The 57065-nt window shown below is 59.7% G+C and carries 53 protein-coding genes (1 of these 53 running past the window's edge); 26 read left to right on the top strand and 27 right to left on the bottom strand.

The features are described from left to right. From VEC01_RS05240 to VEC01_RS05210, 7 genes are all read right to left on the bottom strand, one after another. A protein-coding gene (locus VEC01_RS05240; RefSeq protein WP_324899450.1) for a hypothetical protein crosses the window boundary here: on the bottom strand, window positions 1-137 show its beginning. 865 nt of this gene lie to the left of the window's left edge; only the first 137 of its 1002 coding nucleotides appear in the window; its start codon is at window positions 135-137; the stop codon falls past the left edge of the window. A 9-nt stretch (window positions 138-146) separates the two neighbouring features. Next, window positions 147-2771, bottom strand: a complete 2625-nt coding sequence (locus tag VEC01_RS05235; protein WP_324899448.1) for a cytochrome c3 family protein — start codon at window positions 2769-2771, stop codon at window positions 147-149. A gap of 51 nt (window positions 2772-2822) precedes the next feature. Continuing rightward, the gene (locus VEC01_RS05230; protein WP_324899446.1) at window positions 2823-4403 is read right to left on the bottom strand and encodes a B12-binding domain-containing radical SAM protein; all 1581 of its coding nucleotides are present in this window, start codon (window positions 4401-4403) and stop codon (window positions 2823-2825) included. A 137-nt stretch (window positions 4404-4540) separates the two neighbouring features. Then, on the bottom strand, window positions 4541-5866 hold the full coding sequence (locus VEC01_RS05225) for a hypothetical protein (protein WP_324899444.1): 1326 nt from the start codon (window positions 5864-5866) through the stop codon (window positions 4541-4543). A gap of 2 nt (window positions 5867-5868) precedes the next feature. After that, complete coding sequence (locus tag VEC01_RS05220) at window positions 5869-6195, bottom strand: hypothetical protein (protein ID WP_324899442.1); 327 nt, start codon at window positions 6193-6195, stop codon at window positions 5869-5871. A 69-nt stretch (window positions 6196-6264) separates the two neighbouring features. After that, window positions 6265-7386 carry a 6-bladed beta-propeller gene (locus VEC01_RS05215; RefSeq protein WP_324899440.1) on the bottom strand — a complete coding sequence of 374 codons (1122 nt, stop codon included), beginning with the start codon at window positions 7384-7386 and terminating at the stop codon, window positions 6265-6267. A gap of 349 nt (window positions 7387-7735) precedes the next feature. Next, the gene (locus VEC01_RS05210) at window positions 7736-7966 is read right to left on the bottom strand and encodes a hypothetical protein (RefSeq protein ID WP_324899438.1); all 231 of its coding nucleotides are present in this window, start codon (window positions 7964-7966) and stop codon (window positions 7736-7738) included. 739 nt (window positions 7967-8705) lie between these two features. Here VEC01_RS05210 and VEC01_RS05205 point away from each other — a divergent pair. From VEC01_RS05205 to VEC01_RS05195, 3 genes are all read left to right on the top strand, one after another. Beyond that, a complete protein-coding gene (locus VEC01_RS05205; protein WP_324899436.1) occupies window positions 8706-9005 on the top strand; it encodes a hypothetical protein in 300 nt (99 codons plus the stop codon). Between the two features lie 641 nt (window positions 9006-9646). Beyond that, on the top strand, window positions 9647-12490 hold the full coding sequence (locus tag VEC01_RS05200; RefSeq protein ID WP_324899434.1) for an adenosylcobalamin-dependent ribonucleoside-diphosphate reductase: 2844 nt from the start codon (window positions 9647-9649) through the stop codon (window positions 12488-12490). Window positions 12491-12954: 464 nt separating this feature from the next. After that, window positions 12955-15051: a putative bifunctional diguanylate cyclase/phosphodiesterase gene (locus VEC01_RS05195; RefSeq protein WP_324899432.1), complete on the top strand. Its 2097-nt coding sequence runs from the start codon at window positions 12955-12957 to the stop codon at window positions 15049-15051. A gap of 668 nt (window positions 15052-15719) precedes the next feature. Here the strand turns inward: VEC01_RS05195 and VEC01_RS05190 are convergent. Further along, window positions 15720-16172: a universal stress protein gene (locus tag VEC01_RS05190; protein ID WP_324899430.1), complete on the bottom strand. Its 453-nt coding sequence runs from the start codon at window positions 16170-16172 to the stop codon at window positions 15720-15722. Between the two features lie 719 nt (window positions 16173-16891). On the opposite strand from VEC01_RS05190, the gene VEC01_RS05185 reads away from it, so the two are divergent. From VEC01_RS05185 to VEC01_RS05175, 3 genes are all read left to right on the top strand, one after another. Then, complete coding sequence (locus tag VEC01_RS05185; RefSeq protein ID WP_324899428.1) at window positions 16892-17209, top strand: hypothetical protein; 318 nt, start codon at window positions 16892-16894, stop codon at window positions 17207-17209. A gap of 285 nt (window positions 17210-17494) precedes the next feature. After that, on the top strand, window positions 17495-19228 hold the full coding sequence (gene ybaL / locus VEC01_RS05180; RefSeq protein WP_324899426.1) for a YbaL family putative K(+) efflux transporter: 1734 nt from the start codon (window positions 17495-17497) through the stop codon (window positions 19226-19228). 59 nt (window positions 19229-19287) lie between these two features. Beyond that, complete coding sequence (locus VEC01_RS05175) at window positions 19288-20190, top strand: universal stress protein (protein WP_324899424.1); 903 nt, start codon at window positions 19288-19290, stop codon at window positions 20188-20190. 224 nt (window positions 20191-20414) lie between these two features. Here VEC01_RS05175 and VEC01_RS05170 read toward each other — a convergent pair whose 3' ends face one another. Further along, window positions 20415-21494, bottom strand: a complete 1080-nt coding sequence (locus VEC01_RS05170; RefSeq protein ID WP_324899422.1) for an MFS transporter — start codon at window positions 21492-21494, stop codon at window positions 20415-20417. Window positions 21495-21923: 429 nt separating this feature from the next. On the opposite strand from VEC01_RS05170, the gene VEC01_RS05165 reads away from it, so the two are divergent. Then, window positions 21924-22127 carry a CsbD family protein gene (locus VEC01_RS05165; RefSeq protein WP_324899420.1) on the top strand — a complete coding sequence of 68 codons (204 nt, stop codon included), beginning with the start codon at window positions 21924-21926 and terminating at the stop codon, window positions 22125-22127. 295 nt (window positions 22128-22422) lie between these two features. Here VEC01_RS05165 and VEC01_RS05160 read toward each other — a convergent pair whose 3' ends face one another. Continuing rightward, a complete protein-coding gene (locus VEC01_RS05160) occupies window positions 22423-22917 on the bottom strand; it encodes a hypothetical protein (RefSeq protein ID WP_324899418.1) in 495 nt (164 codons plus the stop codon). 523 nt (window positions 22918-23440) lie between these two features. Here VEC01_RS05160 and VEC01_RS05155 point away from each other — a divergent pair. The 4 genes from VEC01_RS05155 to VEC01_RS05140 all read left to right on the top strand — a co-directional run bounded on the left by VEC01_RS05155 (window position 23441) and on the right by VEC01_RS05140 (window position 27824). Further along, complete coding sequence (locus VEC01_RS05155; RefSeq protein WP_324899416.1) at window positions 23441-24958, top strand: DUF4331 domain-containing protein; 1518 nt, start codon at window positions 23441-23443, stop codon at window positions 24956-24958. A gap of 18 nt (window positions 24959-24976) precedes the next feature. Beyond that, entirely contained in the window at window positions 24977-25300 is a 324-nt protein-coding gene (locus VEC01_RS05150) for a hypothetical protein (RefSeq protein WP_324899415.1), read from the top strand. Between the two features lie 350 nt (window positions 25301-25650). Continuing rightward, window positions 25651-26688, top strand: a complete 1038-nt coding sequence (locus VEC01_RS05145) for a tetratricopeptide repeat protein (RefSeq protein WP_324899413.1) — start codon at window positions 25651-25653, stop codon at window positions 26686-26688. Further along, entirely contained in the window at window positions 26616-27824 is a 1209-nt protein-coding gene (locus VEC01_RS05140; protein ID WP_324899411.1) for a HupE/UreJ family protein, read from the top strand. Before VEC01_RS05145 ends, VEC01_RS05140 begins: the two co-directional genes overlap by 73 nt. Before the next feature lie 77 nt (window positions 27825-27901). Here VEC01_RS05140 and VEC01_RS05135 read toward each other — a convergent pair whose 3' ends face one another. Continuing rightward, complete coding sequence (locus VEC01_RS05135) at window positions 27902-28339, bottom strand: hypothetical protein (protein WP_324899409.1); 438 nt, start codon at window positions 28337-28339, stop codon at window positions 27902-27904. 29 nt (window positions 28340-28368) lie between these two features. Here VEC01_RS05135 and VEC01_RS05130 point away from each other — a divergent pair, with 29 nt between their 5' ends. After that, a complete protein-coding gene (locus VEC01_RS05130) occupies window positions 28369-28779 on the top strand; it encodes a MerR family transcriptional regulator (protein WP_324899408.1) in 411 nt (136 codons plus the stop codon). Window positions 28780-28845: 66 nt separating this feature from the next. Next, entirely contained in the window at window positions 28846-29130 is a 285-nt protein-coding gene (locus VEC01_RS05125; protein WP_324899406.1) for a hypothetical protein, read from the top strand. A 157-nt stretch (window positions 29131-29287) separates the two neighbouring features. Here the strand turns inward: VEC01_RS05125 and VEC01_RS05120 are convergent, their stop codons facing one another. The 6 genes from VEC01_RS05120 to VEC01_RS05095 all read right to left on the bottom strand — a co-directional run bounded on the left by VEC01_RS05120 (window position 29288) and on the right by VEC01_RS05095 (window position 36225). Next, on the bottom strand, window positions 29288-29641 hold the full coding sequence (locus VEC01_RS05120; protein ID WP_324899404.1) for a DUF4148 domain-containing protein: 354 nt from the start codon (window positions 29639-29641) through the stop codon (window positions 29288-29290). A gap of 434 nt (window positions 29642-30075) precedes the next feature. Next, a complete protein-coding gene (locus VEC01_RS05115) occupies window positions 30076-31047 on the bottom strand; it encodes a hypothetical protein (RefSeq protein ID WP_324899402.1) in 972 nt (323 codons plus the stop codon). 161 nt (window positions 31048-31208) lie between these two features. Then, window positions 31209-32402, bottom strand: a complete 1194-nt coding sequence (locus VEC01_RS05110; RefSeq protein ID WP_324899400.1) for a YbfB/YjiJ family MFS transporter — start codon at window positions 32400-32402, stop codon at window positions 31209-31211. 214 nt (window positions 32403-32616) lie between these two features. Next, window positions 32617-33831, bottom strand: coding sequence for an ABC transporter substrate-binding protein (locus tag VEC01_RS05105; RefSeq protein ID WP_414691416.1), 1215 nt, complete (start codon window positions 33829-33831; stop codon window positions 32617-32619). A gap of 147 nt (window positions 33832-33978) precedes the next feature. Further along, on the bottom strand, window positions 33979-34515 hold the full coding sequence (locus VEC01_RS05100) for an SRPBCC family protein (protein WP_324899398.1): 537 nt from the start codon (window positions 34513-34515) through the stop codon (window positions 33979-33981). Window positions 34516-34572: 57 nt separating this feature from the next. Continuing rightward, entirely contained in the window at window positions 34573-36225 is a 1653-nt protein-coding gene (locus VEC01_RS05095) for an FAD-dependent oxidoreductase (protein ID WP_324899396.1), read from the bottom strand. A 775-nt stretch (window positions 36226-37000) separates the two neighbouring features. Here VEC01_RS05095 and VEC01_RS05090 point away from each other — a divergent pair. Beyond that, on the top strand, window positions 37001-37486 hold the full coding sequence (locus VEC01_RS05090) for a carboxymuconolactone decarboxylase family protein (protein ID WP_324899395.1): 486 nt from the start codon (window positions 37001-37003) through the stop codon (window positions 37484-37486). Between the two features lie 47 nt (window positions 37487-37533). After that, window positions 37534-37914, top strand: a complete 381-nt coding sequence (locus VEC01_RS05085; RefSeq protein ID WP_324899393.1) for a carboxymuconolactone decarboxylase family protein — start codon at window positions 37534-37536, stop codon at window positions 37912-37914. Window positions 37915-38109: 195 nt separating this feature from the next. On the opposite strand, the gene VEC01_RS05080 is transcribed toward VEC01_RS05085, so the two are convergent. Both VEC01_RS05080 and VEC01_RS05075 read right to left on the bottom strand, forming a co-directional pair. After that, complete coding sequence (locus VEC01_RS05080) at window positions 38110-38877, bottom strand: HpcH/HpaI aldolase family protein (protein ID WP_324899392.1); 768 nt, start codon at window positions 38875-38877, stop codon at window positions 38110-38112. Between the two features lie 13 nt (window positions 38878-38890). Continuing rightward, window positions 38891-39319 (bottom strand): cupin domain-containing protein, encoded by a 429-nt coding sequence (locus VEC01_RS05075; protein WP_324899390.1) that lies wholly within the window; start codon window positions 39317-39319, stop codon window positions 38891-38893. Between the two features lie 402 nt (window positions 39320-39721). Here VEC01_RS05075 and VEC01_RS05070 point away from each other — a divergent pair, with 402 nt between their 5' ends. Continuing rightward, window positions 39722-41122, top strand: a complete 1401-nt coding sequence (locus VEC01_RS05070; RefSeq protein WP_324899388.1) for a sigma-54 interaction domain-containing protein — start codon at window positions 39722-39724, stop codon at window positions 41120-41122. Window positions 41123-41220: 98 nt separating this feature from the next. On the opposite strand, the gene VEC01_RS05065 is transcribed toward VEC01_RS05070, so the two are convergent. Further along, on the bottom strand, window positions 41221-41628 hold the full coding sequence (locus VEC01_RS05065) for a cupin domain-containing protein (RefSeq protein WP_324899386.1): 408 nt from the start codon (window positions 41626-41628) through the stop codon (window positions 41221-41223). A 663-nt stretch (window positions 41629-42291) separates the two neighbouring features. On the opposite strand from VEC01_RS05065, the gene VEC01_RS05060 reads away from it, so the two are divergent. Further along, entirely contained in the window at window positions 42292-43689 is a 1398-nt protein-coding gene (locus tag VEC01_RS05060; protein WP_324899623.1) for a GntP family permease, read from the top strand. Window positions 43690-43766: 77 nt separating this feature from the next. Here VEC01_RS05060 and VEC01_RS05055 read toward each other — a convergent pair whose 3' ends face one another. Then, the gene (locus VEC01_RS05055; protein WP_324899384.1) at window positions 43767-44036 is read right to left on the bottom strand and encodes a hypothetical protein; all 270 of its coding nucleotides are present in this window, start codon (window positions 44034-44036) and stop codon (window positions 43767-43769) included. On the opposite strand from VEC01_RS05055, the gene VEC01_RS05050 reads away from it, so the two are divergent. The 4 genes from VEC01_RS05050 to VEC01_RS05035 all read left to right on the top strand — a co-directional run bounded on the left by VEC01_RS05050 (window position 44035) and on the right by VEC01_RS05035 (window position 47588). Continuing rightward, entirely contained in the window at window positions 44035-44451 is a 417-nt protein-coding gene (locus VEC01_RS05050; RefSeq protein WP_324899382.1) for a hypothetical protein, read from the top strand. The two genes, VEC01_RS05055 and VEC01_RS05050, sit on opposite strands and share 2 nt — an antisense overlap. A 56-nt stretch (window positions 44452-44507) precedes the next feature. Then, window positions 44508-45119, top strand: a complete 612-nt coding sequence (locus tag VEC01_RS05045; RefSeq protein ID WP_324899380.1) for an alpha/beta hydrolase — start codon at window positions 44508-44510, stop codon at window positions 45117-45119. Window positions 45120-45330: 211 nt separating this feature from the next. Next, entirely contained in the window at window positions 45331-46140 is an 810-nt protein-coding gene (locus VEC01_RS05040; protein ID WP_324899378.1) for a helix-turn-helix domain-containing protein, read from the top strand. A 98-nt stretch (window positions 46141-46238) separates the two neighbouring features. Next, complete coding sequence (locus VEC01_RS05035; RefSeq protein ID WP_324899377.1) at window positions 46239-47588, top strand: glycosyltransferase; 1350 nt, start codon at window positions 46239-46241, stop codon at window positions 47586-47588. Window position 47589: 1 nt separating this feature from the next. Here the strand turns inward: VEC01_RS05035 and VEC01_RS05030 are convergent, their stop codons facing one another. Then, window positions 47590-49896: an NADP-dependent malic enzyme gene (locus VEC01_RS05030; protein ID WP_324899375.1), complete on the bottom strand. Its 2307-nt coding sequence runs from the start codon at window positions 49894-49896 to the stop codon at window positions 47590-47592. Window positions 49897-50295: 399 nt separating this feature from the next. Here VEC01_RS05030 and VEC01_RS05025 point away from each other — a divergent pair, with 399 nt between their 5' ends. The 4 genes from VEC01_RS05025 (at window position 50296) to VEC01_RS05010 (ending at window position 52694) form a co-directional block, all read left to right on the top strand. After that, the gene (locus VEC01_RS05025; RefSeq protein ID WP_324899373.1) at window positions 50296-51093 is read left to right on the top strand and encodes an alpha/beta hydrolase; all 798 of its coding nucleotides are present in this window, start codon (window positions 50296-50298) and stop codon (window positions 51091-51093) included. Between the two features lie 191 nt (window positions 51094-51284). Next, on the top strand, window positions 51285-51578 hold the full coding sequence (locus VEC01_RS05020; protein ID WP_324899371.1) for a cupin domain-containing protein: 294 nt from the start codon (window positions 51285-51287) through the stop codon (window positions 51576-51578). A gap of 192 nt (window positions 51579-51770) precedes the next feature. Then, window positions 51771-52241 (top strand): GNAT family N-acetyltransferase, encoded by a 471-nt coding sequence (locus tag VEC01_RS05015; protein WP_324899369.1) that lies wholly within the window; start codon window positions 51771-51773, stop codon window positions 52239-52241. Between the two features lie 81 nt (window positions 52242-52322). Next, window positions 52323-52694, top strand: coding sequence for a hypothetical protein (locus VEC01_RS05010; protein ID WP_324899367.1), 372 nt, complete (start codon window positions 52323-52325; stop codon window positions 52692-52694). A gap of 210 nt (window positions 52695-52904) precedes the next feature. Here VEC01_RS05010 and VEC01_RS05005 read toward each other — a convergent pair whose 3' ends face one another. The 4 genes from VEC01_RS05005 to VEC01_RS04990 form a co-directional block, all read right to left on the bottom strand. After that, window positions 52905-53420 carry an SRPBCC family protein gene (locus VEC01_RS05005; protein ID WP_324899366.1) on the bottom strand — a complete coding sequence of 172 codons (516 nt, stop codon included), beginning with the start codon at window positions 53418-53420 and terminating at the stop codon, window positions 52905-52907. Window positions 53421-53520: 100 nt separating this feature from the next. Further along, a complete protein-coding gene (locus tag VEC01_RS05000; RefSeq protein WP_324899364.1) occupies window positions 53521-54369 on the bottom strand; it encodes a helix-turn-helix transcriptional regulator in 849 nt (282 codons plus the stop codon). A 359-nt stretch (window positions 54370-54728) separates the two neighbouring features. After that, entirely contained in the window at window positions 54729-55208 is a 480-nt protein-coding gene (locus tag VEC01_RS04995) for a GFA family protein (protein WP_324899362.1), read from the bottom strand. A 361-nt stretch (window positions 55209-55569) separates the two neighbouring features. Beyond that, window positions 55570-55797 carry a hypothetical protein gene (locus tag VEC01_RS04990; protein WP_324899360.1) on the bottom strand — a complete coding sequence of 76 codons (228 nt, stop codon included), beginning with the start codon at window positions 55795-55797 and terminating at the stop codon, window positions 55570-55572. 581 nt (window positions 55798-56378) lie between these two features. On the opposite strand from VEC01_RS04990, the gene VEC01_RS04985 reads away from it, so the two are divergent. Continuing rightward, the gene (locus tag VEC01_RS04985; RefSeq protein WP_324899358.1) at window positions 56379-56666 is read left to right on the top strand and encodes a hypothetical protein; all 288 of its coding nucleotides are present in this window, start codon (window positions 56379-56381) and stop codon (window positions 56664-56666) included. A 236-nt stretch (window positions 56667-56902) separates the two neighbouring features. Here the strand turns inward: VEC01_RS04985 and VEC01_RS04980 are convergent. Beyond that, on the bottom strand, window positions 56903-57065 hold a 163-nt coding region (locus tag VEC01_RS04980), incomplete at its 5' end, for a peptide-methionine (S)-S-oxide reductase (RefSeq protein ID WP_324899621.1).

Raw genomic sequence — 57065 nt, 5'->3', positions numbered from 1 at the left:
AGCAGCGTGGCCACCGTCGCATTGCCATCCGCCTGCGCCGTCCACAGCGCGCCGGCCGCCATCAGCACGAAGAACGCGACCGTCAGCTTTGGCGACGCCAGCGCCGTGACCAGGTTGCGTGGAGCGGCAAGTTGCATTTGCGTTCCTCAGTATGTCGCCGTCGGCGGTTGCTGGCTGGACGCGTTGCCGGTGCCCTCGCACGCCGATTCCATCCAGGTGCGGCCGGAGGTATTTTCTCCGGCCGACGCGCCGCAACTGAACTCGGACCAGTTCGTGCTCGTGTTCCAGGTCAACACGCGCAGGACTGCGCCGTTGTAGTAGGGCGGCGCCCACAGCTGGCCGGCATTGCCCACTGCGGCATTGGTGCAGCCCGCCGGCTTGCCTGCTTCCGGGCCGATGCAGTTCAGGTTGGCAAGGAATGCCTTGTTCTTCCAGCCGTGCGGCACCGCGATATGGCAGTTCATGCAGCGTGCGGAACTGGTGTGGTTGGAATTCGAGGTATGGCCGGCTTCGCCGTTTTGGAAGCCGCCGCTGCCCGACGGGTCGTGGCATTTCCCGCACAACACCGTCGGCGAGGTGCCGGTCGCGGAAGTGATGGAATAGCTGTAATCCCACTTGCCTTTCAGCAGGAAGGGTTCGGTGGAGCCGTGCGGACCCTGGGTCTTGGTCGTGTCCGGTCCGCTGCCTTGGATCCAGGAGGTCGGATCGCCATGGCAATCGGAGCAGTACATGGTTTGCCGGCCGATGTTGGCCTGGGTGTTGAACGGCGCGCGGATGTTCGTGAAGTTGCTGGTGGTGCTGTTGGTGCGCGACTCCTTCGTGCGCCCGGTCGGGAAGATCACCGGATGCCAGGAGCGGTGATTGTTCGGCGCACCGTTCGGCGCGCCGTTGCTGGCGCCCGGCTTGATCGGCGAGTTGGTGTTGTTCTCGCCCTGGTCGGTGCCGGTCAGGCTGTCGTTCGCATTCGCGGCGAACTCGGCGGCGACGTTGGTGTAGCGCGTCATGTTGTTCCGCGTCGCCCGGGTTCCCGTGGTGCCGCCCAGGGTGTTGCCGAGCGCCGGGAAGTTCGCCGGCGACGTGCCGTTGGAATAATCCGAGTGGCACTTCAGGCACAGCTGGTATTCGCGCGTCAGGTAGGTGCGCGTCTTGTCGGTCGACATGTCGTTGCCGGGATCGCCCTTCTTGACGGTATAGGTCACCGGGATCGACGGCCAGGTGGTCGACACGCCGTAGTTCGGCTCCACGCCCCACATGCCGCGCAACACGCCGGACGCGATATTGCCGTCCGCGCCGCGGTTGGCCGCGGTACCGCCGACGTTGTGGGTGCGCTTGGCGCCCTCGCCGCTGGCGGCCGACAGGCCGGTGAACAGGCTGTTGCGGCGCACGCGGTGCGGGTTGTGGCAGTCGGTGCACTCGACATGACGGTTGTCCCAATTGTTCTTGCCGAGGTTTTCCGCCGTCTCCATGAAGTCGGCGTTGAGGATGTCGTGCACCTCGCGCTTGGTGCGCAGCTGGTCGTTGGTCGAGATCGGCATGTGCACCGCCTTGCCGAAATCGGTCTTGATGTCGGGCACGGTGCTGCCGGCGAGCGAGGCGATCGCGCGCGTCGTGGAAGTCGCCGTGTCGTGGCACTGGTAGCAGGTATTCTCGATGCCGGAAACGGTGTCGGCCGGCGTCACCATCGAGCCGAGGCGGAAGCTGCCGGCGCCGCTGCCGCCGGTACCGCTCTCGACGCCTTCGCGCAGCAGGCGGCGCGATCCCTGCACCGTGTGCGTATCGTGGCAGTTCAGGCAGGCCGCCTGCCAGACCTTGGTGCCGGGCGGGAATTCGCGCAGCTTCGCGGCGGCGTCCTTGTAAGGTTCGTCCGCCACCGTCGGATTGGCATGCGCCGATTCCGCCCAGGCCATGCCGAGCTTCGGATGGCAGGCGAGGCAGATCTGGTCGGTCGCCTGGTTGAAGCTGCCGGCGCCGGGCGCGGCGGCCTGGAACCGGTTCAGGCGCAGGAACTTCTGCGCGACGATGTGCGGATCGTGGCAAGTCGCGCACTGCACCTGTCCGCTGCCGCCCGGCCCGGTCGGCTCCAGCGGCAGCAAGGGCTTGTAGCCGCTGGTGCGCACGCCGATGATATTGCCGCTGATGGTGTCGCGCTGCGCCGGCGCGGTCGTGGTCAGACGGGTCATTTCGCCGTCCTGCGCCGCCAGCCGGTCGTCATAGGTGATCGAGATCGGATGGTCGTTCGACAGGTCGGCGCCGAGTGCGCGGGTAAAGCCGGTGGTGCTGCCCATGCCGTGCGGCATCTTGCCGGCGTTGGTGTTGTCCAGGCTGACCGCCACGTTGGACACGCCGCGCAGCACGTTGACGTTGCCGAGCGCGACCAGGCCGTCGTGGCAGGACAGGCACAGCAGCGAGCTGCCGGCCGGCTGGTCGTTGAAACCGCTGATGATGGTGTTGGAATCGAGCGAGGAAGAGGTGTAGCGGGTATACGTGCTGCCGGACGAGTTGCGGTTCCACAGCGGGCCCTTGACTGAAGTGCTGGACTGGTGCGGCGTGTGGCAGAACGCACAGATCTCGGTCTCGCCGGTGGCCGGCGCACGCACGTTGCCGATGCTGTTGGGCAGGCCGCTGCGCGAGAGGTTGTGCGCGGTGATCGCGATGTTGGACGACTGCGCCAGTGCCGGCGTACTGGCCGTGGCGGCCGCCGCGGCCAGCAGCACGGCCGCCGCGCGCAGCATGCGCCACGCGCGGCCGATCCGCGATTCCTTCCCCTTCATTCGGTTTTCCACCACTTCCATCCCTGTCTTGTTGTTATCGGGAGCCGCGCATCACGGCAAGGGCGCGATCGGTTCGTTCGACAATGCGCGCTTGGCCGCCTTCACGTTCTTGATCATGTTGCGTACCGATTCCGGCATTTTCTTGCTCTGCGTGGCCATGTCCTTCATCTGGTGCGACAGATAGGAGTGGTTCATCAGGATGTCGAATACCGACAGCATGAATTCCTGCTTCCACGGCGTGAGCTTTTCGATGTTTTCGAACTTGTGCATGAAGAACTTCTTCGATGCCATCGCCAGTTCGCTTTCCACTTCCGCGATCGTCATCGCGGTCGGCTTGATGACCGGCTGCACCAGGTTGTACTTGCTGTAGTCGCGCGTGACCACGTAATCCTTCAGCTCCGGATACAGGTCGGCATACGGCCACGGCGCGATCGCCAGGAAGAAGGCCATGTCCGGGTCGTACATCTTGGCCAGCTCGACGGTGTTCGCGATCGATTCCCTGGTGTCGGTCGGCATGCCGAGCACGAACGAGGTCTCCGACACGATATCGGCCTGGTTGATCAGGTCGATCGCCTTGCGCGACTGCGCGACCTTGGTGCCCTTGCGGAACAGGTTCAGCGTCGCCTGGTCGCCGGCTTCGACGCCGACGTAGATGTGCTCGACGCCGGCCAGGCGGTACTTGTCCATGATGTCTTCGTCGCGCACGATGTCGACCACGCGGGTTTCCATCAAGAGCTTCACGCCGGGCTGACGCTCGATCATCAGGTCGAGGATCCGTTCCCATCGTGCGCGGTCCATGGTCGGCGTCTCGTCGGCCAGCATCGCCACCTTCACGCCGTATTTCCGGTGCAGCATCTCCAGCTCCGCGACGAAGGATTCCGGGCTGCGGGTACGCCAGCCGCGCTGCCAGAACAGCTTCTGCGAGCAGAACGAACAGTTCTGCGTGCAGCCGCGCGAGGAAGACACGATCGCCAGCCGCGCATCGTTCTTCGCGCGGTACTTGTAGATCGGCCATTCCACCAGGTCCCAGGCGGTGGGCAGCGCATCGAGGTCGCAGATCATCGGCGCTGCCGCCGTGGTCACTACGCCGCCGTCGCGCCAGAACGCCAGGCCGTTGACCTTGGCCGGATCGTCGCCGGCGTTCAGGCAATTCAGCAGGTTCACCAGCGTGTGCTCGCCTTCGCCGCGCACCACGAAGTCGATCACGTCATGGTCGGCCTGCAGCATCTCGTCGTAGCAGAAGGTCGCGTGCACGTTGCCGACCAGCGTGACGATCTCGGGATTGACGGTCTTGGCCAGGCGCAGCACGCCGATCGCGGCGAATACCGCGGCGGTGAAGGCGGAAGACGCCACCGCATCCGGCTTGAAGTCTTCCAGGCGCTTTCGGATCTGGTCCTGGTCGTGCCACAGCGCCATCGCGTCGTAATAATCGACTTCATAGCCGGCCTCGCGCAGCGCGCCGGCAACGTACACGAAACCGAGGTTGAGCCAGGTGCCGGCGGATTCCACCACGCCGGAGTGATAGGGCGCGGTGATCAGCGCGACGCGTTTGACTTTCTTCGGTGCCTGCCTGTGCGCGGCGGACTGCTGCGGGCGGCGCACGAAGCTGATCGGTTGTTCAATGACGCTCATGTTTTCTGCATTCCTTGTGTTGCCGGTTCCGGGTGCGGCTGTCGCACGATCCGTGGCCGGCGGTTTGTCGGCATTCACGTAGGGTGCGCTCTGCGCACCGCTGCATGGCGGAAGGTTCATGGTGCGCAAAGCGCACCCTACGGCCGTTTCGCCATCGCTGCCGTCAATGCGTCTTCCGTTGTCTCTTCAATCGCCGCGTCCGCCAGTTCCCCGCAGGGACAGGCGGGTGGCACCATCGGCGTGCGCGGTTTCAGCAGCCCGGACTTGAAACGGATCGAGAAATTCACGTATGCCTCCAGCATCCGGAAGATCCGCTTGTCGCCCATCGGCCCCACCGTGCGCTCGCTCGGCATCGCCGACACCTTGCCGGCCGCGTCGCGCTGCGCGCGCCCGACGATCTGGAAGTTGCCCGCTTCGTCGCACACGCCGAGGTTGTCGGTCTGCACCGCCAGCACCGTCGGCAGGTTCGCCGCGTCGTAATGGCGCAGCAGGCCGACTTCGCCCGGCGGCAGCGGCGCCAGCGTGTCGAGGCTGACGGCCACGGTGCGCGCCCACGGCGGGTTCTGCCGCATCCGTTTCGCCGGCGCCAGGCCCTTCACCGCGTGCCGCAGGGTATTGTCGAAATAACCGGTCGCGCTCTCCGCCATGCCCAGCACGTTCACGCAATGCGTGGCCGGGATGCCCAGCACCTCGTACGCCAGCCGCAGGTAATCCTCCTGCGTCAGTTCGCCGAAACGCCCGCGGTAGCCGCCGCCGTCGCCGATGCGGCTGCCCGCCGGCAGGTGGAAGGACACGCCACGCTTCCTGCAGGCGTTGAAGAAGAACACGAAGGCCGAGGTCGAGCCGATCATCGCCACAGGCACGCCGGATGCTTCCGATTGCGCCAGCGCGTCCACCAGCGCGGCGACGTCGATGCCGCCGTGCGACAGCAGGAAGCGGCTGTCGGGCGTGCCGAACAGCTTGCGCGTCTCGTCCATGCCGGTCGCCATGCCCATCGAGGGTGCCATTTCCGGGCTCGGCGCCAGGATCAGCACGCGGCAGCGCTCGCCCTTCGCGAAATCCGGGAACAGCCAGGCGCCGGTCATGATGCGGTTCGCTTCCAGCACCAGCTCGCGGCCGATCTCGTCGCGGAAGATCTGGCCGCGCACGATCGCGGTGGTGCCGCTGGTAAGGTTGGCCATCACCGCTTCATCGAAGGGGAAGGATGTCACCAGCTCGGTCTTGAAGCTGTCGGTCGGGAACGCCGGGATGTCCTGCCAGCGGCCGACCTTCTCCGGCGTGCGCTGCAGCGCGTCGCAGTAGGCGCGGTAGGGCAGGTTGTGCCGGTACTGGTGCGCAAAGATGTCGAGCGCGAGCCGGTCGAACGGGGCGGGATCGCCGTCGACGCCGGCGGCGAACATCGACTGGATGCGCTCGGCCAGCCGCAGCCGCTCCTGCCTGCCCTCGTCTAGTGGGGGCGCCATGTTCACAGCGCCCAGAAGATGACGAGGCCGGTGCCGCCCAGCATGGAGCCGCCGAGCAGCGCATGCTTGATCTTCAGCAGGCGCTTCTTGATTCCGGCCATGTCCTTGCCGTCCCAATCACGGTAGTAAAAGAAGCGGAACATCCCGGACAGCATGATGGCGATCAGGGAAGACAGGCACAGCACGGTAAACAGGTGGGTCAGCTCGGCCAGCAGCACGGCGTCGCCGACCTTGTTGCGCAGCACGATCAGCGTGACGAAGCTGCCGAACCACAGCCCGGTAAACAAGTCATGGCAAAAATCGTTGATCAGGATGAGCCAGGGTTTCATCGATAACACTCCATTTCTTTTGCCCGGCGCGCTGCCGGGCGGATTGCAATAAACCTGTCCTGTTCCGCTCTACTCGCCCTTGTCGCCGAGGAACTGGAACACCACGACGCGGCCATTGAACATGTCCGCGAGATAAATCCTGTCCTTGCCGTCGCTCCAGGCGCCGGACGGCAGGAAGAAGCGGTCGCCCTTCATGCCGTTGCCGTTGATCCCGAGCAGCAGCTCGGCATTCTGGTTGAACACCAGCAGATGGCCGAAGTAGGACTCGACCACGTACACCAGGCCGTGGCGGTCCACTGTCACGCCTTTCGGCCGCGCGAAATTGCCGATGTACAGGCCGCGCTCGCCGAAGCTCTTTTGCGGCGCGCCTTCCGGATCAAGCATCTGCACACGGTTGTTGAAGGTATCGGTCACATACAGGTGGCCGTTGGCGAAGGCCAGGTGCGTCGGCGCGTTCAGCTGGCCGGCGCCGCTGCCGGGGCTGCCGATGGTGTTGACGAGGCGGCTGGCGTCGTCATAGACCTTGACGTCGTGGGCGACGGTGTCGGCAACGTACAGCAGGCCGCGCGCGGCGTCGAAGGCCAGCCCGGTCGGGCGCTGCAGCTGGCCGGCGCCCATCCTGGCCACCAGCTCGCCGTTGCGGTTGAGCCGGAATACTTCGCCATGCTTGACGTCGGACACCGCAATGTCGCCGTTCCATGCGAGCACGACCGCCGCCGGCGCGCCGAATGGAAGGCCGGGGCCGAGCGTTTCCCATACCAGCAACTGGCCGCCATCCTTGTCCGACGTGCCGTCGGCCGGCGGATTCGGGTCGAACACCAGAATCGCGTTGCGGCCGGCATCGACCACATACACCCGGCCCTTGTCGTCGGTCATGCCCTGCTGCGGGCGCTGCAGGGTCAGCGGCGCCTGGTTCTCGAAAATGCCGACCAGCCACTTCGCCGCGCTCGCCAGCGTCTGCTCGGTGCTGCCGGCCGCATTGAAATTCCGTTCGCCGACCAGCTCGCCGACGTAGCGATAGCGCGCCTTGTCTGGCGGCACGGGCAGCACGACAGCGGCACGCTGGTTCTGCGGCCGCAGGTCGTAGCGCATTTCGCCGCGGATCGTCGAGGCTGCGCAGCCGGCCAGCAGCAGCGCAGCCGGAATCAGCGCAAGCAGGCGCAGCAAGGGCCAGGAGAGCAGGGCAGGCATCGGCGGCCGCCCGTCAGGTGCACACAGCCTTGGCGGCAAGGATGGTGCCGACGGGCCGGAAGCCGGCCGGCAGGGGAAATGCGCGGTGATGCCATCGATGCATGCTGACTCTCTTCTTCGATGGGCAGCGCGCGACCACGCGGCGGATCACCACGCAATGGCACTGTCGTCCGATTCGCTACCGAATCGGAAACCGCCCGATATAAAAACCTTTGTGTTTGAATGGAATTATCTGCGAGCGGTTAGCAATGCCAACGTGCAACAATAGCTTTTTCCGGATTTCCTATTTCACATCAATTTCCGTTCAGGAAAAGTGTGTTTCATTCCCGAATTGGAGAATGGATCTGCTTCAGCCAGCGCGCCGTTCGGCGGTGGCCTTGGCGGTCTCGAGTGCCTTGTCGTAGCTCTCGCTGGGAAAGCCGGCGGCGGCGATGCGTCCGTCGTCCTGGATGTCATAGGCGCGCCAGTGGTCGCCTTCCTGCTTGAGCGCGATATCGCCCGGCCGGCAGTATTCAGCGACGTCGTCGTTGTTGTAGAGGGTCACGATGTTGATGTTGCGATGCTGGAGGAAGGTAGGCATGGCGGCTCCGTGAAGAACGCATGCAGTTTGGACAAGAAATCGCGCCAAATGTCGCGCCGCGAAGCCGGAACCTTGTTACTTCACAAAAAACTTGCATTTCGTATCCTACCCGCTTGAAAAAAAGCATCTTTCCGGAAAGAAGTCTCTTGCGCGGAACGCGGAAAGTGACTATATTCAACCCAAGCGCTCCCCGGAGCGCGAATACGAGAGCAGATTCGCCAACTGCCGCCACTCTCCACCGATAGGATTGGGCGGCAGGAATCTACTCTCATATTCCCCCAAAAAAGCCCGCTTTCGCGGGCTTTTTTGTTTTCCGCCTTCGCAAGATTGCAACGCGAACTCTTGCCGATGCACCAAATATTTCCGACCCGGTGTAAGATCGTGACTCAAAAAAAATCCATCACAGGATGAGGTAGGAGACAAAAAAAGCCCGCTTGGCAGATCGCCGAGCGGGCTTTTTCCATTTTCGCGGCGCGCAGCCGGTCATGAAGGTAGGCGGCGCACTGCCTGAGGCGGTTTCCGGCTGATATCACCAGCGGTGATGTTTGGTATCACGACAATAAAGCAGACATGGGTGCGGGGCTATTCTATAGTTCACCTGTCTCCTCCAACTCTCCTAGAATTGGATTTCACCCGCTACCGCAAGGCAGCGGGTTTTTTTTTGCCGATTTGATCCAGATGCTGGAAGCGGCGGCGCCGGCCTCCTAAGATGAGGTCATTGTTCTTCCAGGAAATCCAGATGAAAGCCGCCATCCCGCTGTTCTTCCTGCTCGCCGCCGCCACCTGCGCGCAGGCGCAGACCGTTGTCCCCAAGCTCGACCAGCAAGGCCGCAAGGGCGACATGGCGCGCCTGGCAGCGAAGCAGGCGCAGGAACGCTTCGACGGCGCCGACGCCGACAAGGACGGCAGGGTCGCGCCGGAAGAAGCGGCCAAGGCGCTGCCCTACGTCGCCGAACACTTTGGCAGGTACGACAAGGACAAGGACGGCTTCATCAACTGGGAAGAATATGTGGGGCATAACCGGTGGAAGAAGGAGTAGGGGACGCATGCTGCGTAAAGGCGCTCGCCGCCGGCCGCGTGTCCGCCTTTCATTTCTCGTCGCCGAAAAGCCACGCCGCGTCGGTTGACGGCCGCATCCCTCGATGCCGCAACCGCGGCGATCTTCCCATCGCTTGCGCCCGGCGGTGGCCGACAAGCGACGGAATCGCGCGTACCGAACGGCAGAGTGAGCGCATGCTCACGCATTCGATTCCGCGCTTCGTCCACTATTGCTTCACCCTGTTTACATCGTTCGTCAAGCCCTTGACCTAGACCCTCCGTACCGCCAAAATCCAACACCCGAAACAAGGGAGTTAACCGCTGTTTGCAACCGTTTCCCGGGACATCGTACAGGCCCGGAATTACTTGATCCAGGTCAAGGTGAGACGGTTTTGCAGATCGCTAGAATCCGTGATGGTTCGTCATCAGGCCAGCGTTCGCACTGGTCCAGGCGGACCCGCTGCCGAGCCAACCAAGACCAATGAGCGCGACCATGATTGCATCCCTGCTTTCTACCGATACCACCGTCTTGGCCCGCGCAGCAGTCCCGCACACCGCCTGACCTACGGTCGGCGGCATCCGAATTCAGCACCACCCGTCACTACACAAACAGATAGCCAGAGGCCATAAGGGAGTCCATACATGCATAAACTCGAAAGCGCCGTCATCGCACTCGCGGAGCCGCAAGACATCTCCACCGAGGTGCTGATCGAAAAGTACGCGAAAGGCGACGAGACCACCATCGAACAGGTCATCACCCGCGTATCCAAGGCGCTTGCCGACATCGAACAGCCCAAGCTGCGCAAGAAGTACGCAGAAGAATTCCTGTGGGCGATGCAAAACGGCTTCATTCCGGCCGGCCGCGTGTCTTCCGCCGCCGGCACCGGCCTGCAGACCACGCTGATCAACTGCTTCGTGCAACCGGTCGGCGACTCCATCACCGAGGACGTCGGCGGCAAGCCCGGCATCTACACCGCGCTGGCGCAGGCGGCCGAGACCATGCGCCGCGGCGGCGGCGTCGGCTACAACTTCTCCGCGATCCGCCCGAAAGGCGCGATGGTCAAGGGCACCGGCAGCTCCGCCTCCGGCCCGATCTCCTACATGAAGGTATTCGACCGCTCCTGCGAGACCGTCGAGTCCGCCGGCGCGCGCCGCGGCGCGCAGATGGCGGTGCTCAACGTCGAGCATCCGGACATCGTCGACTTCATCACCGTCAAGCAGGAAAAGGGACAGCTGAACAACTTCAACGTCTCCGTCGGCGTCACCGACGCGTTCATGCGCGCGGTGGAATCCGACGGCGAGTTCGAACTCGCGCACAAGGTCGAGCCGAACGCCGACCTGAAGGCCAAGGGCGCCTACCTGCGCGAGGACGGCAAGTGGGTGTACAAGAAGGTGCAGGCCCGCCTGATCTGGGACCTGATCATGCAGAGCACCTACAATGCCGCCGAACCCGGCGTGCTCTACCTCGACCGCATCAACCAGGAAAACAACCTGGCCTACGCCGAATACATCGAAGCGACCAATCCCTGCGGCGAACAGCCGCTGCCGGACTACGGCTGCTGCTGCCTCGGCTCGCTGAACCTGACCGCCTATGTCGCGGACGCGTTTGCGCCGGAAGCCAAATTCGACTTCGACCTGCTGGCGAAAGTCACCAAACTCGCCGTGCGCATGCTCGACAACGTGCTGATCGCCACCAAGTGGCCACTGCCGGAGCAGGCGCGCGAAGCGGAAGCCAAGCGCCGCCTCGGCCTCGGCTTCACCGGCCTGGGCGATGCGCTGATCATGCTCGGCAAGCGCTACGACAGCGAGGAAGGCCGCATCCTGGCCGCCAACATCTCGCGCGTGATGCGCGACGCCGCCTATGAAAGCTCGGTCGAGCTGGCGCAGGAGCGCGGCGCGTTCCCGCTGTTCGACGCCGACAAGTACCTCGCCGCCGGTTTCGCATCGCGCCTGCCGGACGACCTGAAGGCGAAGATCCGCAAGCACGGCATCCGCAATTCGCACCTGACCTCGATCGCGCCGACCGGCACCATCTCGCTCGCGTTCGCGGACAATGCATCGAACGGCATCGAGCCGGCATTCTCCTGGTTCTACAACCGCACCAAGCGGATGCCCGACGGCACCAAGAAGGACTACACCGTCGAGGACCACGCCTACCGCGTCTACCGCGCGCTCGGCAACGACACCAATAATCTGCCGGAAGCCTTCGTATCGGCGCTGGAAATCACCGCGATGAACCACATGCTGATGGTTGCCGCGGTCGCGCCCTACATCGACGCCGCGATCTCCAAGACCGTCAACGTGCCGGAAGACTATCCGTACGACGACTTCAAGGACCTGTACATGGAAGCCTGGCGCCAGGGCCTGAAGGGCATCACCACCTACCGCCCGAACGGCGTGCTGGGCGCGGTGCTGTCGGTCCCGACCGCCGCCACCAACCCGCAGCCGATGATGCTGTCCGAGCAGGACAAGCGCCTGGTGCTGAAGGACCTCGCGATGGCACCGCCGATGGCGTCGCTGCGCTGGCCGTCGCGCCCGGGCCTGCCGGCCGGCGCCTCCGCCTGGATTTCCGAAATCATCGACACGCCGCAGGGCGAATTCGCGGTCGCCGTGTCCGACAAGGGCGGCGTGCCGTTCGAAGTCTGGGTGCTCGGCGGCCAGCCGCCGCGCGGCCTGGATGCGATCGCCAAGACGCTGTCGACCGACATGCGCGCCAACGACCGCGGCTGGATGCGCCGCCGCCTGTCGCTGCTGGCGAGCGCCTACGGCGACCCGTTCGACATGCCGATGCCGCCGACCGGCCAGATCGTGCAGGTGCCCAGCGCCACCGCCGCGTTCGCCAAGCTGGTCGAGTTCCGCTACAACCAGCTCGGCGCGCTCGACAAGCTGGAAAACGACCCGACCCCGGTGCTCGACGCGCTGTTCGCGCCGCATGAGCCCAAGACCGGCACCGACGGCACGCTGGCCTGGGTCGCCGACGTGCGCAACCCGGCCACCGAAGACGATTTCGTGCTGATGCTGAAGGAACTGCAGATGCCCGACGGCACCCGTCGTCCGTACAGCATGTGGCTGACCGGCGGCCATCCGCACACGCTGGACGGCCTGTGCAAGCTGCTGTCGCATGACATGCGCGTGGTCGACCCGGCCTGGATCGGCATGAAGCTGCGCAAGCTGCTCAACTACGCGGAACCGCGCGGCGACTTCCTGGCGCGCGTGCCGGGCAGCGAAAAGCAGGCGAGCTATCCGTCGACCGTCGCGTACATCGCGCAGCTGGTGATCCACCGCTATGCGATGCTCGGCATCCTGACGGAAGAGGGCCTGCCGGTGAAGGCGATGGGCGTGGTCACCGACGAGCCGACCCATGCCGCCAAGCCGACGCCGGCGATGCACGGCAAGCTGTGCCGCGAGTGCGGCAACAGCACGGTGATCAAGAAGGATGGGTGCGAGTTCTGTACGGCCTGCGGGGCGATCGGGGCTTGCGGCTAAGACACGATAAGCTCTGATGGAAAAAGGTTATGCGCTTCGGCGCGTAACCTTTTTTTTTGCACGATGTTTGTCCGGTTGTAGGGTGTCCCTATTGCCCCAGACAGCTCAGAGTATCCGGATCGGCAGTCAGTCGTGTGGCGGAGCCGAATTTCCGATTCGATTGACTGCTGCCAATCGGGAATGACCGGATGAAGTCATGCCGGTACTATTTGCCGCCGACCATCGCGCCGTTTTCAAGGCCCGGTTTCCGATCGAGATCGAACTGAAGAATTAACTGACCTCTTGTTCCAATTGATAGTAGAGTTCTAATATCTGGCGATCCCTTTTTCTGATTGCGCTGCATTCGCCGTTTGCGCATCTGCCGATTCTTTCAGAGCAGTCTTTCTCTTCACCATCTCCAATCACACAGGTGAGGGCGTACCAACTTCAACAACAGCGCCCTCATTCGTATATGGCGTGACGACATGAGCAACGACAAAGAGCAGCGTGGCTTGTCTGCATTCATTCGCTCTTCCAGGAAGAGCGAGCTATGTGCTCTCTTCCAGACATTGGGCGAGGGAGCCGCAGTCGGCGAGATTGTGTTAAGTAGCGAGGGCAACGTCGTTGATGTTCAGCTGGACGAATTCAACAGTCGTTTTAAGGAAGTGTGCGCAGCCTCAAAAATGGACACGAATGCTTGCCTGCTGAGCACGGTCTGCGCTATTCCGGTAGAGCCGCTCCTTGCGCAATGCGAGCAGGTATTTCGCCATGGCGACTTCGCCGAGAGCGAGCAATATTCGCCGTTCAACGATCAGTGGTACCGGGTGCAAACTGTCCGCAGCAGCGGCCGCACCATGTTGATTTTGATGAGCGACATTACGAATCGCAAGCATATCGAACATGATTTGCATGAGAGCCGCGAGCGCTTTTTCAAGATCGTGAGTCAGGCAGCGACCGGGGTGGTGGAAGCTGATGCTTCGGGCCAAATGACGCTGATCAACCAGAAGTTCTGCCACATGCTTAACTACACGGAAGAGGAACTGCTCGGCAAAAGTGTGCTGGAGATTACGGCGCCAGAATCGCTGCAAGAGACGACCGAAGCGGTGGCCACGCTGATGGCAGGCGCGCAGGATACCGTTATTGAAAAGCAGTACATTCGCAAAGACGGCTCCCTGATGTGGGCAAAAAGCAGTGTGAGCGCGCTACGTGATACCGATGGACACTACCAGGGACTCGTCGCAATTGTGGTTGATATCTCGGACCACAAACTTGCTGAAGCAAGAGTAATGCACGCCGCGCTGCATGATCCGCTGACCGGTCTGCCCAACCGGGCAATGCTCGCCGAATACTCCAACCATCTGTTGCCGCATAACGAGCGAAACGGAACGACGGCAGCTGTCCTGTTCCTGGACCTTGACCGCTTCAAGCCGATCAATGACCGCCACGGGCATGACGTGGGCGACAAGGTCCTTCGAGCAGTGGCACGCAGACTGCACGCAGGCCTGCGCGCGGATGACCTCGTGATTCGCCTGGGTGGTGATGAGTTTGTCGTGTTCCTCCAAGATATCAAGGATGGGATGCACGCCAGTGAAGTTGCTTCCCATATCATTCAGCACATCAATCAGCCCATCGACATTGATAACATCACGCTGGCCTTGTCCACCTCCATCGGCATCAGCATCTTTCCATCCGACGGGAAGGATATCGAAACATTGCTTCGCCACGCAGACATGGCGATGTATCAGGCCAAACAGAGCGGCCGCAATCGATTCCAGTTTTATTCACTCGAATATGCGGCCGCAGCGCGCTTTCAACTGGAAATCGAGCACCGGCTAAGAAGCACCGTCAGTGCCAGCGGTTTTCACCTCTGCTATCAGCCGGTTGTTGAACTCCAGACCGGCAAGGTGGTGAGCACGGAAGCCTTGCTCCGCTGGGGGGACCTGACAATCGGGCCGAGCCAGTTCGTGCCGATTGCAGAGGCGACGGGATTGATTAACGAGATCGGCGTGTGGCTATTGCAGGAGGCGATCAAGCAGCATCAGGATTGGATCAGTCAGGGTATGCCGCCCATTCCAATTGCAATCAACGTGTCAGCAGTGGAGTTCCGAAGCCCGGACCTCGTCGAACGATTTCGAAGCACGTTGCAGCAACAGGGCGCTGCCCCCAATGCACTCCAGCTGGAAGTGACGGAAACCGCCGTCATGGATGACGTCGAGCATGCGGTTCATGTGTTGAGCAGATTGAAAGCGGATGGCATCAAGATCTTGCTGGATGATTTCGGCACCGGCTACTCCAGTTTGTCGCATCTCGCCAAGCTTCCCTTGAACAAGGTAAAAATCGACAAGTCATTCGTGACGCCCGCCAAACATGACGTTGCCTGCCGTGCAGTCACAAACGCCATGATTTCTCTTGGGCGCACGCTGAATCTGGAAGTGATTGCAGAAGGCGTCGAATCAGAGCAGACACTCGCGTATGTGCAGTCACAGGGCTGTACGCAGGCGCAGGGTTTTTATCTGGCGCACCCCATGTCAGGACATGACTTTGCGCGCTGGTATCAGGATCGATGTCACCCCGGGGCATGACAGGCCGCGCGGCCACGCAAATTGAAACATGCTTGCAGGCGCAGTTGCGCCGGCTCCCGCAGGCGACGCCGGCCAATTTCTACACGCACTCATATGGCAATGACCTGAATAACCTGTTCACCCGGTACATTGCTGCGTTGCGTCAGGCAAGCTCAGGGCGGAAAAGAAAAAATAGAAAAAAAATAGGGGACAGACCACGATTTAAAAAAAATAGGGATAAAAATAGGGGACAGACCACGATTTGACAATAAATGGAAGGCAATAGGGAAACAGATCACGTTCTAAAAGCATTCGTAAAATCGTGGTCTGTCCCCTATTACACTATTACACAAAATCGTGGTCTGTCCCCTATTACACTCATGTCCCCTATTGCATGCATGCTATTACATGATGATCCTATGCTCCCTAAGCAATGCATGTTGCTCCACCGCTTGCACATGGGTCCACATGAACGCCTGTGCGAGACCGGCCATGGCTGCCCCAGCGTCGCCGGAGCGCGACTGACGCCGAAGCATCTTGCTCTTCAGCTCGAAAACAATCACCTGCACTTGCGCCCTCGATCGTCGCCGAGGGGGCAAGTAGCGTTGCAATATGCGGCTGCGAGACGCCTCCGAAAGCCTAGATCGAATCAACGTGATCAGCCCGCTTGCGCATCCTCTGGTTTCGTCTCAAGGCTCGTTCATCGCGGGAAACACCAGCACGGGAACGGGCGAACTGCGGAGCACGTCTTGCGTCGTGCTCTCCTTAAATATCGTTTCGATCACGCCCATCTTGCCCCGCGTGGCCATCACGATAACGTCACAGTTTGCTCTTTGAACAGTATCCAGAATTACATCACTGGGAATGTGGGACATCGAGATGATGCCTTCACAATCCACGCCAACGTGCAGCCCTATTTCGCACACCTTTTGCACGTTGTCCTGGGCAGCGGCAAGATTCATCTCTTCGACCGCGTTACCATCTTGCATGTGGGCAAGCTCGGTGGAATAGAATAGTCTAGGTTGCGCGATCGACAGCACAACGATTTTACCTCCAGATAATTTTGCAAGATTGATGACCGCGTGCAACGGATTGAATGACAACGGAGAGCCGTCAACCGGCCATAGTATCCTTTGAAACATAGCCTTTCTCCCAAGTATATTGCGAGCGTAAGCAAGCCGCGGTAACCCGAAGCGGGACGCAGCATGACCTGAAGCTGAACGCTGGCGTCAGGTTCTTGGCGGGGGCTTTACCTTGGGGAGATCAATGGAGAGCAGCTGAACCGGCACAGACGACGACGCACCAACCCTGTAGCTGGCTTTGGATGCTGGAAGGCCAATTATCACGTAATCGGACAGCTCTTCGATTACGGGAAACACTTCGGCTCCCCCGGAATCGATACTGCTCGAGCCTGAGCAAGGCAGGCTTGAACAAGCGGCTGCCGCCTTGCCTTGTCCCTGCAGGACAGCGTCGTCGCCGATTGCCGCAATAGCACCTTGGACAGAAAAGATGACGAGCAGAAGACGGATAAAAAGACTTTTCATAAGACATCAGGCATCCGTGGTCACAAAGCCACGGTTGACAAGGTGCACACAAGTTAAGACTTGTGAAACGCCGCTGCATTCCATCTCGCCTGAAAATTCTTCATTCAAAAAGTATTGATCGTTTACGCTGACGCGCCTGCACCTGCCACGACTGACCGCGATGGCGCGGAACGTCCAATGGCATTAATCGCTGCTACGTCATTACGTCTGAAACCCATGTAAAATCGGTAACGGAGCGTGCTTAGCTGATCAATCCAAGGTCCAAAATTGGTCGTGCTGCCGGCTACAGCTTCGATTTGTTCAGCGACAGTATCCTCATGAAGAAACTGCTAATCGTTTTTCTGATCTTCATCTTTTCCATGCAAGGGACTGTCGCGGCAGTGGGTGCCGACGTTGTCTCGCCACTGCAGGGTCAGGAGCACGTCTGCTCCATTGGCTCCTGCCTGGATAGCGTACTTGATGAAGCAGACGGTCAGCAGGTGCCTTCCAACATTGAGGAATTGTCCGACTACATGGCCCTCCATGTCCCGGTATCCAAGCCCCCGCACCTGGTTGCCTTGGCCGCGGTGCCTACGGTTATCCATCTCTCCACTGTTCTTCCCCGAGTAAAGCGGCCGCCACGGTTGCCCGCTTGATCTCGCGGGTCAGCATTTTCCCCCAATAGACTAGACGCTGATTCCCGTCCTGTTTCCATTCGCGTCCGTTCGTGGCTTCGTTCAGGTAAGTTTTTCGCGTGTGGCCGGTTTCGTGAGAAGTCGGGTTAGACGAGATTCCGTTGCCAGTCGGTGACCCGACTTATTCACCTTGAACCGATTTTGATCCGCGCCTGGATCGAACTACCGCGCTGCTCCCAATGGGCGTCGCACCCATGACTTGCTGCCTTGCCTCCGCAGCTCCGCAGACCAAAGGATACGAAATCAATGCATCACAATGTTGGTTTGATCGCAACTCTCGCCGCAGCATTCGGGCTTGCGCTTGTATTCGGCTTTCTTACGGCCCGTTTCAAGCTGCCGGCGCTCGTCGGCTATCTGCTTGCCGGGATAGTGCTCGGCCCATTCACTCCCGGATTTATTGCCGACACGGACCTGGCTACGCAACTGGCAGAGATCGGCGTCATGCTCCTGATGTTCGGAGTCGGCCTGCATTTTTCGCTTGATGATTTGATGGAAGTGAAGAAAATTGCGCTTCCTGGCGCTGTCCTGCAAATCGGTGTGGCCACCCTCCTTGGTCTCGGTATCGCCATGTGGCTTGGTTGGAGCTTCGGCGCCGGGCTGGTATTTGGATTGTGTCTGTCCGTTGCCAGCACGGTGGTGCTATTGCGCGCGTTGGAGGAGCGTGGCGCGCTTGAATCAATGAACGGGCGAATTGCTGTGGGCTGGCTGGTTGTCGAAGACCTTGCCATGGTGCTGGTCCTGGTGCTGCTGCCGGCGCTATCAGGCTGGCTGGGCGGTGAGACGCCGAATGGGGGAGGTTCGCTGTGGAACGCCCTGCTCGTGGCTTTGGGGCAGGTAACCATCTTCATTAGCCTGATGCTCGTCGTGGGAAGGAAAGTCTTTCCCTGGTTGCTCTGGCAGGTGGCGAAGACCAACTCACGGGAATTGTTCACTCTGTGCGTGATTGCCGCCGCAATTGGCATTGCCTATGGATCGTCGAAATTGTTTGGCGTTTCGTTCGCCCTGGGTGCCTTCTTCGCCGGCATGGTGTTGCGAGAATCCGAACTGAGTCATCGTGCGGCCACGGAGTCTCTGCCGCTTCAGGACGCATTCTCCGTCCTGTTCTTCGTCTCGGTTGGCATGCTGTTCAATCCCGCCGTGCTGGTCGAAAAGCCACTCGAGGTGTTGGCTGTCGTGTTCATCATCATCTTCGGCAAGTCCCTTGCTGCCTTCCTGTTAGTGCTGCTACTGCGCTACCCACTGAATACGGCACTGACCGTATCCGCGAGCTTGGCCCAGATTGGGGAATTTTCTTTCATCCTGGTGGCACTCGGCCTGTCGCTTGGATTGCTCCCGGCTGAGGCACAGAGCTTGGTGCTGGCCGGTGCCATCCTGTCGATCGCACTCAATCCCTTCATGTTCAAGGCGATTGGTCCCGTACAAAGCTGGCTGCAAGCCCACTCGGGCTTAGCCAGAAAGCTTAACCGGCGCGTGGATCCGCTAGCCGAGCTTCCAATGGCGGTACCGCAGGAGAGACTAAACGGACAAGTTGTACTGGTGGGATATGGCCGGGTTGGCCGGCGAATTGCGGCTGACCTTAAGACGCAAGGTGTTCCCTACGTCGTCGTTGAGGATAACCGCGAGATCGTCCAAAGGTTACGTCAAGAAAATGTTCCCGCTGTGGCGGGGAACGCTGCAGAGCCGGATGTGCTGATCCAGGCGCATATCGCTCGTGCGGCTGCCCTCGTCATCGCGACCCCGGACACTTTCCATGTGCGGGCAATGGTCGAGATTGCGCGCACGCTCAATCCCAAGATCGAGACAATCGTGCGTACTCATAGCGACGAAGAGGCGGAGCTACTGCGAAAAGAGCATGCAGGCCAGGTGTTCATGGGCGAGCATGAACTCGCCAGAGGAATGTCTTCTTATGTGCTCAAGAAATTGAAAGGGGAAGGACAAACGCTTCACGAAACAAGTCATGCAGCAGCCGCTAACCAGTAGCGGACGATCATGCCTTAAGGAATAAACACTACTATTCGAATCGAAATGGAGCGGCGACAATGTATATCTTCAACCACCTACTAGTTGCAACTGACTGTTCAGAACGCGCTGAGCGCGCAGAGGCGCGCGCAGCTTTGCTCGTGCAGGAGCACAAATGCGATGTTGCCGAGCTTCTGACGGTAAGGGAGTGCGGCGAGCCGGAAATCCTTGCACAGATTATGAACAGTACCGTCGCGTCGGCGACCGCTCTGGTGGCGGAGAATGCGGGTCGAGTTCTGGCGTACCGCGCAGACGTACACAAGGACAACTACGGAGTACAGTTCACCTGCAAAGTACGCTTCGGCCGCCCTGCATCCGAGATCGTTATCCGGGCAGAAGAATTGCGAACCGACCTTGTCGTCATAGGTGCGCATGGTGGCAACTTCTTTTCCGATCTCCTGCTTGGCAATACCGCCGACAAGTTGACACACTTATGCAAATCACCCTTGCTTGTTGTGAAGAACAAACCGTCACAGTCTTATCAGCGCGTATTGGTTCCGGTCGATTTCTCTGAAGATTCCCGTCGGGCGGCAGAAGCGGCGCTTGCAATTGCACCGCAAGCCGACATTACGTTCCTTCACGCATTCGAAGTCTTATTCGAAGGGAAGATGCAGTATGCGAACGTAGCGCCCGACATCATCGACGAATATCGGATGAAAGCTTTCGAGGATGCCAGGGAGCAGCTCAATCAGCTCATCGGTGGAATTGAAGCGGGCGGGCGACGCATGCAGAGAGCAATTACATTCGGGCTGCCAGGCCCGGTCGTGCGCGACTATGCAAAGGCAACCCGACCTGACTTGATTGTCCTCGGAAAGCACGGTCGCTCACGCATTGAGGAAATGCTTCTTGGAAGCGTTACCCGTGATGCAATCGACCAGACGGAAAGCGACGTTCTGGTAGTACCCGCAGCTGGTGGCACATGATTGTGTTTTCCACCTCCGTGTCAAAGCCAGATTCAAATGTCCGGCTGCAGGAACAGTTTTATGTCCACTATGCTGCTGCTTTGGGCAACAGCCATAAGGCAGATGACAGGAGAGCGATGATGGAGGCAAAAACTTAAGTTCCGAACGTTGAGCGCTATTGTTTTCAAGGTGTCTGGTTTTGGCCGGACTGCGTGTGGATCGCGAACCCGCCGGAGCCACCCCCACTAGCGCAGCAACTGCGCCCTGGAGGCGACGACGGCAATGACGATGGCGAGCAAACCAATGAAACCGATCGCCGACTGCATCCCGAGGAAATCCCCGATGGTGCCGAGCACCAGAGGACCCGCCAGCCCGCCGAGGTTGGACATGGTCACCACGGCCGCCAGCGCCAGCGTGCCTTCCTTGCCGACCGCGCTGATGACAAACGGGTAGGCCAGCGACAGCCCCATCCCCGAACACGCAAAGCCGGCCAGCGCGAAGTAGGGTGTCGGTGCAAACACGGCCAGGAGCAGGCCGGCGGCGCAGACGATCCCACCCGCGGTCAGGAGCAGGCTTGCGCCATGCCTCGCTTTAAGCTTGTCGCCGCGCAGCCTGCCCAGCAACAGCATCACGGTGAACACCGACAGCGCCAGCGGTGCGAACCCTGCGGTGACGTCGAACTCTTCCTTCAGAAAGATTCCGCTCCAGTCCGCGACCCCGTTGTTCACCAGCGCACAGCAAAAGGCAAGAATGCCAAGCGGAGCGAGGCGGCCGGTGGGCAGCGCGAACTTCTTGCCATTGGCCTTGCCGTCAACCTGGCTTGCGCCGCTGTCCGGCTCCAGCATCGAATAGCAGGCCCAAAGGAGCCCGGTCAGCGGTACGCCGACCATCATGAAATGGACCGACGGCGCGATGCGCATGGCCGCGGCAAGGCTGCCGAACAGCGTGCCGGCCAGCGAGCCGATACAGCCCCAGGCGTGCAGCATCGCCATTTCGGATTTGCCGGATGCCGTTTCAAGCCTGGACGCGACGGAATTGACGCCGATCGCGTAACAACCGCTCGCCAGGCCGAGCATCAGGAGAGCCGCCATCAACAGGTGAGCGCTCGGCGCCACGCCGATCGCCAGCAGTGCAGCGGCCACGCCCACGCCGCCGTGGAACAGCGTCTTCCTGGCCCCTTGCAAGCGCATCATCCGCGCGGCGAGGGGAGAGGACAACACCCCGCCCAGGCCGCCGCACAGCAGGACGATGGACAGCATCGAATGTGAAATGTGGAGACTGTCCTGCAGCGCGGGGATGCGGGAAGCCCAGGTGCCGATCAACATGCCGACGGCGGCAAAGACAGCGCAGAGGCAGGTTCGCTGGCTGACAGGATGGAATTTGTATCGTGATACGGGTAAAGCGAGCATCATCATCATCGTGTTTCCCAGTGGAAGTACGCTGTTGATGCTGCCAGGTAGAAATAGTTTCCCGAAAGATGTAACGAGCGTTCGACGTAAAGTGTGTGCGCGAAGTCTTGTTTTTTCAGCTCAGGTCGGCCTTGCTGTCAGGGCCAGAAACCGATGCACGGCCAGGACTTGCAATGAAGCGGGCGTGTTATTGCAAGTGCTGACCCGAATAGGGGGGGGCGGACCATGTTTTGATACAAGATTATCAAGTGCATGAAAATGCCGGCAGGCATGCGTCCCAGAACTGCACGCGATGTTTGCACTCGAACTTGTATGACCAGTACTTTCAGCAAGAAAGGAGACGATATGAACCGCAATCAAGTCGAAGGCGGCGTCAAGGATGCAGCCGGCAAGGTGCAAAGGAAACTCGGCCGGATGGTGGGAAGTGATCGCCAGGAAGCCAGCGGCGTGGAAACCCAGGCGGAAGGAAAGACTCAGAAGACGGCCGGAGATGTCACCAATGCGGTGGACAGGGCGACAGACAAGGTGAAGGACGCCTTCAAGAAATAGAACGCATCAGGTAATCGGAACTGGAGTATTGGAAGCGGCGGGACTACCCGCCGTTTTCATTTGGGGGCGCCAGTCCTCACCACAGCGCTTTTCCTGGCGCGTGCCGTTGGAGGCCACGAGTAATAGGGAGGGGAGTAATAGCGTAATAGGGCGTAATAGGGGGCGTAATAGGGGACAGGCGTAATAGGGGGCAGACCACAATTTGATAATAAATTTGGTCTCTCCCCTATCGTTCAATTTTGACAAAGAAAGGCTGCGCGCTCAGGTGCGTAAGCTTTTTTGTGATTGCAAGGCTTCACCCCGCCTTCGCGCCTCCTAGAAGCGCCGTCATTACGGGATGTTCGATAAGCGTACGGAGAAGGCGCTTTGCCTCGTCCTTCTGTTCCGCAGGGAGGTCGGTGTTCTCGATGCTTTGCGCGAGGGACCGAATCAAGGCTGCAATGTTCACGTTATTGTTGTCACCGGCCTGGACGTTGGAGACGAGTGTGTCCATCCTTGCGTGCAGCGCAGATGTGGCTGCCGCTGGCGATTCGGCTTCTCTAGTGATCGTGATGCTGAAATGCCCGGGGATATTGCGGCGCCCCGCATTATAGGTAACGTTGTCGGCGACGTAGATCCGTTCGGTTCCGTCCGCCAGTGGCTGGACGACATGGTCGCCCTCGCCGACATTCAGTTCGTCCTGGAAGACGGTGATCCTGTCGGTGCCGAACCTGGTCTTGTACGGACCTGTGCGGATACCGTTCATGTCTTCGAAATAGACCTTGTCGGTCATCATTCTTGCGAGGTTCATGGTGCTTCCAGCGTCAAATTGTTGAGGGGTGAAGGTAATTCGGGGCAGGCCAAGATCATAGCCTGATCGTGGCCTGTCCGTTATTGCGGGCTGCTTCGTCACTGCCTCGTGCAGCGGTCGGTGCCGTAGTTGCCGCCCTTGAACTCGGGCTCATGGTAGTACTTCCAAAAACGCCACTGCCCCGCCCGCGTCCTGGTGAACGACGCAACGCGTAATAGGGGGAAGACCGCGTTTTATAATAATTGTGGTGTGTCCCCTATCTTTCCCTCATAGGGAAAACTGCACTTCCTTCAGGCTCGATAGCAGCCCCGGTCCCGCTTCCTTCCGCCGTAAATTCGTCTCCCATTACAACAAAAGTGCAAAAGCGCATCTGATTCACCTCAGAACGCAGCTTGAACTACATCAAGTGTTGGTCACATTGATGCACCGTCTTCTGGGTTATGCACTCTCATGACTCACGGCCCTGGTTTTCCCTCATGGCCGCGTTTTTCCCTGCCTAAGAACAATCGGAATGGAGAAGGTCATGCAACACTCAGCATTGAACAAGGTAATGAAAGCGACGCTATTGGCGTCTGCCATTGCGAGCATTTTTGCGACATCGGCCCTGGCGTCGAGCCACCGTGAAGCTCCATTCCTCACCGACGAGCCGAGCGTTGACGGGACAGACCTGTACCTGTTCCGCAGCTATGAGCAGGGACGCCAGGACTATGTCACGGTGCTGGCAAACTACATTCCGTTCCAGGACCCGTTTGGCGGACCGCACTTTTATCCATTCAATGAGAATGGTCTGTATGAAATCCACTTTGATAATAACGGCGACGCCAGGGAAGACATCACCTTCCAGTTCCGGTTTAACAACACGAGCAAACAGACGGCGCTGCCGGTCGGTGGCAAGCAGATCAAGATCCCCATCATTACCTCTGGTCCGATCAACGGTGTCAATCCCGCGACACTGAATCGCCGCGAGACCTTCACGATCGATGTGGTACGGGGCGACCGCCGAACAGGCGAACGTACGCCAGTGACGCGCGGAGGCACCCGGGAATTCGACAAGCCGGTGGACAACATCGGTGAAAAGACCTTTGGCGGCGCCGACGGTTACGAACGCTATGCCAATCAGCACATCTATGACGTGTCGATCCCGAATTGCGGCAATGCACGCGTGTTCGTCGGCCAGCGCAAGGAGCCGTTCTATATTGCGGTCGGCGAGATCTTCGACCTGTTCAACCTGAATCCCCTCGGCCCGGAAAGTGGCGGCAACAGAAATACCCTGGAAGGCAAGAACGTCAGCACCATCGCGATGGAGATTCCGACTTCCTGCCTGACGACATCCGGCGACCCGGTCGTCGGCAGCTGGACCACGTCGAGCAAGCGCCAGGGCCGGCTGATTGATCCGGACCCAGGAACCGGCATCAATACGGGAGCGAAGGAAGGCGGTCCCTGGGTGCAGGTGTCGCGCGTCGGCATGCCGCTCGTCAATGAAGTCGTGATCGGACTGGAAGACAAGAACCGCTTCAATGCGTCGAAACCGATGAACGATGCGCAGTTCATCGACTATGTCACCAACCCGGCATTGCCTGCGCTGGTGCAAACCCTGTTCCCGTCCGCTCCCGCGCCCACCAACTTCCCGCGGACCGACCTTGTCACGGTCTTCCTGAAAGGCATCGAAGGACTGAATCAACCGAGGAACGTGGTGCCGTCCGAAATGCTGCGCTTGAATACCTCGATTGCCCCGGCCCCGGCGAATGCGCAGAATCCGCTGGGCGTCGCGGCTGGCGACAATGCCGGATACCCGAACGGACGCCGCCCGGCGGATGACACGGTCGATCTGTCGCTGCGGGTGGCAATGGGCGCGCTGTGTGCATTGACCGGACAGAACGACACGTTGAGAGTCGGTTGCCAGCCTTCCGCTGCACCGGCGGGCACCGCGCCCCTGACTGACGGCGTGCGCAAGACCGCGGCGGACTACAGGGCGACGTTCCCATATTTCAACACGCCGATCCCGGGAAATACCGCCACCACCAGCCCCAACGGCAACTAAGCGAACGAGGAGCAACTCATGTCAAACAAACCTTCTCTGCTTGGGCCGGCAACCGTCCTTTGCCTCGTCCTCGGGCTTGCAGGCTGCAGCGGCGGCGACGGTGGAATGGAAAGCGGCAGCGTGATGACCGACACCAACACCACCGCCAGCACCAACAACAACAACACCAACACCACCGCCAATGCAACCGGTAATGGTCAACAGCCACCGACGACGGCGGACGCCTTCATCGCCCGCGTCCTGGCCGTCATCAACAGCACGTCCGAAACGGCCGAACCGGTTGAAGTCGAGTCAATTACCGTCACAAGCCCGGAAGATGTGGAACCGGTGCCGGTCAGCTAGCCCGTACTCCCTTCATGTCGTTGCATCACGGAGCCTGCTGTTGACAGCGGGCTCTTTTTTATACCGGACACCCTTGCTGTGGCCTGCTCGAACGCAAGGCGTGCGGCGGTGAGCGTTTCTAGAATCCATGGTAACCACCGACACCTTGTCGGTGTCGGACCCGCGAGCATCACCGGTTCATCCATTAGCAATTGTCGAGGAAATCGCCGATGCATATTCCCGCACTGCTGAAAGCCGCGATTCTGGCATGCGCAATGCCGGCGGCCGTGCAGGCTGCTCCGTATGTGCCGGCCGATGGCACGCAAGTGATCGAGCGTCTGCCCGGCCAGGGCAACCCGGCGCATAAAGAGATGCAGCGCCTGCGCGCCGCGCTCGCGGCATCGCCACAGAACCAGCAGCTTGCAACCACGCTGGCGCGCCGCTATATCGAAACAGGGCGCAGAACCGGCGATCCCCGCTATCTCGGCTACGCGCAGGCGGCGCTGTCCCCATGGTGGGACCAGCCACAGGCGCCGAATGCAGTGCGGATCTTGCGGGCGACCATACTGCAGAGCCAGCATCACTTCGCGCAGGCACTGGCCGATCTGGATGCGGTTCTTGGTTCGGATCCCGGCAATGCGCAAGCATGGCTGACACGGGCCACCATCTTGCAAGTACAGGGGCAATACGACCAGGCAAGAAAAAGCTGTGTTCAGCTGCAAGGGCGTGTGCCGGAATTGGTCGCCGTCACTTGCATCGCTGGCGTGGACAGCCTCAACGGTGAGGACGTTCGCAGCTATGCAGTGCTGGAAGACGTACTGAAAAAGAACGACGGCGCCGATCCTTCGGTGAAGGTGTGGGCAATGACCTTGCTGGCGGAAATGGCTGAAAGGCAAGGCAATCATGCAAAGGCAGAACAACACTACCGGCAGGCGCTGGCGCTTGATCCATCCGACACCTACTTGCTCGGCGCATTTGCAGACTTCCTGTTGGATCGCAATCAGCCGGCCGACGTCGCCACGCTGCTTCAGAAAAATACGCGTGCCGACGGACTGCTGCTTCGATACGCACTCGCGCTCAAGCGCCAGGGTTTGCCCGACGCGGCAAAACATATCGATACCTTGCAATCCCGGTTTGCCGCCGCCGCGCTGCGCGGCGATACCGTCCATCGGCGGGAGCAGGCCCGCTTCGCGTTGCACCTGCGCGATGACGCGCGGGGCGCCTTCGAACTCGCCCGGCAAAACTGGAGTGTGCAAAAGGAACCGGCCGACACGCGCATTCTGCTTGAAGCCGCAGTGGCGAATAACGCCAAGGCCGAAGCCAGGCCGGTACTTGCATGGCTGAAGCAGACCGGGCTCCAGGACCGCACCCTGCAGGAACTGGCGGCAAAACTGGAAAGCGCGGGATGACGCCGCTACGATACGTGACCGGTTTTATCCTGGCATTGTTATGCCACGTCGGCGTTCCCGCGCATGCGCACAAAGCAAGCGACAGCTATCTGAGCCTCAAAACGGCGGAGCGTACGGTCACCGGCCAGTGGGATATCGCGTTGCGCGACCTCGAGTTCGCGGTCGGCATCGACCGTGATGGCGACGGCGCATTGACCTGGGACGAAATTCGCAGCAGGCATCGCGATATCGATGCCTATGCGCTGTCGCGCCTGGCGCTAAGCGCCGGTGGCCGGGCTTGCCCGGCCACGGTCACCGAACACCTTATCGACAACCATTCCGACGGCGCGTACGCGGTGCTTCGCTTCCGCGCCGAATGCGAAAATTCGATTGACACCCTTGCGGTTCACTACAACCTGCTTTTCGACCTCGACCGGCAGCACAAGGGCTTGCTTCGAATAGAACGCGATGGACAGGTCGAGACCGCGATCTTCAGCCCGGAGCATGCGAAGCAGCAGTTCACGTCTTCCCGGGCAGGCAACGTGCGTCAATTCATCGATTATCTGAAACACGGCGTCTGGCATATCTGGATCGGATTCGATCACATCCTGTTCCTGCTATCGCTGCTGTTGCCCGCCGTGCTGGTTCTGCATGACAGGCAATGGTACGCGTCGGCCAGCTTCAAGACGTCGGCCATCGATGTGCTCAAGATCGTCACCGCGTTTACCATCTCGCATTCGATAACCCTCACCATTGCGGCCCTGGGCATCGTGCAATTACCGTCGCGCTGGGTCGAAACGGCGATTGCCGCATCGGTCATCGTTGCCGCGCTCAACAATCTCTTCCCGTTTTTCCAGGGGCAGCGCTGGGTTGTCGCGTTCGCTTTCGGATTGGTACACGGGTTTGGCTTTGCGACGGTGCTTGCCGAGCTCGGCCTGCCGCAATCAGCCCTCGTCATCGCACTGATCGGCTTTAACGTAGGTGTCGAACTGGGCCAGCTTGCGATCGTGCTGGCCTTCCTGCCGGTAGCCTACTTGCTGCGGCAGACCTGGCTCTACCGGCGCCTGCTGTTGAATGCCGGATCGACTGTCATCATAGCGATTGCTTCGGTATGGCTGGTCGAAAGGGCATTCGAAGTCAGCCTGGTGCCCGCATAGGGGCTTCTGCATGCCCGCGGCAGCCATCAACCCGCTGTGTTCCGGCCTGCGATCACCGCAAGCAGGGCTTCTCGTCCTCAGGCCGCCGCGGCGCGGGCGCGCGGTGAACAGCAAGCGCCTTCCTTCGACACTGGCAGGATCTGTGCGATGCCAAAGGCGACCTCGACGACGAAGAAGCTCCAGATGATCGGATGGGCGCCGTTGGCCAGCGCATACAGCTGCCAGGTGGCGAACAGGAAGCGACCGGCGGCGTCATACCGGCCGTACTGCAGCCGCGTGTCCCGCAGGCGCAGGATCGCCCAGACGGTGACGATGGACCCGAGAAGGTTCGCCATCAGCATGTGGGCGGGTTCGAACTTCGGGAAGCTGCCGGCAATGCCGAGCAGACCTGAAACGGTCTCCAGGCTAGCGAGGATCGCAGCGAAAGTCCACGGCGTGGCAAAGCCGATGGTCACCACCAGGTCATACCAGGCGCTGGCGCGCACGATGCGCAGATAGTTGGCAAGGCTGATCATCTGTTTCTCCATGTCAGGGGGGTGGAGAAATGATAGACCCTGGAGTACACTCCAAGGTCAAGCGCTATTTCATATGGGAGGAAAGGATGCGGATCGGGAATCTTGCTCACGCCGCCGGCGTAAGCTGCGACACATTGCGCTTCTATGAAAAGCAGGGCCTGATCCGTTCGACGCGTGCCGAGAACGGCTACCGCACCTATGCGCCGGAAACCGCCCAACTCGTCGGCTATATCCGCACCGCGCAAAAGCTCGGCTTCAGCCTGGCCGAAATCGGCGGAAGCCTGCCAGCCGTCTGGAATGCGCCGGACCCTGACGCCGCGGTCGCCGGGCTGCTTGCCGAGAAGATCAAGGTGATCGACGAGCGCATTGCCGAGCTGCAGAGCCTCAGGAAGGAGCTTCAGGAGCGGGTCAGGCAGACCTGTCCGCTCTCGCGCGGCTGAAACCCTATCCGGCATCCCTTGGGAAGGGGTGTACGTGAATCATGGGATCGCTCACCAGCCTCTTCTATGGAAAAGCCGGGGATTCACGGCCAGAAGGGCATGCGTACTGTCTCAACTGACTCCGTGGAACCTGATGGCAGCAGCTTCACAGCCGCGCGCGATAAACGTGTTGCGCAAGGAATCGATGATTGTTCAATCTTATGCGGCGACGAACGTATTGCTGTCGCTGCCACTTCAGCCGGAAGTGTGCCGGACACAGCGGTGTACATCGAGGTGATGGAGCGTGTGTTCTGCGGCCGCGTGTTGCGCCAGGATTGGCGCATCACGCGGCCGCTGTTGCCTTTCAAGTAGAGACGGGATGCATCTCGATGCCGCCGATGCGATTCATTTCGATCGTCGTTCAACGTCGCAGTCCTGACGGTGCCGTCCATGGTCTCTTGCAATCATGTGCTGCACGCAGGCTTATCATCTGTCGCGTTCGACGTCCTTCAATGACATGTCATCGGCCTCAATTCGGAAAGTAAATATCTGTGGGTGAGCTCACCTGCTGCGTTCTACGGAATTCCATCAACTCTGCCCGAACTTCTTCCCGCGTGCGTCCCGTAAAGCGGGAGCCGGCAGGACCGCGGGCGCCGATGTTCGGTGCGCTGCCGGATTGCCTGAGGTCCGCTTCGCTGTGCAAAAGCAAGCCTTGCGCCTTGGCGGAATCTAATTCGGCTAGTACTTCAGCGCGGGACTTGGTGGATTCAAAACCACTGAAAGAATTTCCTACGCCAACTGATCCTGCGTCTGCAAACGTCGAACCACAGAAGGCAATTGCGGTGCTTGCAATTATCCTCGTCATCCATTGCGAGGTTTTCATAATGATCTCCAGCTACGTGTTGACGTCGTACGGCATGGGGCGATGTTTACGTCGTGTTTCATCGCCGGTTTTTACTTAAGCCGTAACCAACGTTGTGACGGCAGGATTTCTCCAATGCGTCACAAACATCCTTCATTGGGCGGGCCCTTTTGCTCGTTTGTCGAGCGCGGCAACGGTCCTCACTGACGATACGCCAGCAGAAAAAAGGGCGGGGGCGGGGTCTTACATTGTTGGTGCAGATCCATCTGCATCTGTATCGTCTGCAGATCGTCCCACCTTCATGGTGCTAAGGTAACCAGAGAAAGCAAAGGCTACCCGAGGAAGGATTTGATAAACCAGTATACGTCGCGCGATGGGCACTACAAGCGCCGATTGATTTTTCATGCAAGGGCTTGCGCTGGCGCGCACCGACGGCACGGCGTGCGATCCGACCACTATTGCCCTGCGGGGCCGGCCGGGCCGACGCGCAGCTCCGCCTCACTGTCGGGCCTGACCGTCGGCTGTTCAAGCGTAAGCAACCGATCACCTTCGGCAGGTTCCGTGAAATGGAACAGTCGCATTGCCTGCGTAACGAATTGCTTATGTGGCGTGGGCGTCATCCGATGCCAATGGGCGAGATGATCATAAAAACTCGAATCGCCCTGCGCTGCATTCAAGTTGAGGTAGGTGACGGCACGCCAGTCCGGATTTTGCTCGAGGAGCGGCAGGAAGAACATGGCGACCAATTCGTTCTTTTCGCGAAGATACGGTTTGGTCGCGAGCACAGGACCATTCTCTTGAAACCATTTCTGGAACGAGATGTTTTTCGGCAGCTTACGATGAGGCTGTTCCAATGCCCGCCGGGTGAATCTATTCAGATTCGGGGCGTAGTCTTTCCATTCACTCCTGGGCGGCGATTGTTCCCATGTCAGTGAAAACCGTTTCAGCATGTACAGCGAAACAGTCTCGCACAGCATTTCTTCAAACCATTGGTGCCGTGCGCGTCGAGGAGGGGCGTGGTATTCATAATGCGCAAGGATGTGGAAAAGTTCGTGCGCAAACTCGTACACATACTCGGCCCATTGATTTCCTTTCGCAGCGAGGAGGACCTGGTACTCGTTCTGGGGGCCTCTCTGGTACAAGACGACCGGGCCGTACTGGGATGAAGATACGACTATGGGATCTAGCCGGTGTCCCGGAAAATGCACGAGCATTTCAGCGGCTACCGCGTTTAACAGCACCTGTATTTCCTCGAGCCCGACATTGCCCCATCCACCTCCAACAACGCGGATGTCTGAGCCGCTTCTATTTTCCCGTACCGCACTGCCTTTTGCGTGCGTGGTGCCGTTCTTTTGCTCTGTCGCCCGCGCTCCCTGGATGGTTGCCAGTGACAGAGCAATGGAAGTAACAAGCGCGATTTTTTTCATCGGATCGCCTCATCGGAGACAAAACAATATTGCAACTCTCTCTACTTAAGATTGTTGTGCGAAACAAAGGTTCGATTCCACAACTGCAATGGTTCGGATTCCGACACTCGCAACAGCGCGGCAAATTGGAGCACGCGTCCCATCTCCGACATTAACCTGGACTAACATCGTTGCCGCCCTCCGGCGCAATAACTGAAACGTATTGCCGAGATGATGGTGGACAAAGCAAGCAAGCTCGCGCCGATTGCAAAAAGAACGCTGAATGAATGCGTGGCAGCATAAATACCTGCCATGACATATCCGCCTGCCGCCTGCACCGCGGAGTAAGAAAAGGTCAGCACGGCCCAACTACGCAGATGTGCTGCCGTTCCATCGATTTCAGCGGCTCTTCCGGATACCAGAGCGCCTAATCCTGGCGTCAACGCACCGACGACCAGCGAAGAAATGAACAATGAAGGCATGGACGTAGAAATCAGCGGTAATGCAACGCCGATTGCCTTGAACGCGAAGCATGCAATCAACATCCGCCTGAAGCCGAATTTATCCGCTGCAAAGCCACCAATCAAAGGGCCGATTGCCGCACCAACGCCGAACAACGCCCAAAAGGCGCCGCCCATGGCCAGCGACTTATGCAGGTCGTGTACCAGATATTCAACCCAAAAGACCGTATGAGGCAAGTATCCGGCCGCGTCCAGGGAATAAGCACAAATCAACGCCAGCATTGCGCCGCGCGGCATCAGATTCGCGCGCGCCGCGGCCAGAGGCTGCAGGACTATCCGATCCGCTTCCTGCACCGGGAACCTGGGCCAGGCAAAACATAGAGCGGCTGCGGTTATCGCCGCAAGCGCAAGCCATGCCAAGCTGAGAGAATACGTACCCAGAGCAGGCACGACAAAGCTCGACAACACAATGCCAAAGCCTATCCCGGAAAACACCATGCCGGCCGCCTTGCCGCGCATAGCAACGGGAACCCGGGCAAGCACGGCCGGCGCCGTCATACTCATCAACACCGCACCGGCAATGCCGGACACCAACCGCCAGATCCAAAGCCAGTAAAGACCGAGATTCATGCTGCAGCATATCAGGCTGACGACCACTACCAGCATCGCTGCCCGAATCGCCCAGCCGGTACCGATTGAAACCGCAAGCCGGTGCGATACCAATGCGCCGAGCAAGTACCCGATCAAATTGGCCGCTGCAAGTTGTGCCGCGCCCGAGGCCGATGCCCATCCTGCATCGATGATCAGCGGCAGGGTCGCAACATAGGAAAACCGCCCGATGCCTAATCCGGCCAAGGTCGAACACAGGCCGGCGAACGCGATCAGAAGCCAACTAGTGGCGCGCTCGGATTTCATTGTCGGAATCGCGGAATGCGCGCATGCGTGTTCAACTCCAGCCGGCTGATCTTTTGGAAAAGCCGGTTGGCTTTCTTGGCTCAGCCAAAATAAAAACCTCGATAGCAATCGAGTGCGATTTTGCGACTAATGAAAACCACTCTTCGCCGACAGCATGATCCGCGATGGGCTGCCCCGAATGCGCGCGCCGGGGCAGCCCGTCGACCTTATTCGCTTACGATGATTTCCAAAGCGCGCATTTTGACTCCTCTTTCTTTGTGAACGCTTCTTCACCGGGGACCTTTTGGACCACTTTGTAATAGTCCCACGGATATTTGGATTCTGATGGCGCCTTCACCTGCATCAGATACATCTCGTGCACCATGCGGCCGTCCGGGCGGATATAGCCGCCTTTGGCGTACATGTCGTTGATTTTCGTGTTCCGCATTTGCGCCAGCACCTTTTTCGTATCGTCGGTGCCTGTCGCTTTCACCGCGTTCAGGTAATGCAGCACTGCCGAATACTGTGCCGCCTGTACGCTCGACGGCATCTTCTTGATCGTCTTGAAGAACCGCTGGGACCAGGCGCGGGACTCCGGGCTTTGGTCCCAGTACCAGTTGTCGGTCAAATACATCCCTTTGGTCAGTTCCAGGCCCAGGGAATGAATATCCATGATGAACATCAATGATCCGGAAAGCTTCATCGTCTTGGTGATGCCGAATTCATTGGCGGATTTGATGGCATTGACCGTATCGGTTCCTGCATTGGCCAAACCCAGGATCTGTGCCTTGGATGCCTGCGCCTGCAGCAGGAACGAGGAGAAGTCCGATGCCGATGCCGGATGCCGCACGCTGCCAAGCACCGTGCCGCCATTGGCTTTGATCACCTCCGACGTTTCGTTTTCCGTGGAGGTGCCGAACGCCGAATCCAGTGTCAGGAAAAACCAGGTCTTTCCGCCTTGCTTCACAATGGCCGAACCGGAGACATTGGCCAATGCCTTGGTGTCATACGCATAGTGAATCGTGTATGGCGTGCATTCTTCATTGGTCAGCTGCGTGGTGCCCGCGCCATTGACGATGAAAGGCTTGGCTTTCTCGGCCGCGACTCTGGCCATTGCCAGGTTGGCTGCGGATGCTCCACCGCCCAGAAGCAGATCGACTCCATCTCTGTCGAACCACTCGCGCGACTTGGTGGCCGCGATCTCCGTTTTGTTTTGATGATCGACATAAATCAATTCGATCTTCTTGCCGTTGATCTCGCCGCCGACATCCGCGATGGCCATCCTGATGGCTTCAACACCGCCCGGCCCATCGATATCAAGATAAGGGCCCGACATATCGGTCGCCAATCCGATCCTGATCACGTCACCGGAAATCTGGGCCGATACACTGCTCGCAGCCATGCTTGTGAATAAAGCGGAAATTACGCAAGCGATTTTTTTTGCATTCAAAGTCATCATTGTCTCCAATACCCAAACTCGGGTGCGCGTTGCATTACACAGGTCTTCAACTCGGGCAAAAGCCAATCAAGCGAGATTCTTGATTGCCGCTACCAGGCAAATGAAACGGAATTGCTGCCCTATAAAAACTCCAAGCCATTAAAAGATTCTTTTGGCAGCCTCCACAATTCCCTCCCTTGACCAGGCAGGAGGCTTTGCCTGAGCCGGTTCTTGTTCTTGCGGGGGCTGATCGGACGTCGAGCGTTCCTCCAGCGCCTTCACCAGGTTCGCAGAAAATTGATCCGTAATCTTCTTGAGCACCGGTGTTGCCATTGCCGTCACTACCTTAGCCATCGATCCGGTTGCTTCTGCCTGAAATTCCAGCTTGATCGCGCTGCCGGTTCCCGCAGCGTCGGCCCGGAACGTCCCGTTGCCGTGAAAAGGGTCGAACTTGCCCTTCAGCTCGAATCGCACTTCATGCGGCGGGATCCATTCAACGACATGGATATCCATGACCACCGGGCGCTTGTACGGCCCAAGGTCAATCTTCACGGTCCATATCGAGTCATTGGCATTCACCTCTTCATGGGAGATATAGCCGGGCATCTGGCCGGCCCAATTTCCCATGTCGCTGACGAAGCTCCACACGGTGTCTAAATCAGTTGTTACGGACAACTCTCTTTTTGCGCTTAACATCACGTCCACCTTAATAACGGTTCAAACAAGCTTCGGAGCAGGCAACAGCAAATGGGGTCACGCCCGCTGCTTCGCATTGTCGGCGGCACAGATGCCGGCGATATAACCCCAGGTCATTGCCGGGCCGAGCGTCGAACCGCGGCCGTAATATCCCGGCCCGGTGATACTCGCTGTCACATTGCCCGCCGCGTAAAGACCTGCAATCGGGTTTCCTCTGACATCGATCACCTGCGCCATGCTGTTGGTCTTCGGCCCGCCCTTGGTGCCGAGCGCGCCGGTGTGCACAGGCACCGCATAGAATGGCGCTTTCTCGATTGTTCCCATATTCGGGTTCGGTGCCTCTCTGTCGCCCTGGAAGCGATCGAAAATGCTGTTACCCTTTCCGAAATCGGAATCCTCGCCGTGATGCACCATGGTGTTCCACCGATCGACCGTCTTTTGCAGACCGATCGGGTCGATGCCCACTTTTTCAGCAAGCTCCTGCAGCGTATCCGCGCGCGGGATCCATTCCGGGTCCGGATCTTCCGGCATGGTGGTGCCCAACACATATCGCTCGCGGTATTGGCTGTCGAGAATTGCCCAGGCCGGCAGGTTGCTGAAACGCGGTGCGTCGGTATCCATCGAAAGAAAGGTTTTGCCGACCGAGTTGTAGTTCGCCGCCTCATTGACAAAGCGCTGGCCGCGGGCATTCACCCAGATCACATGGGGCCCATTGCGCTCCGCCAGGATCGCGCGGCTCAACGGACGCTCCTCATAGGTTTCGCCGGGAATCATCAACGAGGGGAAATGCCAGGCTTCGTTCATGTTGGCCAGGTCGGCGCCGACTTCCATTGCCATCAGCAGGCCGTCACCTTCATTGAACGGCGGCGTGTTCGGATTCTCGATCACTCCGGGCAAATACTGCGCCTTGAGTTTCTCGTTCCATTCGAAACCCGCGGTTGCCAATACGATGCCACCCTTTGCCTTTATATGCAGCCGGGCGCCGCCTTGTTCAGCCTGGATCCCGATGACAGTCCGCTCTTCGGTGATCAATTGCCTTGCGCGCGTCTCCAGCAGAATCGGTATCCCTCGATCCAGGACACCTTTCAAGAGGCCGGCGACCAGTGCCTGCCCAAGCGTCACCACGCCCTTCTCCATACGCTCCACGGCCAGATCCTGCGGTATCAGCCAGGGCCGATAGAAGGCATCGAATGCCCCGAATGCCTCTTGCCGGGTGATGGGCAAAGAGAAGGCGCCGGGCAAGCGCAGCTTGGATTGCCATTCGCCGAGGGAATTGGTGTCGAAAGGATCCGGTTCGATCGACCGGCCTTTTAGTTTTCCGCCTTCGATTTCGGGGTGATAGTCGGGCGCGGTCATCGCCGCAAATTTAAGCGGTGTACGGTCCTCCAGGTAACGAATCATTTTGGCTGCCGTGTCGACGAAGGTTGTGATCAATTCTTCGTCGACCCGTCCCATCGCGAGTGCCTTGCAGTACGCGAGCGCTTCTTCGCGGGAGTCGTCGGCGTCTATCTCATACAAATGATTATTCATCGGGATCCATATGCCGCCGCCCGATACTGCGGTCGTCCCGCCGATCTGATCGGTACGTTCGATGACCAGCACCTTCGCGCCATGATCGTGCGCCAGGATTGCCGCCGTCATTCCTGCCGCACCAGTTCCAACGACCACCACATCAGCTTCGTGGTCCCACTGTCTCGTTTCGTTTGTCATACCGTCTCCGCTTCTTTTCCGGCTGCGCCAGTAACCTTACTTTTCCCGCCACCAGAGTCCATATGCGCCTGATGAAGAGAAGCTCCTGCATCCTGAACATGGTTGAGCAAGACCCGGGCCATGCGTGGACAGGCCGCTTTGACGGCCGGCGGGCCACTATTCATGCCCTCGACTGTGTGTTCCGGATACAGATGTTTAGCTGCGCTATTTCATCGATAAACAGCGCAATGAATACGGGAGGGCCGGCTGCCATCCATACGGGAGCATGCTGCGATGCGCGCTGTCGGCAATGCAGGAACGACGACAAGACTTTTAGAAGCGGAAACCTGCGGGGTATCCGGATGAGAACCACAGCGGCTGCTTTCCTGTATCGCCCGATGCGTTTTCTTCGGATACAGGCCGTGTCCTTGTTGTTTACCTTGTAAACAGCTCTACGGTGTCCGGCGATCGGGAGATGAAGGATCTGGCGCAGAGCCTGTCGAGGGACAAGCTGGATTTGCTAACAGTCCGGATGTGTTTGAACGTCGCCGTACCTGCCCATCGCCGGCATCGCGCGGCGGGTTAATCGCAGGAGAAGTCAAACCAGGCCGCCGCGCGGATACCGGTCACGAATCGCGAGGCCGCCGGAGCGATGGCTCGGGACTTGCATGGATGCCGCATCTGTCAATTAACGGATACGAATCTCAGTAAGGGTTAACCAAACAGGGAAGAGCGGCCGGTCGCCTGCCGGCGATGGCTGTATCAGCTTAATTATTAACGAGCAAGGGTATTTACCATGGCAAACGAAAATCCGGCTATGTCCCATAGCCTGCATGTCGGCGAGTTCAACCAGGAATTTCTGTCCAAGCCCTATGAAACGCCGTATCGCATGCATATCGACGGCTTCAGTGCGGAGTTCCTCGACGACTCTCTGACCAAGATCCAGCACAAGCTGTTCGGGCCCTGGGGCCTGATTGGCGACAAGGGCGGCAACAATGATTTTGCTGACCGTTGCAGCGTGTACATCTTTGGGCAGATATACGGCCGCGGCGGCCTCGATCTTAAAACCCGAGGATTCCTCGTGCTGGCCGCTCTCTCCGTGCTGCAAAAGGAAAACGTGATCCCGACATGGACGAACGCCTGTTTGAACCTCGGGTGGACTGAGGACGAGCTTAATGAGCTTGGCGCCCTGGTGTCGCATGTGGGCGGATTTCCGCCGTCGCGCGCGGCCCTGATGATTTACGAAGATGTATTTGCGAAGCGCAAGGCTGCAGCGAAGTGAGCTGTCTCCTTCAAGCGAAAATATTTACTAAGGAAAGATGAACGATCATGACTGAATACAGCCAGGTTTATAAACAGGGGCGGGAATTGGCAATCCAGTTGTTCGGCGACCCGGACGGCGACCTGCCCGGTATCCCGATCGGTGCGGACGACGACTTCAAGAAAGAAATGGTCTCTTGGGTATTCGGGTACTTGCTGACCGAACGCTCGCTGGTGCCGCTAAAAACAAAAGTACTGACGATCGTGGCAATGAGCGCGGTGTACGGCGAATACGACATGATGCGGCGCTGGCTGGTCGCAGCGAAGAACAGCGGCAATACAAGAACCGAAGTGCAGGAAGCCATCATCACGATGGCAATGTACGGCGGATGGCCGAGGGCACGCGAGGCACTGACGATTTTTGCGGACAACTGGCCCGAAGAATCCTGAGCTTCTTGCCGAAAAACGACCATCTTCGTAGCGGCTCATTCGAGGCGCCATCGCCTTTGTAGTCGTGGAAGGGTCTTGTGCCGTCGGCTTGCGGCTAATCGCACCGGCGGCGCCAGCCCGGCGTTCCGGCCCGTCAGCCGTCTGTATGCGAAATGCATGCTGCACGCAGTACCGCAAACGTCTTGTTTCCCTTTCCTATTCCCGAAACTTCGAGACGATCGTCTTCAACTGCATTTTCAATAGTGCCTGGTCCGAACCGATCACAAACAACGTCACGCCAAGGTCTTCATAGCGCGACAACTCGTCCAGGTTCGGAAGGAAAATTCCGACCGCCTTTCCTGCGGCGTTACATGCGGCACAGATTCTTTCGACAGCCGCATCGAGAAGAGCTCGGTCGGCTCCGATAAATCCGCAGGAAACCGCCAGATCGGCCTTGCCGATAAACAGGCAATCCACGTCATCGATCGCGGCGATCCGTTCGATCTTCTCAACCGCTTCCTTGTCTTCGATCTGGCAGATCACAACGGTATTCTTGTCGGCGGCAGGGATCAGATCTTCCATTCCGATGCCGCCATAGCCGCCGGCGCGCGGGGAGTTGGAAAAGCCGCGGCCGGCGCTGCCGCCGGAACGATAACGCGTCGCGGCGAAGACCTGCGCAATCTGGTCGGGGTCGCGCATATGCGGCACGACGACGCCGGTCGCGCCGATATCAAGCACATTCAGGATCGTCGCCGCGCTGTTGTCCGGGATGCGCACCAGCACCGGTAGCTGCGATGCGCGTGCGGCGAGCACGGCAGCGTCTAGCGTGCAGCGGTCGAACGGCGCATGCTCGGCATCGATCAGGGCGAAGTCCAGTCCGCCGGAGGCGACAACTTCGACACTCTGATAGGCCGGTGTTTTGACAAAGGTGCCCAGCAGCCGCTCGCGGCCACGCACCCGTTCGCGGAACGTGTCGGCGCTCATGGCGGTCCTTGGCTCAATCGCGGCCATTCCGGTCGCCGGCCGATTCAGCCGCCTGGTACTCGACCAAATGTTTGTAGTCGTCGCGCACCGGCGAAAACACATCGAGATTGAGAGCGACTTCGTCGCTGGTCGGCTCGACGTAATGGACGGTATGCGGCGGCACCACCAGCATCGAGCCCGGCGTCATGTCGAACACCTGCTCGCCGACGTGATAGTTGAAACGGCCCTGGATGCAAATCGCGAGCTGCTCGAATTCGTGGCTATGCGGATTGATCGTGATATCCGGTGCCACCCAGTTCATCACGACGATCACGTTCTCGCCGCGAAAACCACATCGTTCGACACCCTTGCGAACGATTTCGCGCGGGAGGTCATTCCAGTTGTACATCGTAGTCATCGTGAGTCCATAGGTGATATTGAGCGGCGAAGACAGCGCCGCCATTCACGCCAGCCTCAACATCTCGCGGAGGCGGCATCGTGCCCGCCGTAGCGGCGTCAACCGTGCTGCTTCTCCTATGCATGAAGCAAATACCAAGCCACGAATCACGAGGCGGCGCAGGCGCTTGGCACGACACCGGCGCCGGATGTGGCACTCGCAGCCGTACCTAAAGCCGTGGAGGGGCTGCCACCATGGCGGCTTGACGAACCGGCTTGCGAATTGCGCGATCCGGTGGCTTCGCTCGATAACTTGCTCGAGCGCAGCAATTGAATGCGCTTAACTTTCCATGAAACCAAAAGCCAGTCGACATCAGTGAACAATCATTACCGGTTCGGTCTAAACTGAAAGTGGCCTAAAGCCTTGCATCCAAAAAATTACGGACAACTGGCTTGCATGGAGCAATAAATGGCGCAGAAGACCGGCCCGGAATCGCCTCATGGGATAGTGGCAACCATGCCTGCGGGCATTCCTTTCGAGCTCATTGTTTCATCGATGTCCAACGCGGTTGTTGTCGTTGACCAGGAGGGGACGATCGTCTACGTCAATCCCGCGTATACGCGCATCATGGATCTGGCGGCCGATAAGGTACTCGGCCGGAATATGCGGGACGTGACCCCCGATGCGCGCACGCTGAAAGTCCTCAAGACGGGAAAAGCGATTACCTGGGACTCCTTTTATTCGGAGAAGCTAGGTCTGGATCTTGTGTTAAGCGCCAATCCCCTGATGCAGGACGGGCAGATGATCGGCGTCGTTACCGTCTTCCTGAACTCCAAAGATCTGATGGAGCTGTACGGCGCGTACCGGCGCGCGCATGGCCTGGCGAATTATTATCAGGACTTGCTGCTCAGGGAGCAGGTACGCTCCGGCGGCTTTGCCAGCCTGATCGGCAACAGTCCGGCGCTTACGCAGGTGATCGGGATGGCACGGCGGGTGGCGGAAACAGACGCCACCGTGTTGATTACCGGCGAAAACGGGGTCGGCAAAGACGTCCTGGCGCAAGCGATCCGACGCGCCAGTAACCGCCGCGACAAGGCATTTATCGCGGTCAATTGCGCAGCCATTCCCGACAGCTTGCTGGAGAGCGAGCTGTTCGGCTTTGCATCCGGCGCATTTACCGGCGCGACGCGCGGCGGCAAAGTGGGCAAGTTCGAGCTTGCCGAAGGCGGCACGATATTCCTTGATGAAGTCGGCGATATGAGCGCGTCGATGCAATCCAAATTGTTACGCGTGCTGCAGGATAAAGAGATCGAGAAGGTCGGCGGAACCCGCGTGACACGCGTCGATGTACGCGTGATCGCGGCGACGAACCGCGACCTGGAGCACATGGTCAAGGAAGGCAAATTTCGCGAGGATTTGTTTTACCGGCTGAATGTCTTCCCTCTGCATCTGCCACCCTTGCGGGAACGAAAGGAAGATATTCCCGTACTGGCGCTGCACTTCCTCGCCCAGTTCTGTGACTCCTACAAACGGCAGCTGATCATGGCGCCGGAAGCAATCGAGCTATTGCAGCGCGGTGATTGGCCGGGCAATATCCGGCAGTTGCGAAACACGATCGAACGCGCCGTCATACTGTGTGATTCGGATGTTTTGCTGCCCGAACATTTCGCCAATCTGGACTGCGCAACCCAGGCGCCGGCCCAAAATAGCGAACAAGGCAGCCTCAAGGGCGAAATTAGAAAAATCGAGCGCAAATTATATGAAGATGCGCTTTCCAGTAGCGGTGGCAATAAGTCCCTGGCCATGAAGAAGGTCGGCGTAAGCCGCCGGACTTTCTATAAGCGTTTGCACGAACTGGACTTGCTGTAAGCGGCAGATCGCGCGGTACAGGGGCGGCGCGTACGTTTCATGCAGTAAGCAAACAATCAGTCCGTGCTGCCTGATGCTTGCGCCCCCACATTCGTTGCTCAACCCGGCGCATCCGTCAAGCTTGTTTCGAAATCCGCCGGTGAAACGATTTCGAGCACTTCGAAGTCATCGCTATGCTCCAGTTCCCGATGCCGGATATTCGATGGCTGGTAAACCGAGGACCCTGCCTCCATTCGCACGACGCCAATATCTTCATATTCGAAGACGACCCATCCCCGCAGCACGAAGAACAACTGGAATCCAAGCGTATGGGAATGCCATTCCGGCTTGAAAGGAACGCCGGGAACTGCCTGAATGACATGCGCTGTAAATGCGCCATCGGTCGCTTCTTTGATGCCGGTGTCACGGTATTTGAAGTAGGGTCGCAGCCCGATCTTGAAATCCGAGCCGTCCGGCGCAGGGTGAACGACAATGGTACGACCTGCCAGTTTTTCTGCTTGAGTCATAAACTCCTCCTGTTGAATGTATCCCGGCGAACCGCAATGAAATGGCTGAATAGCCGAGCGCAACGGGCATTACGGAAATCGGATTTGTATCGCAGGCGGTTTCAGCAAAAGACATGCCATTCGCATACTTCGAAATCCATGGAGGGTTGCGCGGTATCCGGCGTGATTTCGCCCGCCAGGATCGATTTTGTGTTTACTAACTGACCCTGGCGCAGATACAGGCGTATCGCTTGTATACACTTCGGCGCGGGCCGATATGGTCCCGGGCGATGTCAACGCTTGAGCGTCATCGTGTCATGTCCAGCACCCGATCCCGCAGGTCCTGGCGAGCGGGAGCCGGCCGCTTTGCGCCAGGTTCCTGACGTCTACGTTCGGACCACGAACCATCGAGAGCGGCCCGTGACGAACATCCGCGTGACAGCCCTCCGCCTCGGTATTCGCTGGATTATTTTCCGCACGTAAAACTTTCTCCGACATAAGTTGTCTACAGGAACGATTGGCGCTCCGACGCCGACTGTTTGGAAACATTCTTCAGCAGCCTGCCGGCGCAACACGGGTGCCAATGACCCGTTTGCGATTGCAATGAAGGTGAAAATCCTGAAGCAAGGGACGCTCATTCTGCAAGCGCGACGACCCTTTGCTCATCGATTGGTAGTCCTCACCATGAATTTCATCATCGTCCTTGCCGCACTATGCTTTCTCATGTTCGTCGCTTACCGCGGCTATAGCGTGATCCTGTTCGCGCCGGTAGCCGCGCTGGGTGCCGTCCTCCTTACCGATCCCACTCTGGTAGCGCCGATGTTCACTGGCCTGTTCATGGACAAGATGGTCGGCTTTATCAAGCTTTACTTCCCTGTCTTCCTGCTCGGGGCCATATTCGGCAAGGTCATCGAGCTATCCGGCTTTTCCAAGTCCATCGTGTCCTCGATCATTAACCTGGTCGGGCGCAAACGCGCCATGTTATCCATTGTGGCGGTGTGCGGCGTGTTGACGTATGGCGGCGTTTCGCTGTTCGTGGTCGTGTTCGCGGTGTATCCGTTTGCTGCGGAAATGTTCCGGCAGAGCGATATTCCCAAGCGCCTGATACCCGGGACGATCGCACTCGGGGCCTTTACTTTCACCATGGATGCGTTGCCCGGCACGCCGCAGATCCAGAACATCATCCCCACCACGTTCTTCAAGACCGACATTTACGCCGCACCCTGGCTCGGCATGATCGGCGCGGTGTTTGTCCTTCTTGCGGGCCTCGGCTATCTCGAATGGCGGCGTCGCCAGGCGGCGGCGTCGGGCGAAGGCTACGGCAGCAACCTGGTCAACGAGCCCGAGCCTTTCGAACACGAAAAGCTGGCCAACCCCTTCATTGCCATCCTGCCGCTCGTTCTCGTCGGGGTCATGAACAAAGTGTTTACGGCCGGGATTCCCGGCCTGTACGGGAAAACGCACTCCTTCATTCCCGCCGTTGTCGGCAAATCCGCTCCGGTCGTGCAGGAAATTTCCAAGATCGCGGCCATCTGGGCAGTCGAAGGCGCGTTATTGGTCGGCATCGCGGCAGTCTTTGTCTTTGCCGGGAAGGTCGTGATCGCGCGTTTTGCAGAAGGATCCAAGGCTGCGATCGCCGGCGCCCTGCTCGCTTCCATGAATACCGCTTCGGAATACGGCTTCGGCGCCGTGATCGCCGCCTTGCCCGGTTTCCTGGTGGTGGCGAATTCATTGAGTGCCATCCCGAACCCGCTGGTCAACGAAGCAATTACCGTGACCGCGCTGGCCGGCATCACCGGGTCCGCATCCGGGGGCATGGGCATTGCGCTTGCAGCGATGGCGGACAGTTTCATCCAGAACGCCCAGGCTGCAGGAATTCCGCTTGACGTATTGCACCGTGTGGCGTCGATGGCCAGCGGCGGGATGGACACGCTGCCGCATAACGGCGCCGTGATCACACTTCTCGCGGTAACCGGCCTCACGCATCGCGTGGCCTACAAGGACATCTTCGCCATCACCTTGATCAAGACCGCTGCAGTCTTCGTCGTGATCACGGCTTTCTATCTGACCGGGATTGTCTGACGGCGCTTCCACCGGAATGCATGCACGGCAGTCCGCCTCCCGGAGGCGGCGGAGAGCCGGCCGAGCATGCGTTCCGCTTACCGGTCGGTCTTGACCAGCCGCAGATGGGAACGCTTGCGACGCGCGCTGCGCCCGGAGGCGTTTACGCGGCGATCGTTGCCGTCGTCGCGCCGCGCGGTGGCGCGCCGGATGGAGCGCAGCACGACCACGCAAAGCAGCAGAGTGACGGGCGCGAACACGAATACGAGCCCGCCGATAATCACCACCGCAGTCGACGTGAGCGACGCCGGGTTCTGCGCCAGCGCTGCAACCAGGACGATTCCCAATGCAACGCATTCCACTGCCATGATCGAGGCAAGCAGTGGCAAGGGTCTTGCAAGCTCGAGCAAATTATCGTTTGCGGCTGCATTGCGCCCTTCGCCGGAACAATCCTGTCTCATCATCTTTCCGCCCCCCAAGGTTAAGCATGGCACCGATGATCGTATCGGCTTCCTGTTCCAGGCTATTGCTTTTGAGCAAACTTCGTGCGCTATCGTAACGCCTTTAAGAAAAGTGCGTTTTTCGCAGGAGGCGCGAGGACATTTGTTCTGGGGCGGAATACCCGTCTCGGCCTGCGCGCCTGGGATTCAGTTGAATCAACGCAACACGTCTGTTATCTGCGACGCCAATAGCCTTTATCACCATCCGAAACTGGCACTATGCTGCGATGCAGCATACAATGAAATCGTCTCCTCCCAGCTCTTCCTAGAGATATGGGTTTAACCCGTTGTTGGTAACGGGTTTTTTTTTGCCAATCTTCCTGGCGAAAGGGCTGGCTAATGAATATTGTCTACATACATGGCAATCAAGCATCATCGGAAAGCTTCAACTTCATCCGTGCGCACATGACAGGGCACAACCCGCTATTCTTGGAATACAACGGCGAACACGGGTTCTACTGCAATCACCAGCGCATGCGTGAGCAGCTTGCAGGCGTTGACGACATTTTCTTTGTCGCGCACTCGTTGGGCGGCATCCATGCGCTCCACCTTGCCAATGAATTGCCAGACAAGGTTGCGGGCGCAGTCACAATAAGCACGCCGTATGGCGGAAGCAAGGCGGCCGAGGTGATTCAATACCTTCTCCCGTTAAGCCAGTTGGTAAAGGACATCCAGCCGTCAAGCGCCCCTATCGTCGAGGGCAATCGATTCAAGGTCGTGCATCCCTGGACCAATATCGTGACCACAAAAGGCCATTCGCCCTTGATGACGCTGCCAAACGACGGCGTCGTCACGCACGCCTCGATGCGGTACCGCAAGGATATTACGCTGGTCGATGTTCCGCGCAACCACTACGAAATCTTACTAAGTCACGAAGCAGTGGCTATCATCAAGAACGCGATAGAAGGGATTGGTAGTACCGTCTGCCGCAAGAGTATCGCCTGCGCGTGACTTGCCTTCAATGAAAACCGGCAGGCCGTACAGATGAAGCAGATGAGCGGGGCAGGGCGGGTGCGGCGGCCGAGGCAGAGCGCAGCGATACCCGGCATTATCCGTGCTCGTTAAATTGCATATAATTTCCGGCACAGCCTCCTGAAATTCATCGCAAATGCCAGTCAACCTTCCCCGCATCGCGCCATCGCCGCCGATGCAGGAACACGTCATGATTCAACCGGCGCCAAGCGGTTTCGAGCGCACGGCCGCGTGTGCGATCTGGCGGACCCTGGACGCGACCCAAGGCCCCGCATACCTGGAAGGTACGATTCCGGCCAATGTTTATGCCTGCTTGAACGTCCTGCCTCTCGGTGAGGTCCGGCTGAATCACCCGCAAGGCAGATCCTTGCCGCCGGTGTTCCTGACCGGGCCTCTCACGGTCCCGCTGACCACGTACGCCGCCGCTCCGCTGCGCTCCTTGAGCCTGGTACTGCAACCCTGGGTGCTTCCTGCCTGGTTCCGCCTCGACGCAACGTCGCTGGTCGATGCCATCGTTGACGGCACGCAGGCGCAACGGCTGAACGATCCGCCGTTAGTCGACGCGCTGCGGCGCGCGGTGGACGATCCCGACTGCCTGGTTTCCGCACTGCAGATGCTTGCCGGCGAAAGCGCCGGCATGGACGAAGAGGCGCCGGCGCTGGCCGACACCCTGCTCAAAAGCAGCAGCGTCGCCGCCGCGGCCGGACAGCTCGGGATCGGCATACGCCAGCTGGAGCGCCGATGCCGGCGCACGTTCGGGCTCGGTCCGAAGCAATGGCTGCAGGTAAAACGCTTCGAAAGCTCGCTGCGGCACCTGGCGCAGGACGAAGCGTCGCTGGTCGACGTGTCGGCGGAGGCCGGCTATGCCGACCAGTCCCACATGACCAGGATTTACCGCCGCGCGGCGGGCCACACGCCGGCGCAGACCAAAGACGCCATCGACAGCGACGTCCCGGGCTACTGGGCGTTCATGCCTTCCAAGACGGCTTTGCCGGAATAGCCGGTTCGGCGCGGATGTCGTGTTCGTTCAAGAGCAAGCCGCGGCGCGCGGGTACCCTGTCGCCAGGAAGCATGCGTTCCTTCTTCAGGGGTACAAAAGTGGAAAAATTCAAACGGGCGGTCGTGATGGCGGTGGGATCGGGGGGAGACGTGGCGCCGCTGGCCGCCGTCGCCGAAAAGCTGGCCGCGCATGGGATGGATACCACGCTGATGGCGCCGCAGCGGTACCGGCGCTTCACCGCGGGAACCGCCGTGCAGTTCCAGTCGATCGGGGCGGACGATGTCTTCGAAGAGGTCTTCAACGGCGCGGACGTATGGAGTGCGGCCAAAGGCCTGCAGGCATCCTGGCGTTATTACGGCGCGGCGATGCGCACCGGATTGTCGGCGCTGCGCCGGGGCTGGCATGCCGCCGACACCCTGCTGGTGAGTTCATCATTCGCGGTGGCGGCGCGACTGGCCGAGGAACTCGACGCTTACCGGAATACGACGGTCCACCTGTCGCCATCGATCGTGTTTTCGGCGCACCGGCCACCGAAGTGGCCGGCGGCGTCCATTCCCGGGCACTGGCCCTTGTGGCTGAAGCGCGTGGCGATCGCGGCGGCTGAACGATGCGGCACCGATCCGGTGATCGGCGCGCATGTGAATGCGTTTCGCGCGGAACTCGGCTTGCCGCCGGTTCGCAAGCTGTTTTCGCAGTGGATCCACTCCCCACGCCGTGTGGTTTATGCGTTTCCCGAGTGGTTTGCGCAGGCGGCGCCGGATTGGCCGGCGCATGGCGCGTTCACCGGCTTCCCTAGTTGCCCGCAACCTCAGCGCGCCCTCCCTGCGGCGCTGGAAGCTTTCCTGCAAGGCGGGTCGGGGCCGGTCATGGTCATTACGGCGGGTACCGCCGTCGCCTCGCGGCCGCAGTGGGTGGAGCGGCTTGCAAGCTTCGCCGTTGCGCAAGGCGCCAGGGTGGTCGTCATCGAGCCGAATGCACAGGGGGATACGGCCGGGGCTGCCGTGCACAGCGTGCCGTTTGCACCATTCGACCTGCTCCTGCCGCGAGTGCAACTGATCGCGCACCACGCCGGCATCGGGACCATGGCAGAAGCCTTGCGCGCCGGATTGCCGCAACTGCTGGTACCGAGCGCGCACGACCAGCCGGACAACGCGTGGCGCCTGCAACATCTCGGCCTGGGTCACAGCCTCGGCCAGGATCCCGGGCCAGGCGATCTGACGCGCGCCTGGCACTGGGCGCTCGGTAACGGCCCGCTCCGGCAAGCGTTGCACGACGCGCAGGCCAGGATCGCGCGAGAAGAGGAGGGCGCCGGCTGCATCGCTGAACTGGTGCTGGCCGATTGCGGGGCCCGGGATGGCCAGGGCTCCGATGAGGGCGGCCAACGCATCCCCGGCATGCGGCGGGGCGGAGATGCGCGCCTGCAAAATGCGTATCGATATAAAACCTGACTCAGGATTCCGCCGCGCGCCCGACACTGGCATCGGCCACGGCCAGGGCGGTCATGTTGACGATGCGCCGTGAAGTCGCCGCGGCGTTGAGGATGTGAACGGGCTTGCATGCACCGAGCAGAATCGGGCCGACCGTCACGCCGAAACCACCGGTGATCTTGAGCAGGTTGAATGCAATGTTGGCGGCATCGAGGCTGGGCATGACCAGCAGGTTGCAGCTGCCCGCCACCGGCGTGCCCGGCAGGAAATGACGCCGGATATCCTCCGACAGCGCGGCGTCGCCCTGCATCTCGCCCTCGACCTCCAGCGCCGGCGCCATCTGCACCAGCAGCTCGCGGGCGCGCCGCATTTTCCGCGCCGACGGCCGGGTCGACGACCCGAACATCGAATGCGACAGCAATGCGACCTTGGGCGCCAGTCCGAAGCGCCGGATCTCTTCCGCCGCCATCAAGGTGATTTCGGCAAGCTGCTCCGCCGTCGGATCGTCGTTGACATAGGTGTCGGTGATGAACAGCGTGAACTTGTCGAGCGTCAGCGCATTCATCGTCGCCAGCACGGACGCGCCGGTCCTCAGCCCGATCACCTCGCGCACCCGTTCCAGATGGCGGTCGAAGCGTCCCACCGTGCCGCACAACAAGGCATCCGCATCGCCCTGCCGCACCAGCAGGGCGCCGATCAGCGTGGCGGAGCGGCGCAGCGCCGACCTTGCCATGTCGGGTGTAATCCCCTCGCGTCCGCACATGGTGTGATACGTGTCGGAATATGCGCGGTAGCGCTGGTCGTCTTCCGGATTGACGATGTCGAGGTCCGTCCCCGGCTTCAGCCGCAGGCCGGCTTTGCGGATACGCTGTTCGATGACGGCCGGGCGGCCGATCAGCACCGGGCGCGCCAGCCCCTCGTCGACCACCGTCTGCGCCGCGCGCAGCACCCGTTCTTCCTCGCCTTCTGCGTAGGCCACCCGCTTGGGCATTGCCTTGGCGGAGCTGAACACCGGACGCATCAGCAGTCCGGTGTGATAAACAAGCTGGGTCAACTGCTGCCGATACGCGTCCAGGTTTTCAATCGGGCGGGTTGCCACCCCCGACGTCCGCGCAGCCTCCGCCACGGCCGGCGCAATCCGTTCGATCAGGCGCGAGTCGAACGGCTTGGGAATGATGTAGTCGGGCCCGAACGACAGGTCCTGGCCGGCATAAGCGAGCGCCACCGCATCGTTCGTTTCCGCCTGCGCCAGCTCGGCGATCGCTTTCACGCAAGACAGTTTCATCGCGTCGGTGACCTTGGTCGCGCCGCAGTCGAGCGCACCCCGGAAAATATAGGGGAAGCAAAGCACGTTGTTGACCTGGTTCGGATAATCCGACCGGCCGGTGGCGATGATGCAGTCGGGCCGCGCCGCTTTCGCCACTTCCGGCCGGATCTCCGGCTCCGGGTTCGCGAGCGCCAGGATGATCGGCTGGCTTGCCATCGTCTTGACCATCTCGCCGGTCAGCACGCCGGCGGTCGAGCAGCCGAGGAAAACATCTGCGTCCTTCACGATATCGGCCAGCGTGCGCGCTGCGGTGTCCTGCGCGTAGCGCGCCTTGTTGGGCTCCATGTTCGCGTCGCGCCCCTTGTAGATCACGCCCTTCGAATCCGTCACGAAGATGTTTTCGCGCTTCACGCCGAGTTCGACCATCAGGTCCAGGCAGGCGATGGCCGCGGCGCCGGCGCCGGAAGCGGCGAGCCTGACCTCGCGGATATCCTTGCCCACGACCTTCAGCCCGTTCAGCAGCGCGGCGGCGGAAATGATCGCCGTGCCGTGCTGGTCGTCATGGAACACCGGAATGCGCATGCGCTCGCGCAGCTTTTTTTCTATGTAGAAGCATTCGGGCGCCTTGATGTCTTCGAGGTTGATGCCGCCCACGGTCGGCTCCAGCATCGCGATCGCGTCGACCAGCTTGTCCGGGTCATGTTCGGCAAGTTCGATGTCGAACACATCGATGCCGGCGAATTTCTTGAACAGGCACCCCTTTCCTTCCATCACCGGTTTGCCGGCCAGCGGACCGATGTCGCCCAGCCCGAGGACTGCGGTGCCGTTGGTCACTACCGCCACCAGATTTCCGCGCGACGTGTACTCGGCCGCGAGGTCGGGATTGCGGAAGATCTCCTCGCACGCATACGCCACCCCCGGAGAATAGGCCAACGACAAATCGCGCTGGTTCGACAATGCCTTGGTCGGCGCGACCTCGATTTTTCCCCGGGTCGGCCGGCGATGGTATTCCAGCGCGGCATCGCGAAGTTGGTTGTCTTCCCCCCCCATTTCGATCGACATGATTCGTCCCTTTCATCGGATCCGGCGGCGCCGGCAAAGAAGTGCGCAATATGAAATGGACAATGAACGGCATACACAGGTTCGGTGCGGACGGGGGGAGGGGCATGCGAGGTTCGGCCAGTCGCTGCTGTGCAGTAACTTGGCCGTTCGCTGCGATCCGGTGCCATGCCTGGCCATCCATTCTCTAAACGGCAGGCCGCATCTATACTGGATGGTGCCGGCGCCGGAGGCCGCCAGGATTTCATGTCCAAGGGTCGACTCAGCTGATCTGCAGAAAGCCGGTTTCGAAGCGCCTATAGACAGTTTCGCCGGTTAACGGCCAGGCATGACGGATGGAACAAGCCTGTCCAATCTCCGGTGCGCCCCGGTGTGAATTGCCCAGTATCAGGTGGAGCGCGTATGAATCCTCCCTTGCCATTTGTCCGCGAAACCGGCGCCGGCGCAAGCGTCGTCTGCATCCACTCCAACGCCAGCAGCTCCAGCCAGTGGCGCGCACTGATGGATCTGCTGGCGCCTGAGTACCGCGTGATGGCGCCGGATTCCTATGGCTCCGGCAAGAGTCCGGACTGGCGGTCTGACCGCGTCATCTCACTTGCGGACGAGGTCGCGCTCATCGAGCCCCTGCTGGCGCCGGCACAGTCCCCGGTCACCCTGGTAGGCCATTCCTATGGCGCCGCCGTGGCACTCAAAGCCGCCCTCATGTTCCCGGCCCGCGTCCGCGCGCTCGCGCTGTACGAGCCAACCCTGTTCGCACTCGTCGATGCCGCCGAGCCGCCTCCCAACCAGGCAGACGGCATACGCAATGCGGTTCACGCCGCTGCCGCGTCTCTCGATGCCGGTGATCTGCATTCAGCCGCGCAAGCGTTCATCGACTACTGGATGGGTGCCGGCAGCTGGGAAAGGACTCCTGCAAACCGTCGCCAGCCGATCGCGGAGTCGGTAGTCAACGTGCGTCGATGGGCGCATGCGCTGTTTACCGAACCCGCAGGTATCGACGAGTTTCGCCGGATCGATGCGCCGGTTCTGTACATGGTCGGCAAGCGCTCGACCGCCTCCGCGCACGGGGTCGCCGACATCCTGATTCCCGCGCTTCCCAAGGTGCGCACGGTCGCGTTCGAGGGCCTGGGCCACATGGGGCCGATTACGCATCCGGACGTGGTGAATGCCGAGATCAAGGGATTCCTCGCGCAGGTCTAGCGCGTTGTTCCAGTAGATCCGGCGTCTGCGGTGTGCTGGAGTCAAGCGTGGAGTCTGCTTCGAGAATCGACCGGGCGTTTCGGGTAGCCAAGCGCACAGGTTCAGAAGCGACCCCGCTTTTGTGTCGCTTGACATCGGAAATGGTCGCACATCGTGTTGTTATACTCGATGCTTTTATTTGGGTTTTTCCTATGGCACACATTCCGGCGCCCCTGCTTGTGCTGGGCAAACTGAGTAGCGAGGCCGGCGACGTGACCGTCGCCACGCGCGAAAACCTTGGTACTGCCCTGCATACGCATCCGACCACGAATTACGTAACCGTAACAGAAGGTGTCTTGTACTTGACGTTAAACGGGGTGGAGCAGGCGGTTCGGCCGGGTGAATGGTGCGCTATCCCTGCTCACGCCGAACATGCCGAGCGCTTCGCGGAAAAGACATCGGTAGTCGTTTTCTGGGTCAAGGACCAGACAGCCACCGCGGCGTAATTTAGCACGGTGTAAACGATGGATGGATACGGTACCGGTTCCGATGCCACATGCGTGTTCTAGTACAAAATCGTTCATGCGGGGAAATTGAAGAAATGCAAACCAGGCGAATCTTCCTAATGAGTGTTCCCGGCTCAACAATGAACACTCACGACTCCGCCGCTGGTTTTCTTGAGCGGTAGAGCGCAGCGCATGTGCAACGGGATTTCCATCGCTACGCTCGCACTGCATCCGCAGCTTGTTCCGGTTCTATGCGGGTGGTTCGAGGCCGAGTGGCCCTCGTACTATGGTCCGGGCGGGCCGGGCTCGGCACAGCGTGACATCGAGGCGTATGCCAACCAGGGGACGCTGCCGGTTGGTGTCGTCGCTTTAAAGGACGGCAGCGTTTGCGGGGTTGCGGCGCTTAAAGCGGAATCGATTGCCAGCCACGCGCACCTCTCGCCCTGGGCCGCCGCCGGCTTTGTCCATCCCTCGCTGCGGGGGCAGGGCATCGGCGGTTTGCTGCTGGACGCACTGGAGGAGCAGGCGCGCAGTCTGGGCTTCGTTCGCATTTACTGCGGCACCAGCACCGCACAGAGTCTCCTGCAACGGAGCGGCTGGAAGCTCATCGAGTGCATTTCTCACGAGGGCAAACGTCTTGGCATCTATGGCAAAGCACTCTAACCCCGCCATCAAACGGACCGCTTCAAGCAAGCTTGAGGCGGCCGCTAATTTCGAACCTCAGACGTGGAATCGAGACACGCTATGCGAACACCTGCAAACAGTACTGCGTACCGGTCCGCGATGGGTGTTGCGCTCACGGGCGCATGCATCCTTGTCTGGCTGAGTCTTGGCGTTGGCATCATCGGGAGCGATGGCGACCCCGCCAACCTGATGTATTTCGGGGTGCTCGCTGTCGGAATCGCCGGCGCCATCATCGCGCGCCTCCAGCCCCGCGGGATGGCGCGCGCGTTATTCGCGATGGCGTGCGCTCAGGGTGTGGTCGCCGCCATCGCGCTGATCGCGGGCTTGGGTCTCCCGTGGAGCGGGCCGGCAGAGATACTGGCGCTAAACGGGTTCTTCATCGCGTTGTTTGCCGGATCGGCCTGGCTGTTCCGGCGTGCCGCGCGTGGCTGACCCGAAGGCGGCCTTAGCATTCATCCTGGCCGACGCCGCTTCGCGGCGCGAACGTTCATTGGCGAACGCGACCCTAAGCCGTCGATTGACCGCGTCGGAAGCTGTCGTTCGTTTGTCCTCATGCGTCATCGCGTTCCATTGCGTGCCGGAGCAAGTCACATTATTCCTGAGGGATGCAAGGTGAGCGCCATGCATCAGCAAATACGCGCATTACGTTCTTTCCAGCATCTTCTTCAGATTAGCCAACCCGGATGAAAGGATTTCGCCGATCATTCGTCTCACCGTATCGTCATTCGTATCTGGGTCGGCTTTTCGGCGGAAATGTGATTGCCAGGTCACGGTGGAGCCGCCGCCTTCGTCTGTCCGCACCTCGATTGAGGCAGCATAATCGATCACGGGCAAGGGCGAGTCGAGAATAACGTAGCGCTGGACCATCTGCGCATCGTCATGCTTTCGCAGTTGTTCCGTGATCCTGGCGCCGTCCTTGAGGATCAGCGTACGGACTGCCTGCGCTTCATTGTTTCGCCCGGCTGTCAGCCGGGTCGACGCGACTGCCGGGTGCCAGCCGAAATTGTCAAAGTCTTTCACCGCCTTCCAGACCACATCCGGGGCGGCAGCAATGGCGATGCTTTCCCGAACATCGAGCATCGGATCAGATGCTGCCGTGCTCGCTCCGAGTACCCCGAGGCCAAGCGCGGCCAACCGCAATAGCGGGCAAAACTTCATGAACGTCTCCTTTCTCTGAAAAATGACCAGCGCGACATCGCCCGGCGCTGAATGATCGGCGCAGGAGAGTGCTTTGTACCCGGGTACTGTCGACGCGCTTTCAGCAGGATGAAAGCGTGGACTGGATTTTTTCAGAAGCGAAGCGCGGCGTATTGTAAAAATGCGTCTTCAGTCGGGCCTGCTTGAGGTAGCTGAGCGGCGACAAGGACGTAAGGGACTGGAATTCGCGGATGAAATGCGATTGATCGTAATATCCGTTGCTGAGAGCTGAATCTGCGCATCTCGCCGACTGGTCAAGCAATAGCGTTCTTGCCGTCTTCTGGAAACGGCTCAGTCGCCGGACTTCGACAAGCGTTTGTCCGGTGACGTCAAGGAACCGGCGTTCCAACTGACGCCTCCCGATATCAAGCTGCGAAGCTAACGCCGTGATCGTGAGTGTGTCGCAATGTCGATAAAGGCGGGACGCCGCGGTGCTGATCAGCTTGTCCGTCGCGCTCTTTTCCAGGCGCTGCAGGAGGAAGTTTTCCAGTAAGTCGACACGTACGCGATTGCACCGTGCGCCACGCACTTGCTTGCCAAGCGCATTTCCGGACGCTCCCCATAAATCGCTTGCGCGCGGCTGCCGGTCAGGCAATTCACGGCCGGGAACCGGGATAAAGTGATGCAGTGCGCCTGCGCGAAAGCGGATTGCCACAAAGCCGAATTCCCCCATTTCCGCGAGCTCGATGGGGTGCCTTCGGACACAAAGCAGGTGGGTGCTTTCCAGAGCGAAGACGCCTGCGCCTTCAATTTGCCGGAACGGCTCCCGATAATGAAAGAAAATCTCCGCGCCGGTGCCGGGGAGGATGGTTGGCAACGGGATTGCCTCGCCTGCGCCGGCCTCCCACCCCCAGAACCGCTCGACATAAGGGCTTAGCTTCGGTATCGGAAAGCGGTGGAAGATACGCATGCTGGCGTTCACTATGCAGGCAGATTAGATTTTTCTTTTCCGAACTGTGGCGTTGCTTTTCGAGATACGATCGGACCGAGCGCCGAGCGGTTCTGCTACGGCATGCAGCACCCGTTGCATGCTGCCATAGCAGAGTTGGCAAAGCAATCTCGTAAAGCTGGAAGTCGAGAATACAGAGCGGCGGATTTCGGTTTGCCAGCAGACTTTGAAGGAAGTCTGCCCACTGGCAGCAGTCGACCAAAACCGGCCAGTCAGTCCTGCCGATAGCGGTCATTCGCATTGCGATTCAACATTGAGGTAACCGGCGAGCCATAGGCAGGCGACAGCCTGTCGCGAGAACGTCCGCATCGACCGCCATGTCAGGCATCGCGCTTAGCGAAAACAGGTGCCCCAAAACGTTCTGCAACCTCCGGCGTGCCATCCAGCTTTATCCTGGCCTGTCTGAAGCAATCAGTGCTCGCGGGTAGCACCACGCCGGACTGAGCTGACTCCGTCCAGATGTGCGCATCAATGGGTATCCAATCCGGGTCATCGAAGGTTCCCCTCGAGATCGCGCGGTACTCGGGCCAGCGTTCAAATGTGAGCGTAACCGTCGTACCACAAGTGGGGCAGAAGTGAACATGAACCGGCTTCGCACTGGTCTCGGAGTAGTGACGATAGATGCTTAGTCTGCCGATGAATTCGACGGCATCCACCGGATACATGGTTTCAGCGTACGAGGTTGACCCTGTCATCTTCTGGCAGAAGCGACAGTGGCAGACAAGTGTGCGAAGGGCTGGGCCTATCGCCCGGTACCGCACCGACCTGCAAAGACATCCTCCTTCGTGGATCTCGGACATTTGGGCCTCTCCGCTTCCAGGTTAGTACGTACCTTTGTCGATGCCCAACTTGTTATAAATCGCAAAACACCTGATCAACATCGGCAAGTGTCGTCTAATAAAGGAATCCGACGCGTGAGCAAGTCGCATGACCCTTGGCTTTACCCCGATTGCCTGTACCAAAAACATCGGTTTAACAGAACAGAAAAACCACGCAATGAAAAAGCGCAAATATAAGTATTGAATTTATAACGTAATGTACTTACGAAACTGTCGGCACGTCGGATTGGCGGACATGACTGTTCGCAGCTCTGGCAGCGCGCAGAACTGTCACTCCTCTACCTATTCGCCGGTACTCGGCATGCCTTGCCGTACAGTAGGACTATTGCTTGTTGCCGAACATGCCCCCGATGCCGCTGGCGATGCCCCCCATCCCACTTGCCCCGCCGGAGTCTCCAGTGCCTCCGCCGCCGACTACACTGTCGAGTTGCGATGCCACCGGGCCCGGCAGCCTTTCTTTGATGAAGCCCACGGCCGCCTCCACTGCCGACGCTGCCTTGTCTTCCGGCAGGCCTGTTTTCTCGATCACGCGTTGAATAATCTCGTTCATGAGTTCTCTCCTTAATGGTTTCAAGTCAACTGAAAACTCCCCGGGACAGGGTCTGTAGCCGTGCCCCTATTTTGATACACCATACTCTCTTTTAGCGGGCTTAGGGACGCGGCAAGGGGTGCCGTTTCCCTTGGTAAGCTTGCTGCGTCTAAAGGGCGGACGTTCAAGGGAAATATCCCGTACGCATTTGGCTTCCGCGTCGAACGAGAGTCGATCCCGAACGTTGACCCGTCACCGTCTGAGATGCCTTTGTCTGGAACCAGTCGCGCGCACGCGTCTCCTAAACTAGGTAGCGACAGGAATCCGGTGTGTCGGGGAAATCGTAGTCGCCAGGGAATCCGGGCAGACGATCGGCAGGTCAACGAACAGGGTGCCGTAGCGCCCCAGCTGGTTTTCGTGGGCCAGCGCCTCCGCCCAACCGATGCTTGCAAGCGGGAGAGTAGGCGCACCCGGCAGGTCGGGGTGCGGCGTCAGGCCATAAGTCCCATGTTGGGGAACCCGGGAAAAAGCAAACCAGTCGGCAACAGCTACTTTTTGCGTGACCTTGAACGGCCTGCGGGCCGTTTTCTTTTTTATTGGAGATGATGATGCTCAGAAAAAAATTAGGTGCAGGGCTTGCTGCAGTAAGCCTTTTCGTGGGATTGACCGCCTGTCAGAAGCAGGACGAAGCAGCAGCGGGCAAAGGGCCGGCGGAGAAGGCTGGTGCCCAGGTTGACGCCGCGGCCGCCAAGGCCGGAGACGCGCTGAACAAGGCAGGAGAAAAGACTGGCCAGGTACTTCAGTCGGCCGGCGAAAAGACCGGTGAAGCAGTGAAGCAAGGCGGAGAAAAACTCGAGGGTGCCGCCAAGGATGCCCAGAAGAAGGAATGATTACCGAGTTCTCGGAAAATCTTCGCCGCAGTTTGCCCTGTTGGTCGAAAAGCGGTGAAACGACGACTAACCCTCGCCTGCTCTAGCCGCGCTTCCGTTAATTCCAAGACCGAACAGGAGCTGCTTTATTAGCGGCTAGTGTCCGCTTCTGGCCGATTGCAGACATGGCGTCTACATCGCGCCTGAGGCGGCGATTTCACCGTAGCAGTCGTTTCGCCGTCAACGCTCACTGAACTCTATTGCGGAGTGCTCCAAAGCTCCGCCAGCCGCGCATCGCGTCCACAACTGGTCCGATAATACTTATACCGGATCGGATTTTTCTTGTAGTAATCCTGGTGATATTCCTCGGCCGGATAAAACGGCCCGGCTGCGCTAACTTCGGTAACGACTTGCGCAAAG

The organism is Noviherbaspirillum sp., assembly GCF_035627455.1.
Lineage (GTDB): Bacteria > Pseudomonadota > Gammaproteobacteria > Burkholderiales > Burkholderiaceae_D > Noviherbaspirillum.
The sequence above is the reverse complement of the archived record's forward strand: the minus strand, read 5'-3'. Positions and strand labels throughout refer to the sequence as shown.

Bases quoted from the DNA above. Each gene is read 5' to 3' on its own strand.
- VEC01_RS05100 (WP_324899398.1), bottom strand. From the start codon at position 34,515: ATGTTAAGCGCAAAAAGAGAGTTGTCCGTAACAACTGATTTAGACACC.
- VEC01_RS05235 (WP_324899448.1), bottom strand. From the start codon at position 2,771: ATGAAGGGGAAGGAATCGCGGATCGGCCGCGCGTGGCGCATGCTGCGC.
- VEC01_RS05000 (WP_324899364.1), bottom strand. From the start codon at position 54,369: ATGCGTATCTTCCACCGCTTTCCGATACCGAAGCTAAGCCCTTATGTC.
- VEC01_RS05125 (WP_324899406.1), top strand. From the start codon at position 28,846: ATGGAAAAGCCGGGGATTCACGGCCAGAAGGGCATGCGTACTGTCTCA.
- VEC01_RS05080 (WP_324899392.1), bottom strand. From the start codon at position 38,877: ATGAGCGCCGACACGTTCCGCGAACGGGTGCGTGGCCGCGAGCGGCTG.
- VEC01_RS05145 (WP_324899413.1), top strand. From the start codon at position 25,651: ATGCAGCGCCTGCGCGCCGCGCTCGCGGCATCGCCACAGAACCAGCAG.
- VEC01_RS04990 (WP_324899360.1), bottom strand. From the start codon at position 55,797: ATGAACGAGATTATTCAACGCGTGATCGAGAAAACAGGCCTGCCGGAA.
- VEC01_RS05185 (WP_324899428.1), top strand. From the start codon at position 16,892: ATGAAGAAACTGCTAATCGTTTTTCTGATCTTCATCTTTTCCATGCAA.
- VEC01_RS05210 (WP_324899438.1), bottom strand. From the start codon at position 7,966: ATGCCTACCTTCCTCCAGCATCGCAACATCAACATCGTGACCCTCTAC.
- VEC01_RS05215 (WP_324899440.1), bottom strand. From the start codon at position 7,386: ATGCCTGCCCTGCTCTCCTGGCCCTTGCTGCGCCTGCTTGCGCTGATT.
- VEC01_RS05015 (WP_324899369.1), top strand. From the start codon at position 51,771: ATGTGCAACGGGATTTCCATCGCTACGCTCGCACTGCATCCGCAGCTT.
- VEC01_RS05055 (WP_324899384.1), bottom strand. From the start codon at position 44,036: ATGGCAGTGGAATGCGTTGCATTGGGAATCGTCCTGGTTGCAGCGCTG.
- VEC01_RS05205 (WP_324899436.1), top strand. From the start codon at position 8,706: ATGAAAGCCGCCATCCCGCTGTTCTTCCTGCTCGCCGCCGCCACCTGC.
- VEC01_RS05050 (WP_324899382.1), top strand. From the start codon at position 44,035: ATGATCGAGGCAAGCAGTGGCAAGGGTCTTGCAAGCTCGAGCAAATTA.
- VEC01_RS05195 (WP_324899432.1), top strand. From the start codon at position 12,955: ATGAGCAACGACAAAGAGCAGCGTGGCTTGTCTGCATTCATTCGCTCT.
- VEC01_RS05130 (WP_324899408.1), top strand. From the start codon at position 28,369: ATGATAGACCCTGGAGTACACTCCAAGGTCAAGCGCTATTTCATATGG.
- VEC01_RS05220 (WP_324899442.1), bottom strand. From the start codon at position 6,195: ATGAAACCCTGGCTCATCCTGATCAACGATTTTTGCCATGACTTGTTT.
- VEC01_RS05010 (WP_324899367.1), top strand. From the start codon at position 52,323: ATGCGAACACCTGCAAACAGTACTGCGTACCGGTCCGCGATGGGTGTT.
- VEC01_RS05160 (WP_324899418.1), bottom strand. From the start codon at position 22,917: ATGAACCTCGCAAGAATGATGACCGACAAGGTCTATTTCGAAGACATG.
- VEC01_RS05155 (WP_324899416.1), top strand. From the start codon at position 23,441: ATGCAACACTCAGCATTGAACAAGGTAATGAAAGCGACGCTATTGGCG.
- VEC01_RS05085 (WP_324899393.1), top strand. From the start codon at position 37,534: ATGACTGAATACAGCCAGGTTTATAAACAGGGGCGGGAATTGGCAATC.
- VEC01_RS05225 (WP_324899444.1), bottom strand. From the start codon at position 5,866: ATGGCGCCCCCACTAGACGAGGGCAGGCAGGAGCGGCTGCGGCTGGCC.
- VEC01_RS05120 (WP_324899404.1), bottom strand. From the start codon at position 29,641: ATGAAAACCTCGCAATGGATGACGAGGATAATTGCAAGCACCGCAATT.
- VEC01_RS05230 (WP_324899446.1), bottom strand. From the start codon at position 4,403: ATGAGCGTCATTGAACAACCGATCAGCTTCGTGCGCCGCCCGCAGCAG.
- VEC01_RS05175 (WP_324899424.1), top strand. From the start codon at position 19,288: ATGTATATCTTCAACCACCTACTAGTTGCAACTGACTGTTCAGAACGC.
- VEC01_RS05005 (WP_324899366.1), bottom strand. From the start codon at position 53,420: ATGAAGTTTTGCCCGCTATTGCGGTTGGCCGCGCTTGGCCTCGGGGTA.
- VEC01_RS05165 (WP_324899420.1), top strand. From the start codon at position 21,924: ATGAACCGCAATCAAGTCGAAGGCGGCGTCAAGGATGCAGCCGGCAAG.
- VEC01_RS05030 (WP_324899375.1), bottom strand. From the start codon at position 49,896: ATGTCGATCGAAATGGGGGGGGAAGACAACCAACTTCGCGATGCCGCG.
- VEC01_RS05070 (WP_324899388.1), top strand. From the start codon at position 39,722: ATGGCGCAGAAGACCGGCCCGGAATCGCCTCATGGGATAGTGGCAACC.
- VEC01_RS05190 (WP_324899430.1), bottom strand. From the start codon at position 16,172: ATGTTTCAAAGGATACTATGGCCGGTTGACGGCTCTCCGTTGTCATTC.
- VEC01_RS05020 (WP_324899371.1), top strand. From the start codon at position 51,285: ATGGCACACATTCCGGCGCCCCTGCTTGTGCTGGGCAAACTGAGTAGC.
- VEC01_RS05115 (WP_324899402.1), bottom strand. From the start codon at position 31,047: ATGAAAAAAATCGCGCTTGTTACTTCCATTGCTCTGTCACTGGCAACC.
- VEC01_RS05095 (WP_324899396.1), bottom strand. From the start codon at position 36,225: ATGACAAACGAAACGAGACAGTGGGACCACGAAGCTGATGTGGTGGTC.
- VEC01_RS04985 (WP_324899358.1), top strand. From the start codon at position 56,379: ATGATGATGCTCAGAAAAAAATTAGGTGCAGGGCTTGCTGCAGTAAGC.
- VEC01_RS05200 (WP_324899434.1), top strand. From the start codon at position 9,647: ATGCATAAACTCGAAAGCGCCGTCATCGCACTCGCGGAGCCGCAAGAC.
- VEC01_RS05110 (WP_324899400.1), bottom strand. From the start codon at position 32,402: ATGAAATCCGAGCGCGCCACTAGTTGGCTTCTGATCGCGTTCGCCGGC.
- VEC01_RS05045 (WP_324899380.1), top strand. From the start codon at position 44,508: ATGAATATTGTCTACATACATGGCAATCAAGCATCATCGGAAAGCTTC.
- VEC01_RS05060 (WP_324899623.1), top strand. From the start codon at position 42,292: ATGAATTTCATCATCGTCCTTGCCGCACTATGCTTTCTCATGTTCGTC.
- VEC01_RS05040 (WP_324899378.1), top strand. From the start codon at position 45,331: ATGATTCAACCGGCGCCAAGCGGTTTCGAGCGCACGGCCGCGTGTGCG.
- VEC01_RS05075 (WP_324899390.1), bottom strand. From the start codon at position 39,319: ATGGCGGCGCTGTCTTCGCCGCTCAATATCACCTATGGACTCACGATG.
- VEC01_RS05065 (WP_324899386.1), bottom strand. From the start codon at position 41,628: ATGACTCAAGCAGAAAAACTGGCAGGTCGTACCATTGTCGTTCACCCT.
- VEC01_RS05025 (WP_324899373.1), top strand. From the start codon at position 50,296: ATGAATCCTCCCTTGCCATTTGTCCGCGAAACCGGCGCCGGCGCAAGC.
- VEC01_RS04995 (WP_324899362.1), bottom strand. From the start codon at position 55,208: ATGTCCGAGATCCACGAAGGAGGATGTCTTTGCAGGTCGGTGCGGTAC.
- VEC01_RS05140 (WP_324899411.1), top strand. From the start codon at position 26,616: ATGGCTGAAGCAGACCGGGCTCCAGGACCGCACCCTGCAGGAACTGGC.
- VEC01_RS05170 (WP_324899422.1), bottom strand. From the start codon at position 21,494: ATGTTGATCGGCACCTGGGCTTCCCGCATCCCCGCGCTGCAGGACAGT.
- VEC01_RS05150 (WP_324899415.1), top strand. From the start codon at position 24,977: ATGTCAAACAAACCTTCTCTGCTTGGGCCGGCAACCGTCCTTTGCCTC.
- VEC01_RS05135 (WP_324899409.1), bottom strand. From the start codon at position 28,339: ATGATCAGCCTTGCCAACTATCTGCGCATCGTGCGCGCCAGCGCCTGG.
- ybaL (WP_324899426.1), top strand. From the start codon at position 17,495: ATGCATCACAATGTTGGTTTGATCGCAACTCTCGCCGCAGCATTCGGG.
- VEC01_RS05090 (WP_324899395.1), top strand. From the start codon at position 37,001: ATGGCAAACGAAAATCCGGCTATGTCCCATAGCCTGCATGTCGGCGAG.